The following is a 42,864-nucleotide window of genomic DNA, read 5'->3' as shown; positions in this document are numbered from 1 at the left end:
GTGCCGGCGCCCGGGCGGGGCCGCCGCCCGGGCGCGGCCGCGCCCGCGCCCCGCCGCCATCGCGCGTCCGGCCCGGCCGCCCGCGCCGGCACCGGCCGCCGGCGAGGTTGCGGGCCTCGTCCTCGTCGGCACCTCGACCGGCGGGCCGCCGGCCCTGGAGGCGCTGCTCGGTGGGCTGCCGGCGGACTTCCCCTGGCCGGTCGTGGTCGCCCAGCACATGCCGGCCCGCTTCACCGCCTCGCTGGCGCGGCGCCTCGACGGGCTGTGCGCCCTGACGGTGGCCGAGGTCTCGCGCCCGATGCCGCTGGCGCGGGGCCACGTCTATCTCGGGCAGGGCGACGCTGACGTGATCGTCGCCCGCCGCCCGGCCGGGCTCGTCGCCGCCCCGGCGCCCGCCCATCCCGACCATCCCTGGCACCCGAGCGTCGACCGCCTCGTCGCCTCGGCCCTCGACCTCCTGCCGCCGTCCCGGCTCGTCGGCGTGCTGATGACCGGCATGGGCCGCGACGGCGCCGCCGCCATGACGGACCTGCACCGGCGCGGCGGGCGCACCGTCGCGGAGGCCGAGGAGACCGCGGTGGTGTGGGGCATGCCGGGCGAGCTGGTCCGGGCCGGGGGCGCCGGGCGGGTCGTGCCCCTCGACGCCATCGCGGCCGAACTCGCGGGGCTGATCCCGTGAGGCCCGCCCTGCCGGAGCCGGTCACCGACGCGGATTTCGCGCGCCTGCGCGACTTCGTCTATCGCCGCACCGGCATCCCGCTCGCGCCGGCCCGGCGCTCCGCCATCGACCGGCGCCTCGCCGAGCGGATGGCGGCGACCGACTCGCGCTCGTTCGCGGCCTATTTCGCGCATCTGCGGGCCGGGCCCGGCGGCGAGGCGGAGGAGCTCGTCAACGCCATCACGGTCAACGAGACCTACTTCTTCCGCGAGGCCTACCAGTTGCGCTGCCTCACCGCGGAGCTGATGGACCGCGTCGTCGCCGGCCGTCCGGCCGGGGCGCCGCTGCGGATCTGGTCGCTGCCGTGCTCCACCGGCGAGGAGCCGTACTCGATCGCGATCTGGCTGCTGGAGCACTGGGCGTCGGTCGACCGCCACGAGATCGAGATCGTCGGGTCGGACATCGACACCCGGGCGCTCGCGGCGGCGCAGGCCGGACTCTACGGCGCGCGGGCCCTGACACGGCTGCCCCCCGACCTCGTCGCCCGCTACTTCGTGCGCGAGGCGGCGGCCCTCGGCGCGGGTTGGCGCCTGATCGGGCCGCTGCGCGGCTCGGTGCGGTTCGCGCCCTGCAACCTGATGGACGCCGCCGCGATGCGGGCCGAGGGCGCCTTCGACGTCGTGTTCTGCCGCAACGTGCTGATCTACTTCGACGACGCCTCCCGCCGGGTCGCGGCCGACCACCTCTACGACTGCCTGCGGCCGGGCGGCTTCCTGTGCCTCGGCCACAGCGAGTCGATGGCCCGGATCTCCCCGCGCTTCCGCGTCCGCCGCTTCGCCGACGCCGTCGTCTACCAGCGGCCGCCGGAGGGCGAGGATGTCTGAGTGCGGCCGTTCGACGACGAGAACCGACGCGAACCCACCCCCCTCTGCGCACGGCTGTCCGGGGAAAATTCCTTGTAAAATCAAACGCGGGATCCCCTCTCCCGAGTGGGAGAGGGGTAGGGGTGAGGGTGGAGACGGTTCCGCAACGACCCTGAACCGTCGAGCTGCGCGGCTCGACGCCAAGTGCTTCATCCTGAACCCGAGCCACCCTCACGCGGGATCTTCGATCCCCCGGCCCCTCTCCCACTCGGGAGAGGGGAGACGCGCCACTGCTTTTCCCCGGACAGCCCTACGCAGAGGGGAGAGGGCCGGCGCGCGGGGCCTCGGTAGCGGCCGGCCGAACATCCTCCCTCGCCCCGCCCCGCGGCGCCCGCCCGCTGGAGCCCGCCCGTGAACGACCTCGTCGAGCCCTTCGTCGCCGAGGCGCGCGAGCTGATCCAGGCCGCCACCGACGACCTGCTGGCGCTGGAGGCCGCCCCCGGCGACGGCGCGGCGGTGAACCGGGTATTTCGCGGCTTCCACACCCTCAAGGGATCGGTCGGCCTGTTCGACTGGCCGCCGCTGCTCGCCGTGCTGCACGCCGCCGAGGAAAGCCTGTCGGCGGCGCGCGCCGGCGCGCGGGCGGTCGATCCCGGCCTGATCGACCTGTGCCTGGAAACCCTCGACGCGGTCGCCCGCTGCACTGAGGCGATCGCCGGGAGCGGCGACCTGCCCGCGGGCTTCTCCGGGGAGGCGGCGCGCCTCGTCGCCCGCCACGGCGGGCCCTCCGCGCCGCCCGAGCCGGGACCGGCGAGCGCGCCGGAGGCCGGACCGGTCCCGGACTGGGCCACCGCCTTCGCCGCCGCGTCCGGCGACGCCGCGGCCGGCCTCGCCCGCGTCGCGGTGCGCTACCGGCCGCGCGCCGACTGCTTCTTCGCCGGCGACGACCCCCTCGGGCTGGTGCGCCGCCTGCCGGGCCTGACCGCGCTCGACCTCGCCCCGGCCGAGCCGTGGCCGGCGCCCGACCTCGCCGACGTCTTCGCCTGCAACCTCGTCGTCACCCTGCTGACCACCGATTCCCGCGAGGCGGTCGACGAGGTCTTCCGCCTCGTGCGCGATCAGGCGACGATCGTCACCCTGCCGGCGGCCTCCGCGGCAGCGCCCTCCGACGAGCCCGCGGGCGAGCCGGCCGCCGCCCCGCGCTCCCTGCGGGTGGACGCCGCCCGCATCGACGACCTCGCGGCCCTGGTCGGCGAGTTGGTGGTCGCCCGCAACGGGCTGGCGCATCTCGCCGCCCGCGCCGGCGAGGCGGGGGCCGAGGCCGGCTTCGCCCGGGCGCTGCGCGAGACCGATGCCCGCCTCGGCCGCCTCGCCGGCGCGCTGCACCGCGAGGTCGGCGCCCTGCGGCTGCTGCCCCTGGAGCGGATCTTCCGCCGCTTCGCCCGGCCGGTGCGCGAGATCGCCCGCGGCCTCGGCAAGGAGGTGGCGCTGACCACCGCCGGCGGCGGGACCGGGGCCGACCGTGCCGTGGTCGAGGGCCTGTTCGAGCCGCTGCTGCACGTGATCCGCAACGCCGTCGACCACGGCATCGAGCCGGCCGGCGAGCGGCGGCGCGCCGGCAAGCCGGAGGCCGGGCGGATCGCCCTGACCGCCGAGCGCCGGGGCGGCACGATCACGGTCTCGGTCGCCGACGACGGCCGCGGCATCGACCCCGAGCGGGTCCGCCGGCGGGCGCGGGAGCGCGGCCTGCTGCCGCCCGAGCGACTGGCCGCGATGGACGAGGCCGCGCTCCTCGACCTGATCTTCGCCCCGGGCTTCTCGACCGCCGAGCGGGTGGGCGACCTGTCCGGCCGCGGGGTCGGGCTCGACGCGGTGCGGACGGCCCTGGCCCGCCTCGGCGGCCGCGTCGCGGTCGAGACCCGGGCCGGAGCCGGCACCACGTTCCGCCTCGTCCTGCCGCCGACGGTGGCGCTGAGCCGCCTGCTGCTGGTGGAGGCGGGCGGCGAGACCTACGGCCTGCCGATCGAGGCGGTGACCGGGATCGTGCGGGTCGCCCGCGACCGGCTGAGCGCGCTCGGCTCCGGGCGGGCCACGATCCTGCGCGGGCGCACCGTGCCGGTGATCGGGCTCGCCGCGCGCCTCGGCCTCCCGGCCGGGGCGCCGGCCGCCGACGCGACCCTCGTGGTCCTCGCCGGGGGGATCGCGGTCGAGGTCGAGCGGGTCCGCGGCCATCTCGACACCGCCGTGCGCCCGCCCTCCGGCCTCCTCGCCGCCCTGCCGGACGTCGCCGGCACGACGGTGCTGGGCGACGGCCGCGTGCTAGTGGTGCTCGACCCCTCGGCACTGGAAGAGGGGGAGCGATGAGCGTGCGCCGGGAACCGGACCGGATCGTCCTCGACGGCGCCTGCCCGGTCGAGGATGCCGAGACGCTCGCCGCACTGCTCCTCGCCGAGCCGGGCCTGCCCGTCGATTGGACCGCCTGCGGGCGCCTGCACACCGCGGTGGTCCAGGTGCTGCTGCGGCTGGCGCCGCCCCTGCCCGGGCCCTGCGGCGATCCGTTCGTCGCCCGCTGGCTCGGCAGTCTTGCCAAGCAAGGAACCCCGGACGGTGCCGTCGATTAGCTCTTCACGCAGCGTAGCCGGAGACGCATAACGCCGGGAGCGTCCACCCCACCTTCGCCTGTTCCGGGATCCGATCCGTCCTCATGTCCGTCACCGTCCTCATCGTCGACGACAGCAAGCTCGCCCGCCTCGTCGCCGGCCGGCTGCTACGCCAGCTCAAGCCGGACTGGCAGGTGGTCGAGGCGGCGAACGCGGAGGCGGCGCTCGCGCTCGCCGGGGAGCACCCGATCGACGTCGCGCTCCTCGACTACAACATGCCGGGCCGCGACGGGCTCGACCTCGCCGCCGACCTGCGGGCGGCGCGGCCGGACCTGCCGATCGCGGTGATCTCGGCCAACATCCAGGACGAGGTCGTGGCCCGCGCCCGCAGCGTCGACGCGACCTTCCTGCCCAAGCCCCTCACCGAGGAGACGCTCGCCGGCTTCGTGTCGGGGGCCGCGCTGCGGCTGCGCCGGGGCGCCCGATGACCTCCGGCACGCTCGACCTGAGCGAGCTGCAGCAGGACGCCTTCACCGAACTGGTGAACATCGGCGTCAGCCGGGCGGCGGCGAGCCTGCGCAAGATGATCGGCGTGCAGGTGCTGCTCTCGGTGCCGTCGATCGAGATCGTGTCGCGCGCCGCCGCCGCGCGGCTGATCGGCGAGCGCGAGGCGTCCGATCTCGTCGTGGTCCAGCAGGCCTTCGAGGGCGCCTTCGCGGGGCAGGCCCTGCTGATCTTCCCGGTCGAGACCAGCCGCGAACTGGTGCGCGCCGTCGCCGGCGCCGAGCTGTCGCCGGACGAGGTCGCGGAACTCGAGGACGAGGCGCTCACCGAGACCGGCAACATCATCCTGAACGCCTGCCTCGCCACCATCGCCAACATGCTCCAGCGCACCCTGACCGTGTCGCTGCCGGAGGTGATCCGCGGCGACGGCGCGCGGGTGTTCCGGCCCGGCACCGGCGACGACGCGCTGGTGCTGTTCCTCTACATCAACTTCTCGGTGCGCGAGCGCGACATCCGCGGCTACATCGCGATGCTGATGGACCTGCCCGCCCTCGAGACCCTCAAGGGCCTGATCGACGAGTTCGTCGTCCGGTCGGTCGGCGACCTCGGCGAATGACGGCGGCGACGCCCGTCCGGCCGCGGGGCGCACCGGCATGACGGGGTCCGACGAGGGCGCGCGCCTCCCGGCCGAGGCCGTGGCGCGGGCGGTCGCGGCCCTGCGCCGGCATTCCGGGCCGTTCGGCACCGTGCTGGAGCGCACGCGCCAGCCGATGATCGTCACCGATCCCAGCCTGCCCGACAACCCGGTCGTGTTCGTCAACCCGGCCTTCCTCGCCCTCACGGGCTACGCCGCCGACGAGGTGCTCGGCCGCAACTGCCGCTATCTCCAGGGCCCCGGAACCGATCCGGCCTCCGTCGCGGCGATCCGCGCCGCGGTGGCGGCGGGGCGGGAGATCCGCACGACGCTGCTGAACTACCGCCGGGACGGCACCCCGTTCTGGAACGACCTGTTCCTGTGCCCGGTCCACGACGAGCACGGCCGGATCATCAACTTCTTCGCCTCGCTGCTCGACGTGTCGCGGGCCCGCGACGCCGACCACGCCCAGCGCCAGCTCGCCCTGACGCTCTCGGCCGCGGGCGTCGCCGGAACCTGGGACTGGGACATCGGCGGGACGCGGCTGCACGTCGACGAGCGCTTCGCGATCCTCAACGGCCTCGCCCGCCCGGTGCCCGAGGCGGGCATCCCGCCGGGATCGTTCTTCGCCGGGATCCATCCCCTCGACCGGACCCGCATCCGGCTCGCCGTCAGCGGCATCCTCAACGGGGCCGAGGTCTTCGACAAGGAATACCGCATCCAGACCGCCGACGGCGCGGTGCGCTGGGTCCATGCCCGCGGCCGGTGCCTCTACGGCGACGACGAGAGGCCGGTGCGCTTCACCGGGGTGCTGGTCGACATCACCGAGCAGAAGCGGATCGAGGAGCGGCTGCGCATCGCCCAGACCGCCGGGCGCGTCGGCAGCTTCGAGTACGTGCCGGGCTTCGCCACGGTCTCGGTGTCGCCGCAATACTGCAACCTGCTCGGCATCGTGCCGACCGGGACGCTGGCGGTCAGCGCGGTCAACGCCCTGGTGACGGAGGGCGACCCGCCGCTCCTCGACCCGGGCTCGCGCGAGGCCGGCGAGCTGCCCTACGCCGAGATGCGGGTGAACCTCGCCGACACCAGCGAGGTGCGCTGGCTCGCCCGGCGCGGCGAGGCGATCCGCGACAACGACGCCGCCGGCCTGCGCCATGTCGGGGTGATCTACGACGTGACCGCGACCAAGCGCTCCGAGGTCGCCCTGCGCGAGCTCAACGAGACGCTGGAGCAGCGGGTGCGCGAGGCGATCGCCGAGCGCGAGGAGGCCGAGGAGCAACTGCGCCAGTCGCAGAAGATGGAGGCGGTGGGCCAGCTCACCGGCGGCATCGCCCACGACTTCAACAACCTCCTCACCGGCATCGTCGGCGCCCTCGACCTGATGCAGACCCGCATCGACGAGGGCCGGATCGAGAATCTCGGCCGCTATGCCGGCCTCGCGATGTCCTCGGCCCAGCGCGCGGCGGCGCTCACCCACCGGCTGCTCGCCTTCTCCCGCCGCCAGCCGCTCGAGGCGCGGCCCGTCGAGGTCAACCGCCTCGTCGGCTCGATGGACGACCTGCTGCGCCGCACCCTCGGCGAGCGCGTCCACCTGGAGGTGGTGGTGGCCGGCGGCCTGTGGCTGACCCTGTGCGACCCCAACCAGCTCGAGAACGCGGTCCTCAACCTCGCGATCAACGCCCGCGACGCGATGCCCGACGGCGGGCGGCTGACGATCGAGACCGCCAACGCCCATCTCGACGACGCCTACGCCGCCCGCGAGATCGGCCTGCGCGCCGGGCAGTACGTGTGCCTGGGCGTGACCGACACCGGCACCGGCATGCCGCCGGAGGTGATCGCCCGCGCCTTCGATCCGTTCTTCACCACCAAGCCGCTGGGCCAGGGCACCGGGCTCGGCCTGTCGATGATCTACGGCTTCGCCAAGCAGTCCGAGGGCAACGTCAAGATCTATTCCGAGGCCGGCCAGGGCACGACGGTGAAGCTCTACCTGCCGCGCTACCGCGGCGTGATCGAGGAGCCGGTCGAGGTCCGGGGCGCCGCGCCGCGGGCCGAGCGCGGCGAGACCGTCCTGGTGGTCGAGGACGACCCCACCGTCCGCACCCTGGTGGTCGAGGTGCTGCACGAACTCGGCTACCGCACCCTGGAGGCCGCGGACGGCGCCGCGGGCCTGCGCTGCCTGCAATCGGACGCCCATCTCGACCTGCTGGTCACCGATGTCGGGCTGCCGGGCCTCAACGGCCGCCAGCTCGCCGAGATGGGCCTCGCGCTCCGGCCCGGCCTCAAGGTGCTGTTCATGACCGGCTACGCCGAGAACGCCGCCTTCGGCAACGGCCATCTCGGCCCCGGCATGCCGATGATCACCAAGCCGTTCCCGGTCGAGGGCCTCGCGACCAAGATCCGGTCGATCATCGAGGGGTGAGACGGAATCCGGAAGATTGCTTCCGGATTCCGTCTCATCAGCCCGCGCGGCGCAGAGCAAAGCTCTGCGCGCACCTGAGCGGAGTCGAGTTCCGCATCGCGCCACAGCATTTTCCGACGAAGTGGATGCCGGTTCGTCGAGACAATGCGGCAAGATCGAAGACCTCGAGAAGCTTCGCGATGGCAGCGCGATCGTGACGTGCTCCAGCGATTCCTGCGGTCGCCTGAAGCGATCCCGCAGGGATCGCCGAGCGATCTCGCAGGGATCGCCGAGCGATCCGTCGACAATCGGAGGCCCAGGGCCGGCATCCTCAGCGCCCGCGGACCTCGGGCAACGCCGCTCGCTCCCACCCGGTCGCCCCTGCCCCAGAGGCCCGTTCGGCGGACCATCGGATCGTGTGCGCGTCGGTCGCGGCGTCGATGGCTTGGACAGGGCGATATCTGCACCACATCCGTCGTATGACTTGCCAACTCGGACGATCATCAAGGCCTCTCCGGCAAACGGCAAGTTCGGCCTAGTAAGGTCCGGCTGCGAGCGCCGTGACGAATCTGCCACGGACGTTCGGTGTCTGATCTGCGGCGGATGCCGGCCCTGGCGCCCCGCACCGGATGTGATAGAAAAAATCCAGTGGGAACAATAGTTTAGTGTCATTCTAAACAGCGCCATCGCCCGGCCCGGCAGATCTGCCCGAGGCCGCGGAGACGCTTGGGCCGAGGGTTGAAGTATGCGTGCACGTCATCGCGCCACGAACCTGCGCAGGGGGCTGCGCACCGTCCTGCTCGGCGGGCTCCCGCTGGCGGGCCTCGGCCTGCCGGCGCTCGCCCAGGAGGCGACGCCGCCGCGGGCCGGGGCCGCCGGCGGCACGATCCAGCTCGAGGAGATCGACGTCGCCGGACAGGGTCGCGGCGGGGCGGGCGGAGTCGTGGTCCGCCGCGAGGATCCGCGCGGCCCGGTCGACGGCTACGTCGCCAAGCGCACCCTGACCTCGACCAAGACCGACACCCCGCTGATCGAGACCCCGCAATCGGTGACGGTCATCAGCCGCGAGCAGATCGACACGATCAAGCCGCAGCAGGTCGCCGACATCCTCAACTACTCGGCCGGCGCCTTCGGCAACACCTTCGGGCCCGATCCGCGGGTCGACTTCTTCCTGATCCGCGGCTTCAACACCAACGACACCGGCCTGTACCGGGACGGGCTGCAGCTCTTCAACTACGGCTTCGCGACCTACAAGGTCGACCCGTTCGCGCTGGAGCGCATCGACGTGCTGCGCGGCCCGGCCGCGGTGCTGTTCGGCCAGGGCGGCCCCGGCGGCATCGTCAACCTCATCAGCAAGAAGCCGACGACCGAGCCGTTCAACTATGTCGAGGCCGGCGGCGGCTCGTTCGGCCAGAAGTACCTCGCCTTCGACCTCAACGGCCCGGCCGACAAGGAGGGCCACTGGTTCTACCGCCTGACCGGCATCGGCCGTCAGGGCGGCACCCAGGTCGACGGCCTCGACGAGAACCGCGGCTACATCGCCCCGACCTTCACCTACAGGCCGGACGGCGCCACCACCTTCACCTTCCTGTCGAGCGTCCAGTACGACGATACCGGCCGCCTGAACGCCTTCCTGCCCTATTACGGCACGGTGCGGCCGACGGTGCTCGGCCTGCGCATCCCGCGCCGCGACAACGTCTCGGACCCGGGCAACAACACCTACCGGCGTACCCAGTTCAACGTCGGCTACGAGTTCGAGCACGTCTTCGACGAGACCTGGACCTTCCGGCAGAACCTGCGCTACGCCTACACCGAATCGCTCGACGACGCGTTCCTCGGCGGCCTGTTCGGGCTGTCGGGCCTCGGCTACGCCGACGCGAACCAGACCCAGATCTCGCGCTACCGCTTCCGCGCCACCTCGCGCGCCGGCCTGTTCAACGTCGACAACCAGGCGGTGGCCCGCTTCAGCGACGGCCTGTTCGGCCACACCGTGCTGATGGGCCTGGACTACAAGAACTTCCAGCTCAACGACAACAACGCCACCGGCGGCTTCGGTGCCCAGACCGTCGCGCCGTTCAACATCCTGGCGCCGAACTACAACGCGCCCTCGGTCCCGGTCGCGCCCTACCTCGTCAACTACGACGTGTTCCAGCAGCTCGGCGTCTACCTCCAGGACCAGATCAAGGTCACGCCCGAGCTGACCCTGGTCCTGTCTGGCCGCGGCGACTTCACCTCGAACGAGGTCAACAACCGGCTGGCCAGCACCACGACGCGGCAATCCGCCAACGCCTTCACCAGCCGCGTCGGGCTGATCTACAACTTCGACTTCGGGCTGGCGCCCTACGTCAGCTACGCGAGCTTCTTCAACCCGCAGGTCGGCACCAACTTCTTCAGCCAGCCGTTCAAGCCGACGACCGGCGACCAGTACGAGGTCGGCGTCAAGTACGAGATCCCGGGCGCCAACGCGGTCCTGACGCTCGCCGCCTTCGACCTCGCGCTGGCCAACACCCTGACGGTCGATCCGACCAACCTCCTCAACCAGCTTCAGCTCGGCGAGACCCGCTCGCGCGGGTTCGAGGCGCAGCTCGTCGCCGCCGTCACCCCGGACCTCAACGTTATCGGCTCGTTCACGACCTACAACCTGGAGATCGTCCGGGGCGACATCGGCACGATCGGCCGGACCCCGACCAACGTGCCCGAGACCCTCGCCTCGGTCTTCGCCGACTACACCATCCCGACCGGGGACTGGGCCGGGTTCGGCTTCGGCGGCGGCGCCCGCTACGTCGGCCGCTCCTTCGCCGACGTGTCCAACACCCTGACGGTGCCGGAGCGGGTGCTGTTCGACGCGGTGGTCCATTACAGCCGCAACAACTGGCGCGCGGCGATCAACGTCGCCAACCTGCTCGACAAGCGCTTCGTCTCGGCCTGCCAGTCGGTCACCGCCTGCTTCTACGGCGAGGAGCGCCGGGTCACCGCGAGCCTCAGCTACAAGTGGTAGGCTGGTCGCTCCCGGCCCGGGCGGCCCCCGCCCGGCTCGGGCCGCTGGTCCCGTTCTTCTGCCTTGCCGTCACGTTCGGGACCACGCTGGGCTTCCTGGCGTCCGGCGCGCCGCTGATCCTGCGGGTGCGGGGGATCGAGCTGGCGCAGGTCGGCCTGCTCCAGCTCATCAACCTGCCGGTCGGGCTCACCTTCCTGTGGGCGGTGGTGGTCGATCGTGTCCGCCTGCCCGGCCTGCCGCACCGCATCGGCTGGATCGCGGTCATGCAGGCGGCGGGCATCGCCCTGCTGGTGCTGCTGAGCGCCGGCGAGCGCTGGCCGCTTTCCGCCCTGTTCGGGCTCGCGGTGGCGACGAGCCTGTGCGTCGCCACCATGGACGTCGCCCTCGAGGCCCTGGTGGTCGAGACCGTGCCGGCGCAGAGCCGGACCGACGTCGCGGCGGCGAAGTTCTGCGGCGCCTCCCTCGGCGGCATCCTCGGCGCCGGCGTGCTGGTGGCGCGCTACGACGTCCTCGGCTGGCACGCCGCCCTGCTCGTCGTCGCCGGCCTCAACCTCGCCTGCCTGCTGCCGGTCCTGCGCTACCCGGAGGCGCGGCTGCGCCGGGCGCGGCCGGCCGATTCCGCCGCGCCCGGAACCGCGCGCTTCGGGCGCCTGCGGGCGCTGGCCAGCCGGATCGCCGTCCTCGGCGGCTACTTCGCCGCCCTGTCGCTGCTCGGTGGCTTCAACAACCTCGCCCTGCTCGATCTCGGCCTGCCGCTGGCGCAGGTCGGCCTCGTCACCGGCACCGCCTCGCCGCTGATCGGCCTCGTGATGGCGGCGCTGTCGGGCGCCCTCGTGCGCCGCTTCGGCACCGTGCCGCTCATCACCGTCTCGGCCATCGGCGCCGCCGCGGCCGGCGGCGCGATGGCGGCGGCGAGCCTCGCCGGGTCGGTGCCGCTGGCGGTCGCCGCGACTCTGTTCGGCCTCGTCTGCGGCGGCGGTCTCGGTGTACCGGTCTTCGCCATGATCTACCGCTGGGCGCAGGGCCCGCTGCCCGCCACCGATTACGCGCTGCTGTTCGGCGCGGCATTCTTCGCCGCGATGCCGGTGCGGGTCGCCGCCCCGGCGCTCGCCGGCGCGCTCGGCTGGCCAGCCTATTTCGTCGTCGCGGTCGTCGCCTACGCTCTCGCCTTCGCGGTCCTGCGCCGGGCGATCGCCCGCACGCTCGCCGCCGACCGGAAGGCGGGCGCGGCGTGACCGGCGCACGGACCCTGACCGAGGCCGTCGCGGCGCGGCTGCCGCCGTCGCTGGCGACCTACGGCACCCGGGTCGCGGTCGGCCCCTGCGGCGCGGACGCCTGCCCGGCCGCCTGCCTGCGCGACCCCGCCCGCCTCGACCGCATCCTGGCCGGCTTCGGTGCTGCTTACGCCCCGGAGGGCGCGCCGCCCGACCGTCGCTCGCTGGTGTCGCTGTGGTCGCAGACCTGGCTCGCCGCCCTGGTCATCCCGTCCGCCACCGCGCTGGTCTGCCTCGGCCGGGCCCTGCCGGTCGCCCTCGACGCGGTGGCGTTCGAGCTCGACGGCGCCCACGCCCTCGCGCGCTTCGTGTTGCCCGCCGAGGCCCCGGCGCGGGGCGGCTTCGCGGGCCTCGTCGACGACCACCTCGACCCGTTCATCGGCCTGTGCGCCGCCGCGACCGGGATCTCGCCCCGCGCCCTGTGGGGCAATGCCGGGGTGATGCTCGACGTCACGGTGAGCGAACTCGCCGCCTCCGGCCCAGTCCTGCCCGGCCCGGCGGCGGAGGTCGCCGCGCTGCTCGGCCGGCACTCGTCGGACTCGCACTCATCGGACCGGTCTCCCTGCGCCGCCGCGCCGGACTGCCCGCTGGCGCGCACCTTCCGGGGTCCCGGCCGCCCGCGGCGGGTCTGCTGCCTGCGCTACCGCCTGCCGGGCGTCCCCTCCTGCGGCGCCCTTTGCCCCGCCGACCCCGGCCCCGCCCAACCCCAGACCGAAACGCCATGCTGAAGGCCTTCCTCGCCTATTACCGGCCGCACCGGACCCTCTTTCTGGTCGATTTCGGCTGCGCGGTGCTCGCCGGCCTGCTCGAACTCGGCTTCCCGATGGCCGTGAAGGCGTTCGTCGACGTGCTGCTGCCGCGCCAGGACTGGGGCCTGATCCTGGTCGCCGCCGCCGGGCTCGCCGTCGCCTACGCCCTCAGCGCCGGGCTGATGGTGGTGGTGACCTACTGGGGTCACGTGCTCGGCATCAACATCGAGACCGAGATGCGCCGGCGCGCCTTCGACCATCTCCAGAAGCTGTCGTTCCGGTTCTACGACGGCCAGAAGACCGGCCACCTCGTCGCCCGGGTCACCCGCGACCTGGAGGAGATCGGCGAGGTCGCCCATCACGGCCCCGAGGACCTGTTCATCGCCGTGATGACGCTGGTCGGCGCCTTCGCGCTGATGTTCTGGGTCCACCCGCCGCTCGCCCTGATGACCGCCGTGATCGTGCCGCTGATCGCGGTGGTGACGCTGCGCTACGGCGGGCGCATGACCCGCAACTGGCAGGCGCAGTACGGCCGGGTCGGCGACTTCAACGCCCGAATCGAGGAGAATGTCGGCGGCATCCGGGTAGTGAAGGCGTTCGCCAACGAGGCGCACGAGCGGCGGCTGTTCGCCCGCGACAACCAGCTCTACCGCGAGACCAAGCTCGACGCCTACCGCATCATGGCGGCGGGCCAGACCCTGAGCTATCTCGGCCTGCGGCTGGTCCAGATCGTCGTGCTGCTCGGCGGCGCCGCCTTCGTGGTCCGGGGCGACCTGTCGCCCGGCGGCTTCGTCGGCTTCCTGCTCCTCGTCGGCGTGTTCTACCGCCCGCTGGAGAAGATCGGCGCGGTGATGGAGACCTATCCGCGCGGCGTCGCCGGCTTCCGCCGCTTCCAGGCGCTGCTGGCCATCGAGCCCGACATCGTCGACCGCCCGGGCGCCGTCCCGGCCCCGCCGCTGCGCGGCGAGATCCGGTTCGAGGGCGTCGGCTTCGGCTACGAGCCCGACCGGCCGGTCCTGTCGGGGATCGACCTCGCGGTGCGGGCCGGCGAGACGGTGGCCTTCGTCGGGCCCTCGGGCGCCGGCAAGACCACCCTGTGCTCGCTGGTGCCGCGCTTCTACGACGTCGATCGCGGCCGCATCGCGATCGACGGGCTCGACATCCGCGACGTCACCCTCGCGTCGCTCCGCGGCCAGATCGGCATCGTGCAGCAGGACGTGTTCCTGTTCGCCGGCACGATCCGGGAGAACATCGCGTATGGCCGCCTGGATGCCGGCGAGGACGAGATCCGCGAGGCCGCCCGCCGCGCCCGGCTCGGCGCCCTCATCGACGCGCTGCCGGAAGGCCTCGACACGGTGATCGGCGAGCGCGGCGTCAAGCTGTCGGGCGGGCAGAAGCAGCGCCTCGCCATCGCGAGAATCTTCCTGAAGAACCCGCCGATCCTGATCCTCGACGAGGCGACCTCGGCCCTCGACGCCGAGACCGAGCGCGAGATTCACCTCGCGCTCACCGAACTCGCCGAGGGCCGCACCACCCTCGTCATCGCCCACCGCCTCGCCACGATCCGCCACGCCGACCGCATCGTCGTGGTGGCCGAGGGCGGCATCCTGGAGGAGGGCCGCCACGAGGACCTGCTCGCCGCCGGCGGCGCCTACCGGCGCCTCCACCTCGCCCAGTCCCTCGACATCCGGCCGGAGCCGGGGATCGTCGCGGCGGAGTGATACCAACGGTCGTTGAAAACGACCTTTGGTTCCGTTCTCGAATTTTCGTCAAGCCTTTGGCTTGGCATCGAAAATTCGAGATGGATCAATGGTCCGATGCGTCAGCATCTTGGGCCATTGGTATGAGCGACCGGAAACGGTATCACTCCCGGTACGCCGGCTCCTCGGCGTCGAGGGTCCGGCGCAGGCTGAGCAGGTGCAGGCGGGCCGATTCCGGGTCGCCCTCGCGCATCTGGCGCGCGGCGGCCTCAGCGATCGCTGTCGGCACCGGGATCACCGGGCGGCCGGTCGAGAGGGCGAGCACCTGCACCTGGGCGGCGCGCTCGAGGTAGTACAGGTCGTCCCACGCCTCCGCGATCGTCGGGGCCAGCACCATCACCCCGTGGTGCTTCATGAACACGATGTCGGCCTCGCCCACCGTGCCGGCGATGCGGTCGCCCTCGCGCTCGTCGAGGGCGAGCCCGTTGTAGTCGCGGTCGAAGGCGGTGCGGCCGTAGAACTTCAGCGCCGTCTGCCCGGCGAAGATCAGCGGCTCGCCCTCGGTCATGGTGAGAGCGGTGGCGTAGGGCATGTGGGTGTGGAACGCGACCCGGGCGCGCGGCACCGCCTTGTGGATGCGGGCGTGGATGTAGAACGCCGTCGCCTCCGGCGCGCCCTCGCCCGCCACGACGTTGCCGTGGAGATCGCAGACCAGCAGCTTCGAGGCGGTGAGTTCGCGGAAGGCGTAGCCGTAGGGGTTGACGAGGAAGAGGTCGTCGTAGCCCGGCACCATCGCCGAGAAGTGGTTGCAGATCCCCTCCTCGAAGCCGAGGCGGGCCGCCATGCGGAAGCAGGCGGCGAGATCCTCGCGCGCCCGGCGGACCTCGTCTCCGTCGAGATCCGGCTGGTTCGGTCCGGCGGCGGTGCCGGGGCGGTGGCCGAGGGAATGCGCCATGGGGGTCTCGCGTCGCGGATCGTGTCCGCGAGGCTAGCCCCAGGGGCACGCCGCCGCTACTCGCCGATGCCGAAAAGCTTCTCCAGGAAGTTGCGGTCCTCCGGGCTCGGCCCGCGCCGCGGCGCCGGGCGGGGAGGGGAGGGCGCAGCGTCGCCGTTGATGAGCCCGTCGATCAGGGTGCCGAGGCTCGGCGGCTCGGCCGAGGCCGAGGCGACCGCGGCCGGGCCGCGGCGCCAGCGGGCGGCGCCCGGCAGGGCGACCGGCTTGTCGGCCTTCAGCGCCTCGGTCATGAAGCGGTCCCACACCTCCAGCGGCAGGTTGCCGCCGGTGACGCGCTTGGTCGATTCGCCGTCGTCGTTGCCGAGCCAGACCCCGGTGACGAGGGTGCCGGAGAAGCCGACGAACCACGCATCGCGAAAATCCTGGCTGGTGCCGGTCTTGCCGGCGAGCTCCCAGCCGGGGATGTCGCCCTTCTTGGCCGTGCCGCTGACGAAGACCTCGTGCATCATCGCGTTCATCATCCCGACGGCGTTCGGGTCGATGACCCGGCCGAGCCCGCCGGGATTGCGCTTGTAGATCACCTTGCCGGCGACCGTCTTCACGCTGCTGATGACGTAGGGGATCACCCCGGTGCCGCCGTTGGCGAAGGCCGCGTAGGCGCCGACCAGCTCCATCGGCGTCACCTCCGAGGTGCCGAGCGCGATCGAGGCGTTGGCCTGGAGCGGCGAGGCGATGCCGAGGCGCTGGGCGGTCTGCACCACCGCCTTCGGGCCGACCTCCATGCCGAGGCGCACCGCCACGGTGTTGAGCGAATGGGCCAGCGCATCGCGCAAGGTCACGGGGCCGGAATAGGAGCGGGTGTAGTTCTCCGGGCTCCAGCCCTTGATCGAGAGCGGCGCGTCCTCCCGCACCGTGTCGGGGGTGAGGCCGCGCTCGATCGCCGTGAGGTAGACGAACGGCTTGAACGACGAGCCCGGCTGGCGCTTGGCGGTGGTGGCGCGGTTGAACTGGCTCAGGGCGTAGTCGCGCCCGCCGATCAGCGCCCGGATCGCCCCGTCCGGCTTCATCGACACCAGCGCGCCCTGGCCGACGGCGAACCGCTGGCCCTTCTGGGTCAGCTCGTCCACCAGCGCCCGCTCGGCGAAGCCCTGAAGTTTCGTGTCGACGGTGGTCTGGACCGCGATGTCGGTCTCGATCGTGCCGACGAAGTCGTCGAGCACGTCCATCACGAGGTCGGCGACGTAGTTCGCCGAGCCGCCATTGGCCGCTCGCGCCGGCTTGGCCGGGCTCGCCAGCGCGACCTGCACGTCGCCGGTCTTGGCGAAGCCGAGTTCCTGCATCGCCGCCAGCACCTGGGCGGCCCGGGCCTGCGCGGCCGGCAGGTTGCGGTTGGGCGCCAGCCGCGACGGCGCCTGGACGAGGCCGCCGAGCATCGCCGCCTCGGCCAGCGTCACGTTCTTGGCGGGCTTGGCGAAGTAGCGCTGCGCAGCCGCCTCGACGCCGTAGGCGCCGGCGCCGAAATAGACCCGGTTGAGGTAGAGTTCGAGGATCTCGTCCTTGGTGTAGGTGTGCTCCAGCCACAGCGCCAGGATCGCCTCCTGGATCTTGCGCGAGGCGGTGCGCTCCTGGGTCAGAAAGAGGTTCTTGGCGAGCTGCTGGGTCAGGGTCGAGCCGCCCTGGGCGACGCCGCGGCGGGTCAGGTTCTGGCCGATGGCGCGGGCGATGCCGATCGGGTCGATGCCGAAATGGCCGTAGAAGCGCCGGTCCTCGATCGCCACGAAGGCCCGCGGCAGATAGGGCGGCAATTCCTTGATGCTCACCGTGCGGCCGCCGGTCTCGCCGCGGTTGGCGAGCAGCGAGCCGTCGCTCGCCAGGATCGCGATGTTGGGCGGGCGCTTGGGCACCGCGAGCTGGTCGATCGGCGGCAGTTGCGAGGCGTGGTAGGCGACGAGGCCCGCGACCGCCACGAGGGCCCACAGGCCGAGCACGACGGTGCCGTAGGCGAGGCGCCCGAGGACCGAGCGTCGGCGCCGCGCCGGCTTGGTCGCTCGCTTCGGCGATGCGCCCGAGGATCTGCCCGCCTTCGCCACCTCGCCCCCCGCACGCTCGCCGCGCGACAGGCGCAGGTCGAGCGTCGCGGGATCCGGGCGCTCTCCGCCGTCGAATCTCGGCTCGACCCGCCCGCCGCGCTCGCGTCCCTTCGCCATCGCCTCGCAATCCTTCGCCCGGATCGGGCGCCGGATCGTGAAGAGACGCTAAATGAGGCGGGTTTAAGGGCTCTTAACCGCCGAATTCGCAAGACCTCGCCTTGACTTACGCCCTTCGGGCGCGGGTGCGGAGCGAATCATGCGCCCCGGCGCCGCAGGCCGGAACGGCGCAGGTCAGCCCGCGTTCCGCTCGTCTCATGAGCAACCTTCCCGAGACCTCGCCCGTCCTGCACCTCCTGATTGCAGACGGCAACGACCGCGCGGGCCGCGCCCGCCACCGCGCCGCCCGCGGGCGCAGCTCGGCCGAGAGCTTCGCCGCGGTGATCGCGGATCTCGCGCCGGGCACGGCCTGCCACTGCCTCGCCCCGGCCGATGCCGAGGCGGACCTGCCGCCGGGCGGGCTCGACGCCTATGACGGCCTGATCTTCACCGGCTCGACCCTGCAGATCCGCGACGCAACCCCCGAGGTGATGCGGCAGGTCGCGCTGATGCGGACGGCTCTGGAGGCTGGGCTGCCGGTGCTCGGCTCGTGCTGGGGCCTGCACGTCGCGGTCGCGGTGGCGGGCGGCTCGGTCGGGGAGAGCCCGCGCGGACCCGAATACGGCCTCGCCCGCGGCCTCGCGCTCACCGCCGCGGGGGCGGCGCATCCGTTCCTCGCCGGCCGCCCGGCGCGCTACGACGCGCCGGCGATCCATTGCGACGCGGTGACCGCCCTGCCGCCCGACGCCGCCGTGCTCGCCGCCAACGACCGCCTCGACGTGCAGGCCCTCGCCCTGCGGTTCGGCGCCGGCACGTTCTGGGGCACGCAATACCATCCCGAACTCGACCTCGACGATCTCGCGACGCTGCTGCGGCTGAGCGCCGACGAGGTCGTGGCGGCCGGCCTGCAACCGGACCGGGCGGCGGTCGAGGCCGAGGCGGACGATCTCGATGCCCTGGCGCGCGGCCCCGACCCGGCCCGCGCCGAACGCCGCGGCCTCGGCCGCGAGGTGCTGGACGCGACGCGGCGCCGGCGGGAGATCGGCAATTTCCTCGGTGGGCTGGTGGGTACGAGGGCCGTTGGAATGTGAAGCCGGAGCGCGCCCCACTCGGCCGCGCCGGAGGAGGCGCGCAGAGATGGGCTGCCGGGAGGCGGAACCCCGATTCGGCTCCGCGAACGCAGCGCCGCTACCTTCGCTCTTCAGCCGGACGGGGCAGCGGACGAAGGGTGACGAACCTCGCCGTGCCGCCCTTGGCATCGCCATCGACCTGCCAGACGCTCCGGATACGGAGGGTGCGACCGCCCGGACTGGAGAGGGGGCCCTCGAAATAATGCTTGATCCCGTAAGGGGTCTCGAAAGCCGCGACCCAGGACGACGGAGACGGATGTCGTCCAAGCGCATCCATCAATTCGAGAGGCCGATCGGGCGAAAAGCCGAAGCGCATGAGAAGCCCAGCCTTCGCCGCCCCATCCACACTGTTCAGATTGAGCAGGTAGCCCGCGATCTTCGATTCCGGGATCGTGAAGGCGGAAGGATAGGGATGCGCGGCGGTCAAGCCGGAGCGCGCTCCACGACCCTCAGCAGTCCCGCGTCCACCGTGGCGAGTGCATCCACCGGCTGGGTGAACTCGACCTCGAAAGCCGCGCCTTCGGCCCACACCGAGACCACGGTCCCGACCGCCCCTGCCGGAACCGCCACCTCCTCGTCTCCGAGAACACCGGCCAGCAATTCGACGCGATCGAGTTCCCGGATCCGATGCGGTGCATCCCCGTCCCGAGCAACGGGGTGCGGAGGCGTTGAAGCGACAACCGTGAGCAGGCGATCGGCCATGTCCGGGAAGCTACATCCTTTGGCGTCCGCTGCAACTCCCCAAGCCGGGAACGAGCGGAGCCGACGACCCGGCGCACTCCCTTCAGGCGGGGCGGGCCACCGCGCCCCCCACCCCCGGCCGCACCCCGGCGAGGTGCAGCGCCGCGGGCCGGCGGAACAGCAGGTTGGCCGGGGTGTGGCGCACGACGCGCTCCAGGGCGAGCGGCACCAGCACCGCCGCCGTCGTGACCAGCACCGAGGCGAGGCCGATATCGGGCACGAGGCCGGTCTTCGCCAGCACGGTCCGGGTCGCCGCCATCGGCAGGAAGAACGCGAGGTAGATCACGATCGAGCGCTCGCCGCAGGCGCGCAGGCGCGCCGTCACCGGACCGCCGACCCGGGTCAGCAGGGCGGCGGCCGTCACGATGGCGAGCGCCCCGGCGGCCCCGAGGACGAGGCTGACCCCCGGCAGGCTGGCGAGGGTCGGGAAGCGCGGGAGCGCGGTCGGGGTCAGCGCCAGGGCGCCGTTGACCAGCGCCCAGGCGGCGAGGCCGGCGAGGGCGAGCAGAACCCGGGAGCGGGCGGCCGCCGCCAGCGCGAAGATCCGGGACGCGAACAGGTATCCGCCGACGAAGTAGACGAAACGGGCGCAGAACTCGTCGACGAGCAGCGAACCGGTCTCGATCGATGCGACCTGGAGCAGGGCGGCCCCGCCGAGCAGCACCGGCCAGGGCAGCCGGCGCAGCAGCTTGGTCGCGACCGAGAACACCGCCAGCAGGTAGATGAACCACAGGGTCGAGTACGGCTCGATCAGGCCGTGGGCGAGATGGGCGAGGAAGACGCCGGGCCCGCCGCCGCCGGTGATCGGCCCATACTTCACCGCCGACTGGATCACCAGCCACAGCAGGTAGAAGTAGGCGAAGTGCACGACGCGCCGGTCGGCGAACAGGCGCCAGTCGCGGTCGACCACCCGGCCGACGAACAGGCCCGACAGCAGGAAGAAGTCCGGGATCCGGAACGGTTTGGCGAAGGCCACGACCTCGTGCAGGAAGCCCTCGCCGCCCATCGCCTCGCCGGTGCCGAGGGTCGAGTGCATCATCACCACCAGGATGATGCAGATCCCCTTGGCGACGTCGACCCAGTCGAGCCGCCCGCCCGCCGGACGGACCGGATCGTCGGGCCGCACGGACAGGGCGGGGTCGGGGCTCGGGCGTGCGATCATGGCGGGCCTCCCGCGGGCGGGCCCGCTCCCCCGGCGATAGCCGGGAGAGGTAAAGGTCCGGTGGGCACGATGGCGGCGATTCGACCGGATCGCGCCATTCCCCCGCGTTATCCCTCCAGCGGCTCGTCGGCGATCAGCTCGATGCCGAAGCCCGACAGGCCGACATAGGCGCGCGAGGAGGTGGTGAGGTTGCGGATCGAGACCACGCCGAGGTCGCGCAGGATCTGGGCGCCGAGGCCGATCTCGCGCCACTGGCGCACCCGCTGGGCCTCGGCGCCGTCGGTCTCGGCGTCGGGCACGTGCGACAGCGGCACCCCGGCGGTGCCGTCGCGCAGATACACCAGCACGCCGCGGCCCTCCTTGGCGAAGCGGCGCATCACCGTCTCGACCGCCCGCCCGCCCTCGATCACGTCGGCGACGACGTTGGAGCGGTGCAGCCGCACCGGCACGTCGCGCCCGTCGCCGATGCGGCCGAACACGAAGGCGAATTGCTGCATCGGCTCGAACGGGGTGGTGTAGGCGTAGCCGGTCATCGCGCCGCACTCGGACTTGACCGGGAAGGTGGCGACCCGCTCGACCAGCTTCTCCCGCGCCTGCCGGTAGGCGATGAGGTCGGCGACCGAGATCTGGCGCAGGCCGTGGGTCTGGGCGAAGGCGGCGATCTGCGGCCCCTTCATCACCGTGCCATCGTCGTTGGCGAGTTCGCAGATCACGCCGACCGGCGGCAGCTTGGCGAGCCGGCACAGGTCGACCGCCGCCTCGGTATGGCCCGAGCGCATCAGCACGCCGCCGTCGCGGGCGATGAGCGGGAAGACGTGGCCGGGGCGCACGAAATCGCCCGCCCCCATGTTGCCGTTGGCGAGCGCCCGCACGGTGTTGCAGCGCTGCTCGGCCGAGATGCCGGTGGTCAGGCCATGCTTGACGTCGACCGTGACCGTGAAAGCGGTGCCGAGCGGCGCGTCGTTCGAGGCCACCATCGGTTCGAGCCGCAGGCGCTTGGCCTCGCCGCTGGTCACCGGGGCGCAGACGATGCCGCAGGTGTTGCGGATGATGAACGCCATCTTCTCGGGCGTGCACAGCGAGGCGGCGACGACGAGGTCGCCTTCGTTCTCGCGGTCGTCGTCGTCGGTGACGACGACGATCTCGCCGCGGGCGAAGGCGTCGAGGGTCTCGATCACGGAATCGTGGGGCACGGGCATCTCCTGCCGCGGGGGCCGGGCGAGCCCCAGAAAGTCGTTGGGCGTCACGGCGCCGCCGGTCTCGCGCAGCACAAGCGCGGCGGTCTCCCGCGACGGCCACGGGCGCTCGCTGTTGCACAGACCCGTCACCGCCGCCGGGGACAACCCGCAGCGGCGCGCGAAGTCGATTCGGGACACGCCCTGGTGCCGGAGCCAGTCGCCGAGTTTCACCGCCCCGTCATAAGGCCACTGGCGTTTCGGTCAAACTGAAATCATCGTCGATTTCACCAGGACTGAAACGGCGCCGGTTCCCCGACCTGTCCGCGATGGCGCAGATAGTGGTCGGCGAGCACGCAGGCCATCATCGCCTCGCCGACCGGCACCGCCCGGATGCCGACGCAGGGATCGTGGCGGCCCCTGGTGCGCACGTCGGCCGGCTGGTTGTCGCGGGTCACGCTGGCCCGCGGCGTCAGAATCGAGGAGGTCGGCTTGACCGCGAAGCGGCAGACCAGCGGCTGCCCGGTCGAGATGCCGCCGAGCACCCCGCCGGCGTGGTTGGCGAGGAAGACCGGCCCGCCCTGGTTGCCCGGGCGCATCTCGTCGGCATTGTCCTCGCCGGTCAGGGCCGCCGCCGCGAAGCCGTCGCCGATCTCGACGCCCTTGACGGCGTTGATCGACATCATGGCGGCGGCGAGATCCGCGTCGAGCTTGCCGTAGACCGGGGCGCCGAGGCCCGGCGGCACGCCCTCGGCCACCACCTCGATCACCGCGCCGAGCGACGAGCCGGCCTTGCGCACGCCGTCGAGGATCTCCGCCCACCGCTCCGCAGCGACCGGGTCGGGGCAGAAGAACGGGTTGTTGTGCACCTCGTCCCAGTCGAAGCGGGCGCGGTCGATCGCGTGCGGCCCGAGCTGGACCAGGGCGCCGCGGATGACCACGCCCGCCGGCAGCACCTTGCGGGCGATCGCCCCGGCGGCGACCCGGGCCGCGGTCTCGCGCGCCGAGGAGCGCCCGCCGCCGCGGTAGTCGCGGATGCCGTATTTGGCGTCGTAGGCGTAGTCGGCGTGGCCCGGCCGGTAGGCGTCGCGGATCTCGGAATAGTCCTTCGAGCGCTGGTCGACGTTGTCGATCATCAGGGCGATCGGCGTGCCCGTGGTGAGCTGGCGCCCGCCGGTGCGGTCGTCGGCGAACACGCCCGACAGGATGCGGACCGCGTCCGGCTCCTGGCGCTGGGTGGTGAAGCGCGACTGGCCCGGCCGGCGCCGGTCGAGCTCGGCCTGGATCTCGGCGGCCTCCAGCGGGATCCGCGGCGGACAGCCGTCGACCACGCAGCCGAGGGCCGGCCCGTGGCTCTCGCCGAAGGTGGTGACGCGGAAGAGATGGCCGAAGCTGTTGTGCGACATGACCGCGCCCGTCTAGCGCGCGGCGGGCCGAAGGGCCAGCGCGACGCGCGGATCGGGCGCCAGGGGGAAGGCGCGGCCCCGGTCGTTGCCGGATTTTCGGGATACCTGTATATACAGGTTCATGGTGATCGTGTGGGATGAGCCGAAGCGATTGGCCAATCTCGACAAGCATGGGCTCGATTTCGCCAGGCTCGATCCCGGCTTCTTTCTCTCGGCCGTCGTCAGGGCCAGTCATTCCGGCCGTTTCCTCGCCCTCAACCGGCACGAGGGCCTGCCTGTCGCGGTGGTCTTCCGGCCCCTCGGATCAGAAGCCATCTCTCTCATCAGCCTGCGCCCTGCCAGGGTGGACGATCGGAGGTTGATTCCATGACGAAGCCGGGCTTTCAGGGCGGCCGCGGATACACGCAGGTCGATTGGGACGAAGTCTCCGACAACCCCGAATGGACGGAGGCGGACGTCGCAGCCGCCAAGCCGTTCACCGAGGTGTTTCCCGATCTCGCCGCCTCGCTCCGCAGGCGCGGCCCGGCCCAGACCAAGGAGGCGATCTCGATCCGTATCGATTCCGACGTGCTGGAGAAGCTGCGCGCCTCCGGCGAGGGCTGGCAGAGCCGCGTCAACGACGTGCTGCGGGCCTATGTCGAGAAGAGCGCAGCCTGAGCAGGTTTCGCAAAAGTGGCTGCCGCTTTTGCGCGAAAAACCTGCGACAAAACAATGAACCAAGCGGACGAAGCGTTGGCCTGCCAACGCAAGTCTGCTTGGATCGTCCGCTCATCGCGTTCTCCATGTTACCGAATCGCCGCCTGCCGAACCTGCCTCCGATCGCCGCGCAGGCCATGCCGGCGAACGGGTGTAGCGGGGCGGAAGGGACAGAGGTGAGCGTCTCCTACAGGTCAAAACCGCACGCGCCGTCGCAGCAGGGCGACCAGTTCCATAGGGGCGGCCTGCCGCAGGATCACGGCTTCGCAGAGGCGACCGAGATCCTCGCCATCATTCACCGCGTACTCCCCGCCGTTGCGCTCGATGAATTCCAAGGCGGCGAAGAACGCCGTGCGCTTGTTGCCTTGTTGGAAGCAGTGGTTCTGGCCGATGCCTTCCAGGAGGCGGACAGCCAGTACGATGCGATCGTCCTCGCCTTCATACGCCCAGGCGTTCAATGGTCGAGCGGCTGCGCTTTCCAGGCTACCACGGTTCAGGACGTGAAACGGCTCCGACGTTCCGCTCAGGATTTCCTGATTAATTGCCTCGATTTCATCCGCCGTGATCCAAATTGGAGGATCAGCGGGCAAGGTAGGCAGCCGTCTTTGGGAATTGCTTCAACCGGCGCGCTGTCCGTTCTCTGACGCCCTCGACATCGGCTGGCCGCCGAAGGGCATTCTGCATGTATTCAGACTTCTCATCCTCCCGTAGAGGGGCGGAGTCCAAAACCTGAGAAGATATAAAGCTGTCTAGCCGCTCTCTGGCGTCTCTGATTCGAGTCAGAATTTTTTCATAGGTAGCTGCCCGACCCTTCGCCATCTGCTCGATGCGTCTGATTTCTCGACGCATGAAGCGCTCCGTATCGGCTGAGATCTGACGAGATCGTGCTGCTATCATCAGGACGCCGCGGATGCTTTCGCCGTCCATATCGGCGTAGGTCTTGCGGTCGCCTTCTACTCCCTCCAGTTGGTCCGCAAGATGATTCGACAGCGACCGAAGCAGATCGAGAGACTCAGAGCGGCACGCGCTCTCGATCAAAATCGGCATCTCGGCCAAACCGCGTAGGACACCGGCACGCCAAGACGTGTATCTCTCGATTATAGTATCCGTCGAGGCACGAAGCTGTTCTCTCGCTTCATCGATCGAGGCGTTGGATGTGAGGCTTGGCGCAGGGAAAACGGTCGTTGCGGCTCGCGGCTTGCTCGTCACTGCACTTTGCACGGCCTCGAAAGCCGACATGTCGAAGGCGGGCAAGCCCATCGGGAACTCCTGATGGAAGGAATGTAGTGCGCCAGCCGCTCCTGGCGCAATCTGGTTTCCCGTCTCAGCTCTTCGTCGCCGCTTTCGCTTCCCCGGCGATGGGCTTCATGGTCCTCACGCGGACTGCCCATCCGCTCACCCGTGCCGGCCGCTGTGGGTTCCCCGCCTAATCCGGCACCTCGTCGATCGAGGCCGGCTCGCGGGCCGGCGTGGTGTTGTGGGCGTGGCGCAGCTCCGACAGGGCTGGGTAGGCCGCGAGCCGCGCCCGCATCAGCGAGCCGAGGGGACGGTGGGCGGCGAGCCCGTGACCGGGGCGGAACGTCATCACCTCGTCGACGAAGACCTGCCGGGCCGGGCCGAAGGCGTCCTGCTGCGGCAGGACGATCCGGGCCACCGTGCGGTACGGGCTGACCGCCTCCGGCCACTCCACCGAGGCGTCCTCGACCGGCATCCGCTCCAGGTCGGTGCAGAGCTGCACCCGCAGTTCGAACACCGCCTCGCCGTCCTGGAACCAGTACAGCACCGCGTTGCGGAAGGCGTTCGGGTCGGCGTCGGTGTCGAGTTCCTCGCCGGCGAGCGCCTGAAGTCCCGGCGAGACCGGAAAGGCGGCGATCTTCGCGACGTAGTCGCCGTACCGGAGCGCCGCCTGGCTGTGATAGCTCTCGGCGAGCGGGTGATAGGGCGGATGGCCGAAGAAATCGAGGATCGGCACATCCTTGCCGGTCACCGCCTTCACCGCCTGATCGGCGAGGCGCGCGGCGCCGGAGATCGCGGCCTTGAGGCCCTCGGGCGCCTTCGCGCTCTGCTCGATGCCGCGCATCGCCTGCAGGAAGCCGGCGGCGTCGGCGCTGGGGAAGACCGGGCCGGTGGCGAGGACGAAGTCCTGGGTGCGCTGGCCCTCGTGCCCGGGCAGCATCGTGCCATCGACCTCGAACACCTTGATCGACATGCCGCGATGGGTCGAGACGCGGTCGCGCAGCAGCTCGCCCGGCCCCTGGGCGAAGCGCACCAGCACCGGATGCGCGCCGGGACGGGCGAACAGGCCCTGCGCGAGTTCGGGAGGCAGGGTGTCGAGCACGGTCAGCGTGCCCTTGACGAACCCGCTGCTCTTGGCGTGGGAGACCCGCACCGCCTGACCGTAGCGGGCGCGCGTCGTCGCGCTCTCCCGCGACATCGACGCGATGATGCCGCGGATCGCCTCGTCCTCGTCCGGCGTCTTCGCCTCGACGGCGTCGCTGTAGCGGAGATACGTGATCCCGTCAGGCATGCTGTCCTCGCACGTTGCCCGAACGACAAGCGGGACGGGGGGATGCGGTTCCGCGCGGCAGGGTGACAGCCGCCCGACGGGGCGTCGCCGGTCCGAACCTCATCCGCCCGGCAGCCCGACGAGAAGCCGCTCGCCCTCGACCCGCACCGGATAGGTGGCGAGGTCGCGGCCGACCGGGCCGCCGAGGGCCTTGCCCGTGGCGATCTCGAACAGGCCGTAATGGAGCGGGCACTCGATGCAGCCCTCGGCCACCTCGCCCTCCGACAGGCGGGCCTCGGCGTGGGTGCAGCGGTCCGCGGTGGCGTGGTAGGCGCCGTCGATCCGGTAGAGCGCCACCGCGGTGCCGGCGCAGGTCCGGCCGATCACCGCGCCCTCCGCGAGGTCCGCGACGGCGGCGGCGTCGTGCCAGACGAGGGACGCTTCGGTCATCGCGGGCGCTCCGGGTGCGGGTTCATACGATTTTCGAGTGATCGCTTCGCGATGCGAAAATCGTCTTCGCGCAGGCGCCGCGGGCTGATGATACGGTTTCCGGAACAATCGTCCGGAAACCGTATCACGCCTCGCTCGACAGCTTCATCAGGACGAGACCGGCGACGATGAGGCCGGCGGCCGCGACCCGCAGCGGCGTCGCCGCCTCGCCGAGGATCGCGATGCCGACCACGAACGACCCGACCGCCCCGATGCCGGTCCAGATCGTGTAGGCGGTGCCGAGCGGCAGGCTCCGCATGGCGAGGGACAGGAGCGCGAAGCTCGCGATCATCGCCACCAGGGTGACGAGGCTCGGCCAGAGCCGGGTGAAGCCGTCCGACTGCTTCATGGCGGCGGCCCAGACGACTTCGAGCAGGCCGGCGACGAGAAGACTGATCCAGGCCACGACGGACCCTCCGCGATCGAGAGCCGGGCCGTCCCGGACGTGGGCCTCGCGGCGAGGGGCGCCCTCGCGGAGAGGGGAAGGGCGTGGCCTTCCGGGTGAGCGGCGCCGCGTCCCGCCGCGCGGGCGGGGCCGGCCCTGATGCCGGAGCAGATGGGTAACCCGGTCGTAACGTCAAGCGCGGGAAGCCGCCTCCGGCCGCGCCGCCGCCCGCCGACACGGGCAGGAAACCGTTGCGGCCCCGCGGCCCGGTGATACCTTCCGCGCCCGATCGCAACCCTGGCGGGGCCCGGACCATGTCGACAGCACACCGGATCGGGCGCCTCGCCGGCGCCGTCGCGCTGGCGTTCGGACTGGGTGGCGCCGCCCTCGGACCGGGTAGCTCTGCCCTGGCGCAGGCCCCCGCGCCTCAGCGCCCGCAGGTCCGGGCCGCCCTGGTGCCGGCGGCCAAGACCTTCCAGCGCGACGGCCTCGCCAGCGAGGCGGTGCGGCTGGAGGCGCAGGTCAAGGCCGAAGCCCCGAACGCGGCGGCCAAGCCCGTGGCGCAGTGGCGGCGCGAGGCCGACCGGGCCGGGAGCGACGGGGACGCGCTCCTCGCCGCCCGGGCCGGCGCCGCGGCGGCCGACCCGGCCGACTGGCGCAACTGGTCGGCCCTGGCCGAGGCGGCGAGCCGCACCGGAAGCGACGACTACGACACCCGCCAGAAGCTCCAGGCCCGCGCCCGGGCCGCCGCCTACCTCGCCTACCAGCGCGCCGTCGCGCGGCCGGACGAGGCCAGGGCCCTGGCGCTCCTCGGCGCGGTACTGGCGGGGCAGGAGAGCTGGCGCCCGGCGCTCGACGCCTACAAGGCCAGCCTCGCGCTCGCCGCCGATCCCGAGACCCAGAAGACCTTCGAGGCGCTGCGGGCCGCGCACGGCTTCCGCATCCTGACCTACACGGTCGATGCCGACGCCGCCGCGCCGCGCGCCTGCTTCAGCGTCTCGGAGGCGCTGGCGAGCAAGACCGATTTCGCCCCCTACGTCGCCGTCACCGGGGCCGGCGGCGTCGCGGTGACCGGCGAGGGCCAGCAGGTCTGCATCGACGGCCTGCGCCACGGCGAGCGCTACGCGGTGGTGCTGCGCCAGGGCCTGCCCTCCGCCACTGGCGAAGTGCTGCTGAAATCCGCCGATTACGAGATCTACGTCCGCGACCGCGCCCCCCAGGTCCGCTTCACCGGCCGCAACTACGTGCTGCCGCGCACCGGGCAGGCCGGGGTGCCGCTGGTCTCGGTCAACGCCCCGAAGCTCGACGTCGAGGTGCTGCGCATCGGCGACCGCGGCCTGCTGCCGGCCCTGCGCTCCGAGGATTTCCTCTCGCAGCTCTCCGGGTCCACCGCCCGCACCATCGCGCAGGAGAAGGGCGTGCGGGTGTGGAAGGGCACCCTCGACACCGCCAAGGCCGAGACCAACAAGGAGGCGGTCACCGCCTTCCCGGTGCTCCAGGCGGTCGGCAAGGTCGAGCCCGGCCTCTACGTGATGCTCGCCCAGCCGAGCGGCGGCACCGCGCTGGCCGACGACGAATCCGGCGGCTACGACACCCAGGCGACGCAGTGGTTCGTGGTCTCGGATCTCGGCCTGACCGCGTTCAAGGGCCGCGACGGCGTCCACGTCTTCGCCCGCTCGCTCGCCTCGGCCGCGGTGGTGAAGGGGGCCGAGATCCGGCTCGTCGCCCGCAACAACGAGGTGCTGGCCGAGCGCGCCACCGACGCCCAGGGCCACGCCGCCTTCGATCCGGGGCTCGCCCGCGGCGAGGGCGGGCAGGCGCCGAGCCTCGTCGTCGCGAAGCTCGGCGACGATTACGGCTTCCTCGACCTGTCGCTCGGCGCCTTCGACCTCACCGACCGCGGCGTGAAGGGCCGCCCGGCTCCCGGCGCCGCCGAGGCCTACCTGTTCCCCGAGCGCGGGGTCTACCGCTCCGGCGAGACGGTGCAGCTCACCGCGCTCCTGCGCGACGCCCGGGGCGCGGCGATCGCCGGCCTGCCCCTGACGCTGGTCGCCAAGCGCCCGGACGGCGTCGAGTACCGCCGCGCCTCGGTGCCCGACGCCGGCCTCGGCGGCCGCGCCTTCTCGCTGCCGCTCCTGCCGGGCGCCCAGCACGGAACGTGGCGGGTCGCCGCCTATACCGACCCGAAGGCGGCGCCGGTCGGCGAGACGAGCTTCCTCGTCGAGGACTACGTTCCCGAGCGGCTCGACGTCACCCTGACTCCGGCGGCGGCCGCGCTCAAGGCCGGCGAGCCGGCGACCGTCGACGTGGCGGCGCGCTACCTCTACGGCGCGCCCGGCGCCGGCCTGTCGGTCTCCGGCAGCGTCGCGGTGCAGGCGGCGGCCGCCAGCGGCATCCGCGGCCTCGACGGGTTCTCGGTCGGCCTCGACGACGAGCGGGTCGAGGCGACCACCGCCGAGATCGACGCGCCCGCGACCACCGACGCGCAAGGCCACGCCCGCCTCACCGTGCCGGTGCGGGCCGAGCCCGGGCCGCGGCCGTTGGAGGCGAAGATTTCGCTCCAGGTCGGCGAGCCCGGCGGCCGGGCGGTGCAGCGCAGCGTCACCCTGCCGATCCTGCCCGTCGGCCCGGTCGTGGCGATCAAGAAGAGCTTTGCCGACCTGCGCGAGGGGGCGAGCGCCGGGTTCGAGGTGGTGGCGGCCCAGCCCGACGGCACCCGCCTCGACCGGCCCGGCGCCACCTGGACCGTGGTGCGGGTCGAACGGAACTACCAATGGTATCGGGCCGACGGCCGCTGGTCCTTCGAGCCGGTGAAGACCACCCGCAAGGTTGCCGACGGCCGCCTCGACCTGAGCCCCGGCGCCCCGGCCCGGATCGCGGTGCCGGTCGGGCTCGGCAGCTACCGGCTGGAGGTGCAGGCGCCCGGCGCCGAGGCCGCCAGCGTCGGCTTCAGCGTCGGCTGGGGCGGCTCGGAGAGCGCCGACGCCCCCGACCTCCTCGACCTCACCCTCGACAAGGCGGCCTTCGCCGCCGGCGACACCCTGCGGGCGCAGATCCGGCCGCGCTTTGCCGGCACCGCCACCGTCGCGGTGGTGAGCGACCGGGTGCACGAGGTCCGCACCCTCGACCTGCCGGCCGCCGGCACCACCGTCGAGATCCCGGTCAGGGCCGAGTGGGGCGCCGGCGCCTACCTCGTCGCCACCGCCTACCGGCCCCTCGATCAGGCGGCCAAGCGCCTGCCCGGCCGGGCGCTCGGTCTCGCGTGGTTCCCGGTCGACCGCGCTGCCCGCAGCCTCGACGTGGCCCTCGACGCGCCGGCCAAGGTCCGGCCGCGGGGCGAACTGCGCCTGCCGATCCGGCTCGCCAACCTCAAGCCCGGCGAGGAGGCGCGGGTGACGGTGGCGGCGGTCGATGTCGGCATCCTGAACCTCACCCGCTACGCCAACCCCGACCCGCTCGGGTTCTTCTTCGGCCAGAAGGCGCTCTCGACCGAGGTCCGCGATCTCTACGGCTACCTCATCGACGGGATGCAGGGCACGCTCGGCGCGATCCGCTCCGGCGGCGACGGCGGCGCGGCCGAACTCGCCGATTCGCCCCCGACCCAGGAGCCGCTGGCGCGCTATTCCGGCGTCGTCACGGTCGGCCCCGACGGCCGGGCCGAGGTGAGCTTTCCGCTGCCCGCCTTCAACGGCACCGCCCGGGTGACGGTCACCGCCTGGAGCGCCGGCAAGGTCGGGGCCGCCGCCGCCGACGTGGTGATCCGCGATCCCGTCGTGGTCTCGGGCACCCTGCCGCGCTTCCTCAACGTCGGCGACCGCTCGCGCCTCCACCTCGCCCTCGACAACGTCGAGGGGGCGGCGGGCGACTACACCCTCGACCTCGACCTCGCCGGCCCGGTCGTCGCCGGGGCTGACGCGCTCCACCGCACCCTGCGGCTCGATCCCGGCGCCAGCGGCGCGGTCGAGATCCCGCTCACGGCGGCCGGGCCGGGCGTCGCGAGGCTGGAGGCGCGGCTGACCGGCCCCGGCCTCGACGCGCCCGCGGCGCAGACCTTCGCGCTGGCGGTCCAGCCCGGCACCGGCGCCCTGCTGCGCCGCTCGGTGCGGCCGCTGGCGGCCGGCGCCAGCATGACCCTGTCGGGCGACCTTCTCGCCGAGATGATCCCGGGTACCGGGTCGGTCTCGGTGGCGGTCTCGACGCTCGGCGGCATCGACGTGCCGGCCCTGCTCCAGGCCCTCGACCGCTATCCCTACGGCTGCACCGAGCAGACGGTGAGCCGGGCGATGCCGCTCCTCTACGTCAATGGGCTCGCCGCCCTCGACCGGCTGGAGATCGACCGCACGGCCGACGAGCGGATCCGCGGCGCGATCGAACGGGTGCTGTCGCGCCAGGATTCGAGCGGCAGCTTCGGCCTGTGGTCGGCCGGCGGCGCCGAGGACCTCTGGCTCAACGCCTACGTCGCCGACTTCCTGACGCGGGCGCGGGAGCGCGGCTTCGCCGTGCCGCAGACCGCCTTCGCCCTCGCCCTCGACCGCCTGCGCAACGCGGTCGCCAATACCGGCGAGGTCACTGGCGGCGGCATGGATCTGGCCTACGCCGCCTATGTGCTCGCCCGCAACGGGCGTCCGGTGATGGGCGACCTGCGCTACCTCGCCGACACCAAGCTCGGGGCGTTCTCGACCCCGCTCGCCCGCGGCCAGATCGCCGCCGCGCTGGCGCTGCTCGGGGACCGCGGCCGCGCCAAGGCGGCGTTCGAGTCCGCCGTCGCGGCCCTGCGCGCCGAGCGCGACAAGGCCGAGTACCGGGCCGATTACGGCTCGCGCCTGCGCGACGGCGCCGGGTTGATCGCCCTCGCCGCCGAGACCGGCGCCGGCCGCGACGCGATCCAGCCGCTCGGCGCGATCGTATCCGAGGAGCGCGGCACGGCGCGGTTCACCAGCACCCAGGAGAATGCCTGGATGGTGCTCGCCGCCCAGGGCCTCGCCAAGGAGACGGCCGGCCTCTCCCTCGCGGTCGACGGCGAGGCGCGGCCGGGCCCGCTCTACCGCAGTTTCCGGGGCGACGCCCTGGAGGCGAAGCCGGTGACGATCGCCAACCGCGGCACCGCCCCGGTCGACGTGGCGCTCGGCATCTCCGGCAGCCCGGCCGAGCCGGAGCCGGCGGAGGCCAGGGGCTACACCGTCGAACGCAGCTACCACCGCCTCGACGGCAGCCCGGTCGACCTGGCGCAACTGCGCCAGAACGACCGCCTCGTCGTGGTGCTGAAGGTCACCGAGGCCCAGGCGCGGGCCGCGCGCCTGCTCCTCGTCGACCGCCTGCCGGCGGGGCTGGAGATCGACAACCCGAAGCTCCTCGACGCCGACGCGCTGTCCGGCCTCGCCTGGGTCAAGTCCGACGTGACGCCGGTCTCGACCGAGTTCCGCGACGACCGCTTCGTCGCCGCCTACGACCGCGACCCGAGCCAGTCGGCCTTCTTCACGGTCGCCTACACGGTGCGGGCGGTGACCCCGGGCCGCTACGTCCACCCGGCCGCCGTGGTCGAGGACATGTACCGCCCCGAGCGCTACGGCCGCACCGCCTTCGGGTCGATCGAGGTCGGGGCGACCCGGTGAGCGCCAATCCGAACCCTCCCCCCGCTCCGGGGGAGGGTGGCGAGCGGATGCGGGGCGGGCCGGGACGAGGACCCGCAAGGGGGGAACGCGACGGTGATCCAGGTGGCGCCTCCCACGACGGTCGCGGCTTGTCCGGAAGCGGCGTTCCCTCCCCCGCAAGTGGAACGGCGGTCTGTGCAAAAACCCTTTTAGAATCAAGCGCGGGATCCCCTCTCCCGAGTGGGAGAGGGGTAGGGGTGAGGGTGGCCCGGGTTCAAGATCAAGCACTGACCGTCGAGCTGCACAGCTCGACGGTTCAGGGTCATTGCGGAACCGTCTCCACCCTCACCCCCGGCCCCTCTCCCACTCGGGAGAGGGGAGATGTGCCACATCTTTTCGCCGGACAGCCCTGCGCAGAGGGGGGAGGGTTCGGGCGGCGGTGGCGCCTCGCCCTTGCCGCTATCCTCGCCACCTTCGCCGGCGCGCTCCTCGCCGCCGCCATCCCCCGCCTGCCGCCCCTTGACCTCGCCGCCGCCGAGACCCGCTCCACGGTCGTCCTCGACCGCGCCGGCACGCTGCTGCGCCCCTTCGCCCTGCCGGACGGGCGCTGGCGGCTGCCGCTGAGCCCGGCCGGCGTCGATCCGCGCTACCTCGCGCTGCTCGAAGCCTACGAGGACCGGCGCTTCCGCGATCATCCGGGCGTCGATCCGGCCGCGATGCTGCGGGCCGCCGGGCAGTGGCTCGTCGCCGGACGCATCGTCTCGGGCGGCTCGACGCTGTCGATGCAGGTGGCCCGCCTCGTCGAGCCGCGGGCCGGACGCTCGCTCGGCGCCAAGCTGCGCCAGATGGCCCGGGCGGTCGAGCTGGAGCGGCGCCTCGGCAAGGACGGGGTGCTGCGGCTCTACCTCGCGCTCGCGCCCTATGGCGGCCCGGTCGAGGGCGTGCGGGCGGCGAGCCTCGCGTATTTCGGCCACGAGCCGGCCCGGCTGACGCTGGCGGAGGCGGCGCTCCTCGTCGCCCTGCCGCAGGCGCCGGAGGCCCGCCGTCCCGACCGCTTCCCCGAGGCGGCGCGGCGCGCCCGCGACCGGGTGCTCGATCTCGCCGCCGCCCGCGGGGCGGTGCGGCCCGACGAGGCCGCGGCGGCCAAGGCCGAGCCGGTGCCGCACGGGCGCAAGCCGTTCCCGATGCTGGCCGCCCACGCCGCCGACGCGGCGCTCGCCGAGGCGCCCGGGCGCCCCGAGCACCGCCTGACCCTCGACGCCCGGCTCCAGGCCAGCCTCGAAGCCCTGGCGGCGGAGCGCGCCGCCGCCTTCGCCCCCGGCGTCTCGGCGGCGATCCTGGTCATCGACAACGCGAGCGGCGCGGTGCGGGCCCACGTCGGCAGCGCCGGCTACCTCGACGCCGCCCGCTCCGGCGCGATCGACATGGCCTCGGCCGTGCGATCGCCGGGCTCGGCGCTCAAGCCGTTCGTCTACGCCATGGCGTTCGAGGCCGGGCTCGCCCATCCCGAGACCCTGCTGGAGGATCGGCCGGCCCGGTTCGGCGCCTCCTACACGCCGGAGAACTTCGACCTCACCTTCCAGGGTACGGTGACGGCGCGGCGCGCGCTCCAGCTCTCGCTCAACGTGCCGGCAGTGGAACTGATGGAGGCGGTCGGCCCGGCCCGGTTCATCGCGCGGCTGCGCGCCGCAGGGGCCGGGATCGTCCTGCCGCGGGACGCCGCGCCCGGGCTGCCGGTGGCGCTCGGCGGCCTCGGCATCACGCTCGCCGACCTCGCCCGGCTCCATGCCGGCCTCGCCCGCGGCGGCGAGGTGCCGGCCCTGGTGCGCCGCCTCGATCTCCCGGCCCCCGCCGGGGAGGCGCGCCGGATCGCCGAGCCGGTGGCGGCGTGGTACGTCGCCGACACCCTGCGCGGCACGCCGCCGCCGGAGAACGCGGCCGCCGGGCGCCTCGCCTACAAGACCGGCACCTCCTACGGCTACCGCGACGCCTGGGCGGTCGGGTTCGACCGCCGGTTCACCGTCGCGGTCTGGCTCGGCCGGGCCGACGGCGCCGGGGTGCCGGGCCTCGTCGGGCGCCTCGCCGCGGCGCCGGTGCTGTTCGACGCCGTCGCGCGCCTCGGCCACGAGCCCGAGCCGGTGCCGGCGGCCCGCGACGCCCTCGTCGCCACCACCGCCGGCCTGCCGCCGCCCCTGCGCCACCTGCGCCGCGACGCGCCCCGCATCGCCGGCCAGCCCGGCACGCCGCCCCTGCGCATCGCCTACCCGCCGGACGGGTCGCGGATCGACCTCGGCCTGTCGGACGGCCCGGGCGCCGCCGGCCTCGCCCTCAAGGCGCTCGGCGGCACGCTGCCGCTGACCTGGATGGTCGACAGCCTGCCGGTGGCCGAGACCGGCCGGCGGCAGGCGGAGTGGCGGCCGGACGGTGCCGGCTTCGTGCGGATCTCGGTCGTCGACGCCTCCGGCGCCAGCGACAGCGTGCTGGTGCGGATCGAGTAGGCGCCGCCTCCTGCTCGCGTCCCGCGCACCGCGCGGAGCATGGCCGGCGCACGGGACGCCGCAACGCCCGTAATTGGAGCGATGACTGGCGGTTAACCTGAATAACCAGGACACGCGCAATTGGCTGTCCTGTCCAATCAGGTCGTCGGCGCGTGCAGGGTAACGGCCTTTCAATGAATCGGCGTCATTGATCCAGATCTCGACGAGCTTGCGGCGCTCCGATCCGGAAACGACACATCCCGGGCTCCGCCGCGACATCGTCGTGACCATCATGCTGGAAGTGGGGGACATGACAGCACCATACGCCGATGCGTCCGGAGCCTCGAACGCGGCCGCCCCGGTCTCCCAGTCGGAATTCCTCGCCCAGACCTACGTGGACGGACGCTACGAGTTCTCCGGCGATCGGAACATCGACGCGGCGCTGATCGGCACCCGGTGGACGCCGTCGACCCTCACCTACAGCTTCCCGACCACCGCAGCCGCCTATGCCGGGAGCGGCTACGCGGCCGGACAGGAGCCGGATCACTTCGCCGCCTTCAACGGATTGCAGCAGGATTCGGCCCGGGCCGCATTCCGTCTCGTGGCCTCCTACACGAACCTGCACTTCGTCGAGGTGTCCGACGCCGACGGATCCCGCCCCACCTTCCGCCTGGGCCAGACCGGGCTGCCCACGACCGCCGACGGGGATCCCTACACGGCGATGGCGGAGTTCCCGACCGAATTCTCCAAGGCGGGCGATGTCTGGTTCAGCAACACGTCGGGCCAAGCCTATTACCCGGATCCGCAGAGGGGAAACTGGGGCGCCGCCACAATGATGCACGAGATCGGGCACGCGCTCGGCCTCAAGCACGGCCAGGACGACTACACGTCCCAGGATCTGAACGGCGATCTCGGGCGCGCCGGTGCCCCCGATCCCCGCTACGGCTCCGTGGCGCTGCCCGCCGACCGGAACGGGCAGGACTTCTCCCTGATGTCCTACAACCGGTCGCCGGCCTTCCCGTGGATCAAGCACGGGAACGAGCCGGAGCCGAACGAGGCGGGTACGGTCGACTACAACCGCCAGAACCCGCAGACCTACATGCAGATCGATATCGCGGCTCTGCAATATCTGTACGGTGCGAATTTCGGCACCAATGCCGGCGATACGACGTATTCCTGGAACGCCACCGACGGCACGATGGCGATCGACGGGGTCGGCCAGGGGATTCCGGTCGACGGCAGGATCCTGATGACGGTCTGGGACGGCGGCGGGACCGACACCTACGACCTCTCGAACTACGCCACCAATCTCGATGTCGATCTCGCTCCCGGCGCGTTCTCGACCCTCGACGTCGCGCAGCGCGTCACCTACCTCTCGCACGACCGCCAGCAGACCGCCCCGTCCCTCGGCAACGTCGCGAACGCGCTGCTCTACCAGGGTGACATCCGCTCCCTGATCGAGAACGCGACCGGCGGCACCGGCAACGACGCGATCGGCGGCAACGATGCCGGCAACACCCTGCTCGGCGGCGACGGCGCCGACACGCTGGGCGGCGTCGCCGGCGACGACCTGCTCAAGGGCCAGGACGGCACCGACTCGGTGCTGGGCGGGATCGGCAACGACTTCGGCTCCGGCGGCTGGGGCAACGACACCGTGCTGGGCGAGGCCGGCAACGACCTGCTGTTCGGCGACGACGACGACGACTGGGTCGACGGCAACGAGGGCGACGACCTCGTCTACGGCGGCACCGGCACCGACACGGTGTTCGGCAGCGCCGGCGGCGACACGGTCTACGGCGAGCAGGGCAACGACTTCATCGGCACCGGCTCGGGCGACGACCTCGGGGTCGGGGGTGACGGCAACGACGAGGTTCACGGCGAGGAGGGCCGGGATGTCCTGTCCGGCGGCGAGGGCAACGACGGTGTCTACGGCGAGGACGGCGACGACGTGGTGAGCGGCGACGGGGGCAACGACTATCTCACCGGCGATGCGGGCGCCGATTCCCTGATCGGTGGCGGCGGCGGCGACCAGATGTTCGGCGGGACCGGGGGCGATACCCTGTCGGGGGGTGAGGATTCCGATTCCCTGTCGGGCGGCGCCGACGGCGACACGCTCGACGGCGGGGCGGGCGCCGACCTGCTGTTCGGCAACAGCGGCGACGACGCGCTGACCGGCGGGGCCGGCGCCGACGTGTTCGCGTTCGGGCGCGGCGACGGGCTCGACCGGATCCTCGACTTCGTGCTCGGCGGCCCGGAGGCGGACGTGATCGCGTTCAACAACGGCGCCTTCGCGGACTTCGCCGGCGTGCAGGCGGCGAGCCGGCAGGACGGGGCCGACGTGCTGATCGCCTATGGCAGCGGCGACGTCCTGGCGCTTCAGAACGTCCAGCTCTCGTCGCTCTCGGCCCAGAGCTTCACCTTCGCCTGACGGGCGTGCCGGGGCTCGGCGCCGGGACAGGCCCCGGAGCCGCGATGGGCGTGGGGCCGGGATCCCGGCTGCCAGGGTCTCCGCTCAGGGACGCGGCCAGCCGAGAAGCCGGTCCGGTGCGAACGGCGCCACCGGCACCGCCGGCTCGCGGCCGGTGGCGAGGTCGGCGACGAGACGGCCGGTGATCGGGCCGGTCGACAGCCCGATATGGCCGTGGCCGAACGCGAGGATCAGGCCGCGGTGGCGCGGCGCGACGCCGATCACCGGCAGCCCGTCCGGGGTCGAGGGCCGCGAGCCGAGCCAGGGGCGGTTGTCGAGGGGGGCCCCGAGCCGCACGGTGCCGGCGGCCTCGCGCGCCGCCGCCTCGATCTGCCGGAGATCGGGCGGGGCGTCGCGGGCGTCCAGCTCGACCCCCGACAGCACCCGCACCCGGCCTTCGCCCATCGGCGACAGGATCGAGCCGGCGCCGGTGTCGTAGACCGGCCGGTTCAGGGCCGGGCTGCCGGGCCGGAGCGCGTAGTGGCGGTGGTAGCCGCGCTCGGCCGCGAAGGCGAAGCGGTAGCCGAGCGGCCGGGCGATCTCGGCCGAGGCGGCGCCCGCCGCCAGCACGACCTGCCGCGCCGCCACCCGGGCGCCGGCGGTCTCGACCGACCAGCCCTCGGCCGCCGGTGCGAGCCGCGTGACGGTGCCGCGCAGGGTCCGGCCGCCGAGGCCGGAAAACAGCCCCTCGCACGCCTCGACGAGGCCGCCGGGATCGGCGATCGTCCCGGTCTCGGGCAGCAGCATCGCGCCGTGGAACGGCCGGATCAGCGCCGGTTCGAGGTCGCGCACGGCCGCGCCGGCCACGATCTCGAACGGAACGCCGTTCTCGGCCAGGATGTCGCGCTCCAGGGCCGACCCCGCCAGGGCGGCCTCGGTCCGGTAGAGCTTGAGCCAGCCGGGATGGCGCAGCAGGTGCGTCGTGCCGGCCCGCTCGGCGAGGCGCCGGTGCTCGCCGTAGGCCGCGGCGGTCAGCGGCGCGAGCGCCGCGGCGGTGCGCCGCCACGCCGACTCGCGCGACGCGGCGAGGAAATGCGCCGCCCAGGGCAGCACCCGCGGCAGGTGACGATGGCGCAGGCGCAGGCCCGGATCGGCGTTGCGCAGATAGGCCGGCAGCTTGCCCCACAGGCCCGGGCTCGCCATCGACAGGATCGAGCCGCGGCTCACCACCCCGGCATTGCCGTAGGAGGTCCGCGCCCGCGCCTCGCCGGGGTCGCACAGCACCACGTCGAGCCCGCGATCCCTCAGGGCGATGGCCGAGGCGAGGCCGACCATCCCGCCGCCGATCACCACGATGTCGGCCGTCATTGCGTTTGACATGGCGGCTCCTATCGGCCGCCCGCGCGTCCGGGACAAGAGGCGCCCGGGACGAGAGGCGTCGCGGGCGACCTCCACCGCCTGGAACCCGACCCGCGGCGTCGCCGCCGAGACCCTGTGCAACCAGAAGGGCAGCGTCCTGGCCTTCCCGGAGACCCGCGCCGCGGCGCGGGCGGCGGCCGGGCGGATGGTCGCCGGGCGCACCCTGCTGCCCGCCGACGCCGAGGAGATGAGCGCGGCGGCAGCGGCAAGGCTCGTGCGGTGAGGCCGCGGCCCGTTCAGGCCCGCAGGATGGCGAGGGCGAGGGCGGCGGCCCAGAACGCCGCCCCGATCAGCGCCGCCCAACCCCAGCCGAGAACCAGCCCCCCATCGTGACGATAGCTGCCGAGGGCGCCGCACGCCCCCGGCGAGAACACCGGCACTGCGGCGACCTGGCCCCAGGTCGCGCAGGGCAGCAGCAGCCGACCGGTGCCGTGCAGGACCCAGAGCCCGGCGCGGGCCAGATGGCCGAGCCCCTCCAGGACGGCAACGGCGTTCCAAAGCCAGCGCGCAGCACGGGATGCGCCCAGCGCCACGGCGACGAGGATCTGGAGGCCGTCATCCATCGGGACCCATCCACGCGGCGGCGTCCGGCCGCGGGGCGGCCCGACGCTCAGAGGAGAAGCGCGCACCGGTGCCGGCCTCCGGGAAAGCCGGATGCCGGTGCCGCCGGTCCCGCGGGAGAAGCTCTCGTCGGGCGAGCCTGCCGGTTCGTCGATGGAGCGCTCAGGCGATCCGCGCGAATCCTTCGGGCTCCTCGCCCTCGATCGCGAAGCGGTTCCGCCCCCGGGACTTGGCACGGTAGAGGGCACGGTCGGCCGCCGCCAGCGCCTCGGCCGGCGAGAGGCTCGCGCCCTCCGGCTTCAGCATCGCGCCGAGGCTGATCGTGACGATTCCGAGACCGTCCGGACGGGCCGGATGGGGAATCCCGGTGCGCTCGATCGCCTGCAGCAGCCGGCGCGCGAACCGCGCCGCCTCGAGCCGCGTGACGCCGCGCAGGGCGAAGGCGAATTCCTCGCCACCGAACCGGGCGCAGAAACGGTCCTCCGTCCCGCCCGCGGCCGCGAAGACCTGCGCCACCCGCCGCAGGCAATCGTCGCCGGCCGGATGCCCGAGCGCGTCGTTGTAGAGCTTGAAGTGGTCGATATCGACCATCATCAGCGCGACCGGACGCGGATCCGACAGCCACCGGTCGAGGATGTCCGACAGGTGGCGGCGGTTGGGCAGTTCGGTCAGCGCGTCGGTCCGCGAGAGATCGTGGAACTGCCGGCGGGCCGTCTCGGCCGCGTCGGCCTGCAAGGTCGCGCCGAGGGCCGCGAGGTAGGTCCGGCAGCGCCGCCCCTCGGTGCGGTAGTTCGCGTGCAGGCTGAACAGGCAGGCGGTGGCGCTCTGGAGCAGGAAGGCCGGGCGCAGGGCCGGATCCAGGCCGTCCTTGGCGACCACGGCGAGCGCCGTGACGCCGAGCGCCCCGGCGGTGAAGATCGCGGCGTGCCGGAAGCGCAGGGCCAGCAGCATGTTGGCGTAGACGATGGTCAGCGAGAACTCGCCGAACGTGAAGGCCCCCGAGGGGTCGGCGGTCCGCCAGAACAGGAAGACCGGAACCACGTAGGCGTTCAGGATGCCGGCCAGGATCAGGCGCTCGGCCCAGGCCGGCGAGGTCCGGCCGATCACCCAGGCCAGGGCCAGGGAGGCCGGCGTGACCACGGCGACCCGCAACGCGACCGAGAGCCAGAACACGTCGGGCAGCAGCACGAGGCTGGTGACGTTGTAGACGTTGTACAGGACCAGCCCGATGACGATCGCGGAGCGCAGCTCGGCCGTCCTGGCCCGGGCCTGCTCGCGATCGTGATGGGCCTCGATCGCCGGGGCGAAGCGCAGCCACGGATCGAGCAGCGGGCGTCCCTCGATACCGAAGAAATGCCGGATCGCCGACTCGGGCACGCCGTCTCTCCCCCTCTGACGTTCCGGCGATCCTGCGCCGCCCTGCTGAAGAATGTCTGAGTATCGGTACCGAACGACGGACGAACGAGGCCTGCGCTCTCCGGTCTCGTTCAATCGACGCCGGTGCCTGCCGTCGTCGATGGCGAGCAGAGCCGCGTCCCGTGACGCCGCCCGGATTTCGGTCCGTGCCTCGGGCACGTCTCTGCCCCTGGGGCGGATCCGACAGGGACTGCCCGAACTCGCCGATGGCCCGGCGACGGGATCATACGATTTTCGATTGATCGCTTCGCGATGCGAAAATCGGCTTCGCTCAGGCGCCGCGCGGGCTGGTGATACGGCTTTCGGAACTGATCGTCCGAAAGCCGTATCACAGGGCCCGCAGGAGAGCGGTCGCGGCGATCCACAGGGCGAGGCCGGCCAGCACCGCCCAGGCGGTGCCGAGAACGACGGTGCCGCCGTGCCGCCGCGTCGCGAACGGCCGGCAGACCGTCGAGCCGGAGAAGACCGGAACGGTCTCCATCCGTCCGAGGCTCAGATACGGCAGGACGAGCCGGGACGTCGCGTGGAACGCCGCGGGGAGGAGGTCGAGGAGGAGGAAGCCGAGGATGTCCATGGCCCACCCTGCCCGGGCCGGATCAACCGGTGCTGAACCCGATCGCTCGAAAGCCGAAGATCGGCCCTGTCCGTCCGTCATCCGAACGTCATGTTGGCGGTCGACACGCTGCGATCGCTCGCGACAGGATGATGGGCCCATGGATTTCCACCGCCGCTTCACCGTTCTGATGTGCACGCCCGCCTTCGACCCCGACGATCTCGAAGGGGCGCGGGTCAACCAGATCGTGGCGGCGGTCGAGGAGCGGGGCTTCGAGGTGGTGCGGGCGCGGCGCGTCGAGGACGCGGCGATCGCGGTCCAGACCGACGCGGCAGTCGGCTGCCTCGTGGTCGACTGGGGCAAGCGCGGCCTCGACGGCAAGGCCGCGGCGATGATCGACATGATGCGCAAGCGCGGCCTGGAGATGCCGATCGTCATCATGGTCCGGCGCAAGCGGCTCGAGGACATCCCGGTCGAGCTGCTCGACTTCATCGACGGCTACATCTTCCTGGCCGAGGAAACCCCGGAATTCATCGCCCGCGGCCTCGTCTCGCGCGTGACCCAGTATGCCGAGACCCTGAAGACCCCGTTCTTCGGCGCGCTCGTCGACTACGCCGAGAAGGGCAACCAGCTCTGGACCTGCCCGGGCCACAATGGCGGCATCTTCTACAACCGCTCGCCGATCGGCCGCATCTTCGTCGAGCATCTCGGCGAGGCGATCTTTCGCGATGACCTCGACAATTCGGTGCTCGACCTCGGCGACCTCCTGACCCACGAGGGCCCGGCGCTGAAGGCGCAGAAGGAGGCGGCGCAGATCTTCGGGGCGGAAAAAACCTACTTCGTCCTCAACGGCACCTCGGCCTCGAACAAGATCGTGCTGTCCTCGCTCGTCGCCGAGGACGACCTCGTGCTGTTCGACCGCAACAACCACAAGGCGGCGCATCACGGCGCGCTGTTCCTCGGCGGCGGCATCCCGATCTTCCTCGAGACCGACCGCAACGCCTACGGGCTGATCGGCCCGATCTTCCACGAGGCCCTCGACGAGACCCGCATCCGCGAGCGGATCCGCGCCAACCCGCTGGTCAAGGACCGGGACGCCTGGCGCAAGGAGCGCCCGTTCCGCGTCGCGGTGATCGAGCAATGCACCTATGACGGCACGATCTACGACGCGGAAGCGATCGTCGCGCGGATCGGGCACCTGTGCGACTACATCCTGTTCGACGAGGCCTGG

General features: G+C 72.5%; 35 protein-coding genes (1 of these 35 running past the window's edge). 19 read left to right on the top strand and 16 right to left on the bottom strand.

Going from position 1 to position 42,864, the window contains the following annotated elements; translation table 11 throughout:
* The 11 genes from EOE48_RS02530 to EOE48_RS02480 form a co-directional block, all read left to right on the top strand.
* Positions 1-679 (top strand): CheB methylesterase domain-containing protein (locus EOE48_RS02530; protein ID WP_148239775.1); only part of this gene is annotated, 679 nt, incomplete at its 5' end.
* Positions 676-1,542, top strand: coding sequence for a CheR family methyltransferase (locus tag EOE48_RS02525; RefSeq protein WP_127727180.1), 867 nt, complete (start codon positions 676-678; stop codon positions 1,540-1,542). The genes EOE48_RS02530 and EOE48_RS02525, both read left to right, overlap by 4 nt.
* Positions 1,543-1,932: 390 nt before the next feature.
* Positions 1,933-3,885, top strand: a complete 1,953-nt coding sequence (locus EOE48_RS02520; protein WP_127727179.1) for a chemotaxis protein CheA — start codon at positions 1,933-1,935, stop codon at positions 3,883-3,885.
* Positions 3,882-4,142, top strand: a complete 261-nt coding sequence (locus EOE48_RS02515) for a hypothetical protein (RefSeq protein WP_127727178.1) — start codon at positions 3,882-3,884, stop codon at positions 4,140-4,142. The genes EOE48_RS02520 and EOE48_RS02515 overlap by 4 nt, the downstream gene beginning before the upstream one ends.
* Positions 4,143-4,225: 83 nt before the next feature.
* Positions 4,226-4,609: a response regulator gene (locus EOE48_RS02510; protein ID WP_127727177.1), complete on the top strand. Its 384-nt coding sequence runs from the start codon at positions 4,226-4,228 to the stop codon at positions 4,607-4,609.
* Positions 4,606-5,241 (top strand): chemotaxis protein CheX, encoded by a 636-nt coding sequence (locus EOE48_RS02505; protein WP_127727176.1) that lies wholly within the window; start codon positions 4,606-4,608, stop codon positions 5,239-5,241. Before EOE48_RS02510 ends, EOE48_RS02505 begins: the two co-directional genes overlap by 4 nt.
* A gap of 37 nt (positions 5,242-5,278) precedes the next feature.
* The gene (locus EOE48_RS02500; RefSeq protein ID WP_127727175.1) at positions 5,279-7,678 is read left to right on the top strand and encodes a hybrid sensor histidine kinase/response regulator; all 2,400 of its coding nucleotides are present in this window, start codon (positions 5,279-5,281) and stop codon (positions 7,676-7,678) included.
* Between the two features lie 724 nt (positions 7,679-8,402).
* On the top strand, positions 8,403-10,655 hold the full coding sequence (locus tag EOE48_RS02495; protein ID WP_127727174.1) for a TonB-dependent siderophore receptor: 2,253 nt from the start codon (positions 8,403-8,405) through the stop codon (positions 10,653-10,655).
* Positions 10,649-11,890 (top strand): MFS transporter, encoded by a 1,242-nt coding sequence (locus tag EOE48_RS02490; protein ID WP_127727173.1) that lies wholly within the window; start codon positions 10,649-10,651, stop codon positions 11,888-11,890. Before EOE48_RS02495 ends, EOE48_RS02490 begins: the two co-directional genes overlap by 7 nt.
* Positions 11,887-12,657 carry a siderophore-iron reductase FhuF gene (fhuF, locus tag EOE48_RS02485; RefSeq protein WP_246153900.1) on the top strand — a complete coding sequence of 257 codons (771 nt, stop codon included), beginning with the start codon at positions 11,887-11,889 and terminating at the stop codon, positions 12,655-12,657. Before EOE48_RS02490 ends, fhuF begins: the two co-directional genes overlap by 4 nt.
* A complete protein-coding gene (locus EOE48_RS02480; RefSeq protein WP_127727172.1) occupies positions 12,651-14,399 on the top strand; it encodes an ABC transporter ATP-binding protein in 1,749 nt (582 codons plus the stop codon). The genes fhuF and EOE48_RS02480 overlap by 7 nt, the downstream gene beginning before the upstream one ends.
* A gap of 142 nt (positions 14,400-14,541) precedes the next feature.
* Here the strand turns inward: EOE48_RS02480 and EOE48_RS02475 are convergent, their stop codons facing one another.
* Positions 14,542-15,333, bottom strand: coding sequence for an aldolase (locus tag EOE48_RS02475; protein WP_127727171.1), 792 nt, complete (start codon positions 15,331-15,333; stop codon positions 14,542-14,544).
* Positions 15,334-15,389: 56 nt separating this feature from the next.
* On the bottom strand, positions 15,390-17,540 hold the full coding sequence (locus tag EOE48_RS02470; RefSeq protein ID WP_127727170.1) for a transglycosylase domain-containing protein: 2,151 nt from the start codon (positions 17,538-17,540) through the stop codon (positions 15,390-15,392).
* A gap of 197 nt (positions 17,541-17,737) precedes the next feature.
* On the opposite strand from EOE48_RS02470, the gene EOE48_RS02465 reads away from it, so the two are divergent.
* Positions 17,738-18,610 (top strand): type 1 glutamine amidotransferase, encoded by an 873-nt coding sequence (locus EOE48_RS02465; RefSeq protein WP_127727169.1) that lies wholly within the window; start codon positions 17,738-17,740, stop codon positions 18,608-18,610.
* Between the two features lie 97 nt (positions 18,611-18,707).
* Here the strand turns inward: EOE48_RS02465 and EOE48_RS02460 are convergent, their stop codons facing one another.
* The 5 genes from EOE48_RS02460 to aroC all read right to left on the bottom strand — a co-directional run bounded on the left by EOE48_RS02460 (position 18,708) and on the right by aroC (position 23,133).
* Positions 18,708-19,076 (bottom strand): DUF6883 domain-containing protein, encoded by a 369-nt coding sequence (locus EOE48_RS02460; RefSeq protein WP_127727168.1) that lies wholly within the window; start codon positions 19,074-19,076, stop codon positions 18,708-18,710.
* Positions 19,073-19,351 carry a DUF4926 domain-containing protein gene (locus EOE48_RS02455; RefSeq protein ID WP_127727167.1) on the bottom strand — a complete coding sequence of 93 codons (279 nt, stop codon included), beginning with the start codon at positions 19,349-19,351 and terminating at the stop codon, positions 19,073-19,075. The genes EOE48_RS02460 and EOE48_RS02455 overlap by 4 nt, the downstream gene beginning before the upstream one ends.
* Before the next feature lie 82 nt (positions 19,352-19,433).
* On the bottom strand, positions 19,434-20,552 hold the full coding sequence (locus EOE48_RS02450) for an acyltransferase family protein (RefSeq protein WP_127727166.1): 1,119 nt from the start codon (positions 20,550-20,552) through the stop codon (positions 19,434-19,436).
* A 107-nt stretch (positions 20,553-20,659) separates the two neighbouring features.
* The gene (ribB, locus tag EOE48_RS02445; protein WP_127727211.1) at positions 20,660-21,745 is read right to left on the bottom strand and encodes a 3,4-dihydroxy-2-butanone-4-phosphate synthase; all 1,086 of its coding nucleotides are present in this window, start codon (positions 21,743-21,745) and stop codon (positions 20,660-20,662) included.
* Positions 21,746-22,014: 269 nt separating this feature from the next.
* On the bottom strand, positions 22,015-23,133 hold the full coding sequence (gene aroC / locus EOE48_RS02440) for a chorismate synthase (RefSeq protein WP_127727165.1): 1,119 nt from the start codon (positions 23,131-23,133) through the stop codon (positions 22,015-22,017).
* Positions 23,134-23,254: 121 nt separating this feature from the next.
* Between aroC and EOE48_RS02435 the strand changes: the two genes are divergently transcribed.
* Together EOE48_RS02435 and EOE48_RS02430 are read left to right on the top strand one after the other, a co-directional pair.
* Positions 23,255-23,503, top strand: a complete 249-nt coding sequence (locus EOE48_RS02435) for a BrnT family toxin (protein WP_127727164.1) — start codon at positions 23,255-23,257, stop codon at positions 23,501-23,503.
* Positions 23,500-23,790, top strand: coding sequence for a BrnA antitoxin family protein (locus tag EOE48_RS02430; protein WP_127727163.1), 291 nt, complete (start codon positions 23,500-23,502; stop codon positions 23,788-23,790). Before EOE48_RS02435 ends, EOE48_RS02430 begins: the two co-directional genes overlap by 4 nt.
* Before the next feature lie 233 nt (positions 23,791-24,023).
* On the opposite strand, the gene EOE48_RS02425 is transcribed toward EOE48_RS02430, so the two are convergent.
* The 5 genes from EOE48_RS02425 to sugE form a co-directional block, all read right to left on the bottom strand.
* Positions 24,024-24,419 (bottom strand): type II toxin-antitoxin system death-on-curing family toxin, encoded by a 396-nt coding sequence (locus EOE48_RS02425; protein ID WP_187371290.1) that lies wholly within the window; start codon positions 24,417-24,419, stop codon positions 24,024-24,026.
* Positions 24,409-25,083: a hypothetical protein gene (locus EOE48_RS02420; RefSeq protein WP_127727161.1), complete on the bottom strand. Its 675-nt coding sequence runs from the start codon at positions 25,081-25,083 to the stop codon at positions 24,409-24,411. Before EOE48_RS02420 ends, EOE48_RS02425 begins: the two co-directional genes overlap by 11 nt.
* A gap of 172 nt (positions 25,084-25,255) precedes the next feature.
* On the bottom strand, positions 25,256-26,356 hold the full coding sequence (locus EOE48_RS02415; protein ID WP_127727160.1) for a catalase family protein: 1,101 nt from the start codon (positions 26,354-26,356) through the stop codon (positions 25,256-25,258).
* A gap of 99 nt (positions 26,357-26,455) precedes the next feature.
* Positions 26,456-26,785, bottom strand: a complete 330-nt coding sequence (locus tag EOE48_RS02410; RefSeq protein WP_127727159.1) for a non-heme iron oxygenase ferredoxin subunit — start codon at positions 26,783-26,785, stop codon at positions 26,456-26,458.
* 124 nt (positions 26,786-26,909) lie between these two features.
* Complete coding sequence (gene sugE / locus EOE48_RS02405; RefSeq protein WP_127727158.1) at positions 26,910-27,230, bottom strand: quaternary ammonium compound efflux SMR transporter SugE; 321 nt, start codon at positions 27,228-27,230, stop codon at positions 26,910-26,912.
* Between the two features lie 293 nt (positions 27,231-27,523).
* Between sugE and EOE48_RS02400 the strand changes: the two genes are divergently transcribed.
* The 3 genes from EOE48_RS02400 to EOE48_RS02390 all read left to right on the top strand — a co-directional run bounded on the left by EOE48_RS02400 (position 27,524) and on the right by EOE48_RS02390 (position 37,705).
* The gene (locus tag EOE48_RS02400; protein ID WP_127727157.1) at positions 27,524-32,821 is read left to right on the top strand and encodes an alpha-2-macroglobulin family protein; all 5,298 of its coding nucleotides are present in this window, start codon (positions 27,524-27,526) and stop codon (positions 32,819-32,821) included.
* Between the two features lie 440 nt (positions 32,822-33,261).
* Positions 33,262-35,298 carry a penicillin-binding protein 1C gene (gene pbpC / locus EOE48_RS02395; RefSeq protein WP_246153916.1) on the top strand — a complete coding sequence of 679 codons (2,037 nt, stop codon included), beginning with the start codon at positions 33,262-33,264 and terminating at the stop codon, positions 35,296-35,298.
* Between the two features lie 289 nt (positions 35,299-35,587).
* The gene (locus EOE48_RS02390; protein ID WP_187371289.1) at positions 35,588-37,705 is read left to right on the top strand and encodes a M10 family metallopeptidase; all 2,118 of its coding nucleotides are present in this window, start codon (positions 35,588-35,590) and stop codon (positions 37,703-37,705) included.
* A gap of 84 nt (positions 37,706-37,789) precedes the next feature.
* Here EOE48_RS02390 and EOE48_RS02385 read toward each other — a convergent pair whose 3' ends face one another.
* On the bottom strand, positions 37,790-39,064 hold the full coding sequence (locus EOE48_RS02385; RefSeq protein ID WP_127727154.1) for an NAD(P)/FAD-dependent oxidoreductase: 1,275 nt from the start codon (positions 39,062-39,064) through the stop codon (positions 37,790-37,792).
* Between EOE48_RS02385 and EOE48_RS02380 the strand changes: the two genes are divergently transcribed.
* Positions 39,063-39,326, top strand: a complete 264-nt coding sequence (locus EOE48_RS02380) for a hypothetical protein (protein ID WP_187371288.1) — start codon at positions 39,063-39,065, stop codon at positions 39,324-39,326. The two genes, EOE48_RS02385 and EOE48_RS02380, sit on opposite strands and share 2 nt — an antisense overlap.
* 13 nt (positions 39,327-39,339) lie before the next feature.
* Here the strand turns inward: EOE48_RS02380 and EOE48_RS02375 are convergent, their stop codons facing one another.
* The 3 genes from EOE48_RS02375 to EOE48_RS02365 all read right to left on the bottom strand — a co-directional run bounded on the left by EOE48_RS02375 (position 39,340) and on the right by EOE48_RS02365 (position 41,654).
* Positions 39,340-39,666, bottom strand: a complete 327-nt coding sequence (locus EOE48_RS02375) for a hypothetical protein (RefSeq protein ID WP_127727153.1) — start codon at positions 39,664-39,666, stop codon at positions 39,340-39,342.
* Between the two features lie 160 nt (positions 39,667-39,826).
* Entirely contained in the window at positions 39,827-41,041 is a 1,215-nt protein-coding gene (locus EOE48_RS02370) for a GGDEF domain-containing protein (protein ID WP_127727152.1), read from the bottom strand.
* A 367-nt stretch (positions 41,042-41,408) separates the two neighbouring features.
* Complete coding sequence (locus tag EOE48_RS02365) at positions 41,409-41,654, bottom strand: hypothetical protein (protein ID WP_127727151.1); 246 nt, start codon at positions 41,652-41,654, stop codon at positions 41,409-41,411.
* A 139-nt stretch (positions 41,655-41,793) separates the two neighbouring features.
* Between EOE48_RS02365 and EOE48_RS02360 the strand changes: the two genes are divergently transcribed.
* Positions 41,794-42,864: the 5' portion of an Orn/Lys/Arg family decarboxylase gene (locus EOE48_RS02360; protein ID WP_127727150.1), read on the top strand. 1,275 nt of this gene lie beyond the right edge of the window; the window shows 1,071 of its 2,346 coding nt (coding positions 1-1,071); its start codon is at positions 41,794-41,796; its stop codon lies off the right edge, out of view.

The organism is Methylobacterium oryzihabitans, assembly GCF_004004555.2.
Lineage (GTDB): Bacteria > Pseudomonadota > Alphaproteobacteria > Rhizobiales > Beijerinckiaceae > Methylobacterium > Methylobacterium oryzihabitans.
Note: the sequence above shows the minus strand (reverse complement) of the source record. Positions and strands in the feature narration are given on the sequence as shown.

Bases quoted from the DNA above. Each gene is read 5' to 3' on its own strand.
- EOE48_RS02470 (WP_127727170.1), bottom strand. From the start codon at position 17,540: ATGGCGAAGGGACGCGAGCGCGGCGGGCGGGTCGAGCCGAGATTCGAC.
- EOE48_RS02510 (WP_127727177.1), top strand. From the start codon at position 4,226: ATGTCCGTCACCGTCCTCATCGTCGACGACAGCAAGCTCGCCCGCCTC.
- EOE48_RS02515 (WP_127727178.1), top strand. From the start codon at position 3,882: ATGAGCGTGCGCCGGGAACCGGACCGGATCGTCCTCGACGGCGCCTGC.
- EOE48_RS02375 (WP_127727153.1), bottom strand. From the start codon at position 39,666: ATGGATGACGGCCTCCAGATCCTCGTCGCCGTGGCGCTGGGCGCATCC.
- EOE48_RS02380 (WP_187371288.1), top strand. From the start codon at position 39,063: ATGGCGGCTCCTATCGGCCGCCCGCGCGTCCGGGACAAGAGGCGCCCG.
- EOE48_RS02410 (WP_127727159.1), bottom strand. From the start codon at position 26,785: ATGACCGAAGCGTCCCTCGTCTGGCACGACGCCGCCGCCGTCGCGGAC.
- EOE48_RS02385 (WP_127727154.1), bottom strand. From the start codon at position 39,064: ATGTCAAACGCAATGACGGCCGACATCGTGGTGATCGGCGGCGGGATG.
- EOE48_RS02390 (WP_187371289.1), top strand. From the start codon at position 35,588: ATGACAGCACCATACGCCGATGCGTCCGGAGCCTCGAACGCGGCCGCC.
- EOE48_RS02455 (WP_127727167.1), bottom strand. From the start codon at position 19,351: ATGGCCGATCGCCTGCTCACGGTTGTCGCTTCAACGCCTCCGCACCCC.
- EOE48_RS02500 (WP_127727175.1), top strand. From the start codon at position 5,279: ATGACGGGGTCCGACGAGGGCGCGCGCCTCCCGGCCGAGGCCGTGGCG.
- EOE48_RS02465 (WP_127727169.1), top strand. From the start codon at position 17,738: ATGAGCAACCTTCCCGAGACCTCGCCCGTCCTGCACCTCCTGATTGCA.
- EOE48_RS02430 (WP_127727163.1), top strand. From the start codon at position 23,500: ATGACGAAGCCGGGCTTTCAGGGCGGCCGCGGATACACGCAGGTCGAT.
- aroC (WP_127727165.1), bottom strand. From the start codon at position 23,133: ATGTCGCACAACAGCTTCGGCCATCTCTTCCGCGTCACCACCTTCGGC.
- EOE48_RS02505 (WP_127727176.1), top strand. From the start codon at position 4,606: ATGACCTCCGGCACGCTCGACCTGAGCGAGCTGCAGCAGGACGCCTTC.
- EOE48_RS02480 (WP_127727172.1), top strand. From the start codon at position 12,651: ATGCTGAAGGCCTTCCTCGCCTATTACCGGCCGCACCGGACCCTCTTT.
- EOE48_RS02475 (WP_127727171.1), bottom strand. From the start codon at position 15,333: ATGGCGCATTCCCTCGGCCACCGCCCCGGCACCGCCGCCGGACCGAAC.
- EOE48_RS02450 (WP_127727166.1), bottom strand. From the start codon at position 20,552: ATGATCGCACGCCCGAGCCCCGACCCCGCCCTGTCCGTGCGGCCCGAC.
- EOE48_RS02435 (WP_127727164.1), top strand. From the start codon at position 23,255: ATGGTGATCGTGTGGGATGAGCCGAAGCGATTGGCCAATCTCGACAAG.
- EOE48_RS02415 (WP_127727160.1), bottom strand. From the start codon at position 26,356: ATGCCTGACGGGATCACGTATCTCCGCTACAGCGACGCCGTCGAGGCG.
- EOE48_RS02400 (WP_127727157.1), top strand. From the start codon at position 27,524: ATGTCGACAGCACACCGGATCGGGCGCCTCGCCGGCGCCGTCGCGCTG.
- EOE48_RS02495 (WP_127727174.1), top strand. From the start codon at position 8,403: ATGCGTGCACGTCATCGCGCCACGAACCTGCGCAGGGGGCTGCGCACC.
- EOE48_RS02365 (WP_127727151.1), bottom strand. From the start codon at position 41,654: ATGGACATCCTCGGCTTCCTCCTCCTCGACCTCCTCCCCGCGGCGTTC.